Annotated in this window: 55 protein-coding genes and 25 tRNA genes; 30 read left to right on the top strand and 50 right to left on the bottom strand. The window is 42.5% G+C overall.

Going from position 1 to position 56,383, the window contains the following annotated elements; genetic code table 11:
• Positions 1-442: 442 nt before the first annotated feature.
• Complete coding sequence (locus D1367_RS17260; RefSeq protein WP_118167500.1) at positions 443-1,282, top strand: hypothetical protein; 840 nt, start codon at positions 443-445, stop codon at positions 1,280-1,282.
• Between the two features lie 341 nt (positions 1,283-1,623).
• Here the strand turns inward: D1367_RS17260 and D1367_RS17255 are convergent, their stop codons facing one another.
• The 4 genes from D1367_RS17255 to pds all read right to left on the bottom strand — a co-directional run bounded on the left by D1367_RS17255 (position 1,624) and on the right by pds (position 5,708).
• Positions 1,624-2,943, bottom strand: coding sequence for an ABC transporter substrate-binding protein (locus D1367_RS17255; protein ID WP_118167499.1), 1,320 nt, complete (start codon positions 2,941-2,943; stop codon positions 1,624-1,626).
• Positions 2,944-3,133: 190 nt separating this feature from the next.
• A tRNA-Ser gene (locus D1367_RS17250) sits at positions 3,134-3,225 on the bottom strand.
• Positions 3,226-3,352: 127 nt separating this feature from the next.
• Positions 3,353-4,285: a 15-cis-phytoene synthase CrtB gene (gene crtB, locus D1367_RS17245; RefSeq protein WP_118167498.1), complete on the bottom strand. Its 933-nt coding sequence runs from the start codon at positions 4,283-4,285 to the stop codon at positions 3,353-3,355.
• On the bottom strand, positions 4,269-5,708 hold the full coding sequence (pds, locus tag D1367_RS17240; protein WP_118167497.1) for a 15-cis-phytoene desaturase: 1,440 nt from the start codon (positions 5,706-5,708) through the stop codon (positions 4,269-4,271). Before pds ends, crtB begins: the two co-directional genes overlap by 17 nt.
• Positions 5,709-5,737: 29 nt before the next feature.
• On the opposite strand from pds, the gene D1367_RS17235 reads away from it, so the two are divergent.
• Positions 5,738-5,965 (top strand): hypothetical protein, encoded by a 228-nt coding sequence (locus D1367_RS17235; protein ID WP_147337380.1) that lies wholly within the window; start codon positions 5,738-5,740, stop codon positions 5,963-5,965.
• Between the two features lie 437 nt (positions 5,966-6,402).
• Here D1367_RS17235 and D1367_RS17230 read toward each other — a convergent pair whose 3' ends face one another.
• On the bottom strand, positions 6,403-7,359 hold the full coding sequence (locus tag D1367_RS17230) for a phytanoyl-CoA dioxygenase family protein (RefSeq protein WP_181984867.1): 957 nt from the start codon (positions 7,357-7,359) through the stop codon (positions 6,403-6,405).
• A gap of 383 nt (positions 7,360-7,742) precedes the next feature.
• On the opposite strand from D1367_RS17230, the gene nagZ reads away from it, so the two are divergent.
• Positions 7,743-8,831, top strand: a complete 1,089-nt coding sequence (gene nagZ, locus D1367_RS17225; RefSeq protein WP_118167494.1) for a beta-N-acetylhexosaminidase — start codon at positions 7,743-7,745, stop codon at positions 8,829-8,831.
• Here the strand turns inward: nagZ and D1367_RS17220 are convergent.
• The 24 genes from D1367_RS17220 to D1367_RS17120 all read right to left on the bottom strand — a co-directional run bounded on the left by D1367_RS17220 (position 8,832) and on the right by D1367_RS17120 (position 11,752).
• Positions 8,832-8,902 (bottom strand) — tRNA-Lys (locus D1367_RS17220).
• 157 nt (positions 8,903-9,059) lie between these two features.
• A tRNA-Ser gene (locus D1367_RS30940) sits at positions 9,060-9,142 on the bottom strand.
• A gap of 7 nt (positions 9,143-9,149) precedes the next feature.
• Positions 9,150-9,223 (bottom strand) — tRNA-His (locus tag D1367_RS17215).
• Between the two features lie 6 nt (positions 9,224-9,229).
• Positions 9,230-9,303: transfer RNA gene (locus D1367_RS17210), tRNA-Ala, on the bottom strand.
• 103 nt (positions 9,304-9,406) lie between these two features.
• Positions 9,407-9,480 (bottom strand) — tRNA-Arg (locus D1367_RS17205).
• A 6-nt stretch (positions 9,481-9,486) separates the two neighbouring features.
• Positions 9,487-9,562: transfer RNA gene (locus D1367_RS17200), tRNA-Val, on the bottom strand.
• A gap of 5 nt (positions 9,563-9,567) precedes the next feature.
• Positions 9,568-9,639: transfer RNA gene (locus tag D1367_RS17195), tRNA-Gly, on the bottom strand.
• Positions 9,640-9,643: 4 nt separating this feature from the next.
• Positions 9,644-9,716, bottom strand: a tRNA-Thr gene (locus tag D1367_RS17190).
• Positions 9,717-9,812: 96 nt separating this feature from the next.
• A tRNA-Leu gene (locus D1367_RS17185) sits at positions 9,813-9,885 on the bottom strand.
• A 3-nt stretch (positions 9,886-9,888) separates the two neighbouring features.
• Positions 9,889-9,961 (bottom strand) — tRNA-Pro (locus D1367_RS17180).
• Between the two features lie 86 nt (positions 9,962-10,047).
• Positions 10,048-10,150 (bottom strand) — tRNA-Leu (locus D1367_RS30935).
• Positions 10,151-10,155: 5 nt separating this feature from the next.
• A tRNA-Gln gene (locus tag D1367_RS17175) sits at positions 10,156-10,231 on the bottom strand.
• Between the two features lie 3 nt (positions 10,232-10,234).
• Positions 10,235-10,307 (bottom strand) — tRNA-Gln (locus tag D1367_RS17170).
• 150 nt (positions 10,308-10,457) lie between these two features.
• Positions 10,458-10,532: transfer RNA gene (locus tag D1367_RS17165), tRNA-Asn, on the bottom strand.
• A gap of 6 nt (positions 10,533-10,538) precedes the next feature.
• A tRNA-Phe gene (locus D1367_RS17160) sits at positions 10,539-10,613 on the bottom strand.
• Positions 10,614-10,634: 21 nt separating this feature from the next.
• Positions 10,635-10,709 (bottom strand) — tRNA-Arg (locus tag D1367_RS17155).
• A gap of 4 nt (positions 10,710-10,713) precedes the next feature.
• Positions 10,714-10,801 (bottom strand) — tRNA-Ser (locus D1367_RS17150).
• 84 nt (positions 10,802-10,885) lie between these two features.
• Positions 10,886-10,956 (bottom strand) — tRNA-Glu (locus tag D1367_RS17145).
• Between the two features lie 70 nt (positions 10,957-11,026).
• A tRNA-Trp gene (locus D1367_RS17140) sits at positions 11,027-11,098 on the bottom strand.
• A gap of 3 nt (positions 11,099-11,101) precedes the next feature.
• Positions 11,102-11,177: transfer RNA gene (locus tag D1367_RS17135), tRNA-Met, on the bottom strand.
• Between the two features lie 11 nt (positions 11,178-11,188).
• Positions 11,189-11,261: transfer RNA gene (locus D1367_RS17130), tRNA-Cys, on the bottom strand.
• 6 nt (positions 11,262-11,267) lie between these two features.
• Positions 11,268-11,341: transfer RNA gene (locus tag D1367_RS17125), tRNA-Glu, on the bottom strand.
• A gap of 4 nt (positions 11,342-11,345) precedes the next feature.
• Positions 11,346-11,438, bottom strand: a tRNA-Asp gene (locus tag D1367_RS30930).
• A 119-nt stretch (positions 11,439-11,557) separates the two neighbouring features.
• Complete coding sequence (locus D1367_RS17120; protein WP_118167493.1) at positions 11,558-11,752, bottom strand: hypothetical protein; 195 nt, start codon at positions 11,750-11,752, stop codon at positions 11,558-11,560.
• Between the two features lie 204 nt (positions 11,753-11,956).
• Here D1367_RS17120 and D1367_RS17115 point away from each other — a divergent pair, with 204 nt between their 5' ends.
• Positions 11,957-12,793 carry a polysaccharide deacetylase family protein gene (locus tag D1367_RS17115; RefSeq protein ID WP_118167492.1) on the top strand — a complete coding sequence of 279 codons (837 nt, stop codon included), beginning with the start codon at positions 11,957-11,959 and terminating at the stop codon, positions 12,791-12,793.
• Between the two features lie 176 nt (positions 12,794-12,969).
• Here D1367_RS17115 and D1367_RS17110 read toward each other — a convergent pair whose 3' ends face one another.
• From D1367_RS17110 to D1367_RS17100, 3 genes are all read right to left on the bottom strand, one after another.
• Entirely contained in the window at positions 12,970-13,359 is a 390-nt protein-coding gene (locus tag D1367_RS17110; RefSeq protein ID WP_100899949.1) for an alr0857 family protein, read from the bottom strand.
• 16 nt (positions 13,360-13,375) lie between these two features.
• Complete coding sequence (locus D1367_RS17105) at positions 13,376-13,882, bottom strand: HNH endonuclease (protein ID WP_118171552.1); 507 nt, start codon at positions 13,880-13,882, stop codon at positions 13,376-13,378.
• Positions 13,883-14,017: 135 nt separating this feature from the next.
• Complete coding sequence (locus D1367_RS17100; protein WP_118167491.1) at positions 14,018-14,269, bottom strand: hypothetical protein; 252 nt, start codon at positions 14,267-14,269, stop codon at positions 14,018-14,020.
• Between the two features lie 71 nt (positions 14,270-14,340).
• On the opposite strand from D1367_RS17100, the gene D1367_RS17095 reads away from it, so the two are divergent.
• From D1367_RS17095 to D1367_RS17085, 3 genes are all read left to right on the top strand, one after another.
• The gene (locus D1367_RS17095) at positions 14,341-14,676 is read left to right on the top strand and encodes a ribbon-helix-helix domain-containing protein (protein WP_109011785.1); all 336 of its coding nucleotides are present in this window, start codon (positions 14,341-14,343) and stop codon (positions 14,674-14,676) included.
• Between the two features lie 625 nt (positions 14,677-15,301).
• The gene (locus tag D1367_RS17090) at positions 15,302-17,323 is read left to right on the top strand and encodes a sensor histidine kinase (protein WP_118171550.1); all 2,022 of its coding nucleotides are present in this window, start codon (positions 15,302-15,304) and stop codon (positions 17,321-17,323) included.
• A gap of 8 nt (positions 17,324-17,331) precedes the next feature.
• Positions 17,332-17,925, top strand: coding sequence for an SRPBCC family protein (locus D1367_RS17085; RefSeq protein WP_118167490.1), 594 nt, complete (start codon positions 17,332-17,334; stop codon positions 17,923-17,925).
• A 103-nt stretch (positions 17,926-18,028) separates the two neighbouring features.
• Here the strand turns inward: D1367_RS17085 and D1367_RS17080 are convergent.
• Both D1367_RS17080 and D1367_RS17075 read right to left on the bottom strand, forming a co-directional pair.
• Positions 18,029-18,101 (bottom strand) — tRNA-Glu (locus D1367_RS17080).
• A gap of 16 nt (positions 18,102-18,117) precedes the next feature.
• Positions 18,118-18,378, bottom strand: coding sequence for a hypothetical protein (locus D1367_RS17075; RefSeq protein WP_147337379.1), 261 nt, complete (start codon positions 18,376-18,378; stop codon positions 18,118-18,120).
• 176 nt (positions 18,379-18,554) lie between these two features.
• On the opposite strand from D1367_RS17075, the gene D1367_RS17070 reads away from it, so the two are divergent.
• Positions 18,555-20,465, top strand: a complete 1,911-nt coding sequence (locus tag D1367_RS17070) for a cation:proton antiporter (RefSeq protein WP_118167488.1) — start codon at positions 18,555-18,557, stop codon at positions 20,463-20,465.
• Positions 20,466-20,527: 62 nt separating this feature from the next.
• On the opposite strand, the gene D1367_RS17065 is transcribed toward D1367_RS17070, so the two are convergent.
• The gene (locus tag D1367_RS17065) at positions 20,528-21,187 is read right to left on the bottom strand and encodes a cytochrome b N-terminal domain-containing protein (RefSeq protein ID WP_118167487.1); all 660 of its coding nucleotides are present in this window, start codon (positions 21,185-21,187) and stop codon (positions 20,528-20,530) included.
• A 349-nt stretch (positions 21,188-21,536) separates the two neighbouring features.
• Positions 21,537-22,232 carry an esterase/lipase family protein gene (locus tag D1367_RS17060; RefSeq protein WP_118167486.1) on the bottom strand — a complete coding sequence of 232 codons (696 nt, stop codon included), beginning with the start codon at positions 22,230-22,232 and terminating at the stop codon, positions 21,537-21,539.
• A gap of 614 nt (positions 22,233-22,846) precedes the next feature.
• Between D1367_RS17060 and D1367_RS17055 the strand changes: the two genes are divergently transcribed.
• On the top strand, positions 22,847-24,517 hold the full coding sequence (locus tag D1367_RS17055) for a hypothetical protein (protein WP_118167485.1): 1,671 nt from the start codon (positions 22,847-22,849) through the stop codon (positions 24,515-24,517).
• A gap of 281 nt (positions 24,518-24,798) precedes the next feature.
• Here the strand turns inward: D1367_RS17055 and petJ are convergent, their stop codons facing one another.
• The 4 genes from petJ to D1367_RS17035 form a co-directional block, all read right to left on the bottom strand.
• The gene (gene petJ, locus D1367_RS17050) at positions 24,799-25,143 is read right to left on the bottom strand and encodes a cytochrome c6 PetJ (protein ID WP_118167484.1); all 345 of its coding nucleotides are present in this window, start codon (positions 25,141-25,143) and stop codon (positions 24,799-24,801) included.
• A gap of 255 nt (positions 25,144-25,398) precedes the next feature.
• Positions 25,399-25,818, bottom strand: coding sequence for a plastocyanin (gene petE, locus D1367_RS17045; RefSeq protein WP_118167483.1), 420 nt, complete (start codon positions 25,816-25,818; stop codon positions 25,399-25,401).
• 528 nt (positions 25,819-26,346) lie between these two features.
• Positions 26,347-26,838, bottom strand: a complete 492-nt coding sequence (gene psbV / locus D1367_RS17040; RefSeq protein ID WP_118167482.1) for a photosystem II cytochrome c-550 — start codon at positions 26,836-26,838, stop codon at positions 26,347-26,349.
• A gap of 132 nt (positions 26,839-26,970) precedes the next feature.
• The gene (locus D1367_RS17035; protein ID WP_118167481.1) at positions 26,971-27,186 is read right to left on the bottom strand and encodes a hypothetical protein; all 216 of its coding nucleotides are present in this window, start codon (positions 27,184-27,186) and stop codon (positions 26,971-26,973) included.
• A 69-nt stretch (positions 27,187-27,255) separates the two neighbouring features.
• On the opposite strand from D1367_RS17035, the gene D1367_RS33350 reads away from it, so the two are divergent.
• The 4 genes from D1367_RS33350 to D1367_RS17015 all read left to right on the top strand — a co-directional run bounded on the left by D1367_RS33350 (position 27,256) and on the right by D1367_RS17015 (position 32,361).
• Entirely contained in the window at positions 27,256-27,450 is a 195-nt protein-coding gene (locus D1367_RS33350; protein ID WP_181984865.1) for a hypothetical protein, read from the top strand.
• 460 nt (positions 27,451-27,910) lie between these two features.
• A complete protein-coding gene (locus D1367_RS17025; protein WP_225892211.1) occupies positions 27,911-29,152 on the top strand; it encodes an RNA-guided endonuclease InsQ/TnpB family protein in 1,242 nt (413 codons plus the stop codon).
• Positions 29,153-29,254: 102 nt separating this feature from the next.
• Positions 29,255-29,905, top strand: coding sequence for a class I SAM-dependent methyltransferase (locus tag D1367_RS17020; RefSeq protein ID WP_118167480.1), 651 nt, complete (start codon positions 29,255-29,257; stop codon positions 29,903-29,905).
• A 1,004-nt stretch (positions 29,906-30,909) separates the two neighbouring features.
• Positions 30,910-32,361 (top strand): MFS transporter, encoded by a 1,452-nt coding sequence (locus D1367_RS17015; protein ID WP_118167479.1) that lies wholly within the window; start codon positions 30,910-30,912, stop codon positions 32,359-32,361.
• A gap of 114 nt (positions 32,362-32,475) precedes the next feature.
• Here the strand turns inward: D1367_RS17015 and accD are convergent, their stop codons facing one another.
• Entirely contained in the window at positions 32,476-33,426 is a 951-nt protein-coding gene (accD, locus tag D1367_RS17010) for an acetyl-CoA carboxylase, carboxyltransferase subunit beta (protein WP_118167478.1), read from the bottom strand.
• 112 nt (positions 33,427-33,538) lie between these two features.
• Positions 33,539-33,991 carry a hypothetical protein gene (locus D1367_RS17005; RefSeq protein WP_147337378.1) on the bottom strand — a complete coding sequence of 151 codons (453 nt, stop codon included), beginning with the start codon at positions 33,989-33,991 and terminating at the stop codon, positions 33,539-33,541.
• Between the two features lie 96 nt (positions 33,992-34,087).
• Here D1367_RS17005 and D1367_RS30150 point away from each other — a divergent pair, with 96 nt between their 5' ends.
• Positions 34,088-34,276 (top strand): hypothetical protein, encoded by a 189-nt coding sequence (locus tag D1367_RS30150; RefSeq protein WP_147337377.1) that lies wholly within the window; start codon positions 34,088-34,090, stop codon positions 34,274-34,276.
• A gap of 126 nt (positions 34,277-34,402) precedes the next feature.
• On the opposite strand, the gene D1367_RS17000 is transcribed toward D1367_RS30150, so the two are convergent.
• The 3 genes from D1367_RS17000 to leuB form a co-directional block, all read right to left on the bottom strand.
• Positions 34,403-35,251, bottom strand: coding sequence for a prepilin peptidase (locus D1367_RS17000; protein WP_118167476.1), 849 nt, complete (start codon positions 35,249-35,251; stop codon positions 34,403-34,405).
• Positions 35,252-35,429: 178 nt separating this feature from the next.
• Complete coding sequence (locus D1367_RS16995; protein WP_118167475.1) at positions 35,430-35,690, bottom strand: hypothetical protein; 261 nt, start codon at positions 35,688-35,690, stop codon at positions 35,430-35,432.
• Positions 35,691-35,779: 89 nt separating this feature from the next.
• Positions 35,780-36,868, bottom strand: a complete 1,089-nt coding sequence (gene leuB, locus D1367_RS16990; RefSeq protein ID WP_118167474.1) for a 3-isopropylmalate dehydrogenase — start codon at positions 36,866-36,868, stop codon at positions 35,780-35,782.
• 190 nt (positions 36,869-37,058) lie between these two features.
• On the opposite strand from leuB, the gene D1367_RS16985 reads away from it, so the two are divergent.
• Genes D1367_RS16985 through D1367_RS32270 form a run of 3 tightly spaced genes read left to right on the top strand, consistent with a single transcriptional unit; the run spans position 37,059 to position 38,059 of the window.
• Positions 37,059-37,388 carry a PIN domain-containing protein gene (locus D1367_RS16985; RefSeq protein WP_244944945.1) on the top strand — a complete coding sequence of 110 codons (330 nt, stop codon included), beginning with the start codon at positions 37,059-37,061 and terminating at the stop codon, positions 37,386-37,388.
• Positions 37,372-37,593 carry a hypothetical protein gene (locus tag D1367_RS16980; protein ID WP_118167472.1) on the top strand — a complete coding sequence of 74 codons (222 nt, stop codon included), beginning with the start codon at positions 37,372-37,374 and terminating at the stop codon, positions 37,591-37,593. Before D1367_RS16985 ends, D1367_RS16980 begins: the two co-directional genes overlap by 17 nt.
• On the top strand, positions 37,580-38,059 hold the full coding sequence (locus D1367_RS32270) for a hypothetical protein (protein WP_244944944.1): 480 nt from the start codon (positions 37,580-37,582) through the stop codon (positions 38,057-38,059). Before D1367_RS16980 ends, D1367_RS32270 begins: the two co-directional genes overlap by 14 nt.
• Before the next feature lie 69 nt (positions 38,060-38,128).
• On the opposite strand, the gene D1367_RS16965 is transcribed toward D1367_RS32270, so the two are convergent.
• Positions 38,129-38,728 (bottom strand): hypothetical protein, encoded by a 600-nt coding sequence (locus D1367_RS16965; RefSeq protein ID WP_118167471.1) that lies wholly within the window; start codon positions 38,726-38,728, stop codon positions 38,129-38,131.
• Between the two features lie 231 nt (positions 38,729-38,959).
• Between D1367_RS16965 and D1367_RS16960 the strand changes: the two genes are divergently transcribed.
• The 4 genes from D1367_RS16960 (at position 38,960) to purT (ending at position 43,487) form a co-directional block, all read left to right on the top strand.
• A complete protein-coding gene (locus D1367_RS16960) occupies positions 38,960-39,910 on the top strand; it encodes an ABC transporter ATP-binding protein (RefSeq protein WP_118171544.1) in 951 nt (316 codons plus the stop codon).
• Positions 39,911-39,953: 43 nt separating this feature from the next.
• Positions 39,954-41,705: an ABC transporter permease subunit gene (locus tag D1367_RS16955; protein WP_118167470.1), complete on the top strand. Its 1,752-nt coding sequence runs from the start codon at positions 39,954-39,956 to the stop codon at positions 41,703-41,705.
• 70 nt (positions 41,706-41,775) lie between these two features.
• Entirely contained in the window at positions 41,776-42,258 is a 483-nt protein-coding gene (locus D1367_RS16950; RefSeq protein WP_181984864.1) for a pentapeptide repeat-containing protein, read from the top strand.
• Positions 42,259-42,323: 65 nt separating this feature from the next.
• Complete coding sequence (purT, locus tag D1367_RS16945; RefSeq protein ID WP_118167468.1) at positions 42,324-43,487, top strand: formate-dependent phosphoribosylglycinamide formyltransferase; 1,164 nt, start codon at positions 42,324-42,326, stop codon at positions 43,485-43,487.
• Between the two features lie 523 nt (positions 43,488-44,010).
• Here the strand turns inward: purT and crtH are convergent.
• On the bottom strand, positions 44,011-45,501 hold the full coding sequence (gene crtH, locus D1367_RS16940) for a carotenoid isomerase (RefSeq protein ID WP_118167467.1): 1,491 nt from the start codon (positions 45,499-45,501) through the stop codon (positions 44,011-44,013).
• Positions 45,502-45,876: 375 nt separating this feature from the next.
• Here crtH and upp point away from each other — a divergent pair, with 375 nt between their 5' ends.
• From upp to D1367_RS16925, 3 genes are all read left to right on the top strand, one after another.
• Positions 45,877-46,527, top strand: a complete 651-nt coding sequence (upp, locus tag D1367_RS16935; RefSeq protein WP_118167466.1) for a uracil phosphoribosyltransferase — start codon at positions 45,877-45,879, stop codon at positions 46,525-46,527.
• A gap of 72 nt (positions 46,528-46,599) precedes the next feature.
• The gene (locus D1367_RS16930) at positions 46,600-46,953 is read left to right on the top strand and encodes a ssl2009 family thylakoid membrane protein (RefSeq protein WP_118171541.1); all 354 of its coding nucleotides are present in this window, start codon (positions 46,600-46,602) and stop codon (positions 46,951-46,953) included.
• A gap of 127 nt (positions 46,954-47,080) precedes the next feature.
• Positions 47,081-47,338, top strand: coding sequence for a YggT family protein (locus tag D1367_RS16925; protein ID WP_118167465.1), 258 nt, complete (start codon positions 47,081-47,083; stop codon positions 47,336-47,338).
• Positions 47,339-47,570: 232 nt separating this feature from the next.
• Here D1367_RS16925 and D1367_RS33345 read toward each other — a convergent pair whose 3' ends face one another.
• The gene (locus D1367_RS33345) at positions 47,571-47,726 is read right to left on the bottom strand and encodes a PAS domain-containing protein (RefSeq protein ID WP_118167464.1); all 156 of its coding nucleotides are present in this window, start codon (positions 47,724-47,726) and stop codon (positions 47,571-47,573) included.
• 307 nt (positions 47,727-48,033) lie between these two features.
• On the opposite strand from D1367_RS33345, the gene D1367_RS16915 reads away from it, so the two are divergent.
• Positions 48,034-48,624: an acyltransferase gene (locus D1367_RS16915; RefSeq protein ID WP_118167463.1), complete on the top strand. Its 591-nt coding sequence runs from the start codon at positions 48,034-48,036 to the stop codon at positions 48,622-48,624.
• Positions 48,625-48,685: 61 nt separating this feature from the next.
• On the opposite strand, the gene D1367_RS16910 is transcribed toward D1367_RS16915, so the two are convergent.
• Positions 48,686-50,068, bottom strand: coding sequence for a cytochrome P450 (locus D1367_RS16910; protein ID WP_118171539.1), 1,383 nt, complete (start codon positions 50,066-50,068; stop codon positions 48,686-48,688).
• A gap of 262 nt (positions 50,069-50,330) precedes the next feature.
• Here D1367_RS16910 and D1367_RS16905 point away from each other — a divergent pair, with 262 nt between their 5' ends.
• Both D1367_RS16905 and D1367_RS16900 read left to right on the top strand, forming a co-directional pair.
• Positions 50,331-50,963 (top strand): ParA family protein, encoded by a 633-nt coding sequence (locus D1367_RS16905; RefSeq protein ID WP_118167462.1) that lies wholly within the window; start codon positions 50,331-50,333, stop codon positions 50,961-50,963.
• 2 nt (positions 50,964-50,965) lie between these two features.
• A complete protein-coding gene (locus tag D1367_RS16900) occupies positions 50,966-51,589 on the top strand; it encodes a hypothetical protein (protein ID WP_118167461.1) in 624 nt (207 codons plus the stop codon).
• Between the two features lie 498 nt (positions 51,590-52,087).
• Here D1367_RS16900 and D1367_RS16895 read toward each other — a convergent pair whose 3' ends face one another.
• Positions 52,088-52,972 carry an alpha/beta fold hydrolase gene (locus D1367_RS16895; RefSeq protein WP_118167460.1) on the bottom strand — a complete coding sequence of 295 codons (885 nt, stop codon included), beginning with the start codon at positions 52,970-52,972 and terminating at the stop codon, positions 52,088-52,090.
• Positions 52,973-53,387: 415 nt separating this feature from the next.
• Between D1367_RS16895 and D1367_RS16890 the strand changes: the two genes are divergently transcribed.
• The 3 genes from D1367_RS16890 to D1367_RS16880 all read left to right on the top strand — a co-directional run bounded on the left by D1367_RS16890 (position 53,388) and on the right by D1367_RS16880 (position 56,238).
• Positions 53,388-53,699, top strand: coding sequence for a BMC domain-containing protein (locus D1367_RS16890; RefSeq protein WP_118167459.1), 312 nt, complete (start codon positions 53,388-53,390; stop codon positions 53,697-53,699).
• Positions 53,700-53,784: 85 nt separating this feature from the next.
• Entirely contained in the window at positions 53,785-54,132 is a 348-nt protein-coding gene (locus tag D1367_RS16885) for a carbon dioxide-concentrating mechanism protein CcmK (RefSeq protein WP_118167458.1), read from the top strand.
• A 918-nt stretch (positions 54,133-55,050) separates the two neighbouring features.
• Positions 55,051-56,238 (top strand): HetZ-related protein 2, encoded by a 1,188-nt coding sequence (locus D1367_RS16880; RefSeq protein WP_118167457.1) that lies wholly within the window; start codon positions 55,051-55,053, stop codon positions 56,236-56,238.
• Positions 56,239-56,383: the final 145 nt, after the last annotated feature.

Below are 56,383 nucleotides of genomic sequence, written 5' to 3'. Positions count from 1 at the left end.
CAACTTTTTTTGTTACAAAGCGCAATTTCTAGTAGAGCATGGCGGAAATACACCAACCATAAGTTAAGGGAAGCCTTTCTTTGGTAGTCGCTACTTGGAATATCTCCTCTTCTCTTGTACTACGGAGTTAGCAGAAAAACTAAGAGAACTAGGTGTTGATATAGGCTAAGTTTTTTGTTAAAAGTTTTCGCAATCCTAATGACCTCCTTAACAAATAGACTCTTTACTAAAGCAAAAATAATTTTTGTCATCTGCCAAATTCCAGATATTTAGGAAATGGTATTTAATTTTTTTGATAGTAAATATTAACTAAATAAATCCAGTAAAGTCAGAATGGAAAAAACCGATTTTTTGATGTTAAATTTTGAGTATTGCCCGAATTTGTTGATTAAAGTCAACAAAACCCTTTATTTTTCGTGGCAATATTGTTTTAGGAGTGAACGTGACTACTATTTTTTTTCGTAAAGGTGTTTTTTGGTTGCCAAGTATAGCTGCTCTTACAGTCCTGAGTAGCGGCTTATCTGCAAGTGCCCAGACAGTTGACAAGGTGAGCAGTCAAGCATTAACCGACCCTTCCACAACCGTAGCGTCTCCCAACGAGTTTAGTACAGAACTAGACACTGTAAGTCAAAATCTCTCTACAGAAACAACTGAAACATTTACAGCAACAAATTTAGCTAAGGTACAGCAGCCCCCAAATGCGATACAGGAAAACGCCAGTGTAACGCCTACACCCATTCCAGGCACAGTGGCAACCTCATCTGCAACGCTTACCTCTGAGTTTGTACAACCGACTTCTCAAACGACTTCTCAACCATCTGCTCCCAAAGTAGCGCAATCGGATATTGATTTAGGTAGAACTACCCGTGGCGGCAGCAGCTATATTGGCGTAGCTGCTAATATTGGTTTGAGTGGTGGAGACTCATCTTTGGGCGATGGTAACTTCGCAGTAGTCAGCAAAATCGGAGTGACAAATTCTATATCAGTGCGACCCTCAGCCGTATTTGGGGACAACACCACAGTTCTAGTTCCGATCACCTACGATTTTACCTTCAAGTCAGCAGATGCTTTTAGCGAACCGTTAGCGATCGCACCTTACATTGGAGTGGGTGCAGCTTACAAAACTGGTGATGATTCGCAATTAGCCTTTTTAGTATCTGGTGGCATTGATGTGCCTCTAACTCCTCAATTCACTGCAACAGCTGCTGTGAATGCCGGATTTTTCGATGAAACTGATATAGGCTTGTTGTTAGGAGTTGGTTACAACTTCACTGGCTTTTAAAACTTAAGAGTTAGAGAGTTAGAAGTTCTAAGTTATTGACACTCCCACACCTTAAAGGTGTGGGATTGCAAAATCTTTGCGCTGTCTACTTACCTTGAGGTGCTTTTTAGCTAATTTCTTAACGGGCTTTCTGCTCTAATACTTGTAATATTTCACTCCTAACTCCAAACTCCAAACTCCTAACTCCAAACTCCAAACTCCAAACTCCTAACTCCAAACTCCTAACTCCTAACTCCTAACTCCTAACTCCTAACTCCAAACTCCTAACTCCAAACTCCTAACTCCTAACTCCTAACTCCTAACTCCTAACTCCTAACTCCTAACTCCTAACTCCTAACTTTTTATTTAGGGGTAACTTTGTCAATTACCTTGATTTTCCCATCGTCTCCTACTGTCCAAACATCGTAAACACCGACTACATCGCCGTTAGCATCAACATCTACGTTGCCGCTAGCTCCTTGATAGTTAATCTTTTGACCATCTTTCAGTAACTTCAGTCCCTCGCAGACATCGGTAACTTCTGTGCCAGGGCCATCAGCGACTTCACGAATTTTGCCGGCTATTCCAACGCCTGTATTTTCTTTAGCAGCTTGTGCTGCCAATGTCAATAAAGCAGCTGCATCCCAAGCTTGAGGAGCGTATTCCCCTGGCGCACCACCCTTTTTATCCTTCCACAGTTTGTTGAAAGCTTCTAGTGCTTTACCATTGGAACCGGGTACTGTACCGATCGCTCCGGTTAAAATAAATTTATCACCATCTTTGCCAACTTGTTCGGGAAAAGTAGGTGATTTTACTCCATCTGTCAGTAAAATTTGCACTCCCTTTGTCACACCTTGCTGATAGGCGGCTTTCAGAAACAGACTACCAGTTTCAGCATAAAGTACAGCTAGGACCGCATCTGGTTTACCAGCAAAAGCAGCAGCCGCTTCTGTATCAAATGTCTGGGCTTTCGGATCGTAGCGGACAGGCTTATCTTTATTAACTATAGTTCCACCCAATTTTTCAAAAGTTTGCACAAATGCTTTTTCAAAGCCAACACCATAATCGTTATTAATCACAACTGTAGAAACTCGCTTGAAACCTTTTTTTCTGGCAAGTTGGGCTAAAGCTAGTGCTTGGTAGGTATCAGGGGGAGCAGTACGCGCCCAAAAGCCTTTATAGTCGCCTTTTTGAGCTTTTTCAGTAAAGACAGGGCTGGTACTACCAGGGGAAACCAGCATAACTTTATTCGGCGTGGCAATGGAGACTGCTGCACTAGAGACGCTACTGGCAAAGGAACCAACTACACCTGCCACTTTATCTAAAGTTGCTAGTTTGGTCATACCGGCTGCACCCGCTCTGGGGTCGGTTTGGTCGTCTACTTGCACTAAAGTAACTGGTTCGCCATTCACCCCACCGCAAGCGTTGACGGTATCGACAAGTAAAGGAACAGAACCTAGCATCTGCTGTCCGACAGAAGCCAAATCGCCTGTAGTCGGTAGCAGGGAACCAATTTTTAGCCCTTTATCACTGCTTGTAGTAGTTGAGTTTGCTGCTGGGGTAGCGGTACTTCCGGTGTTAGCTGTGCCATTGGGGGTACTATTATCACCACAAGCCCCAACTAGGAACCCAATTGCTAGGGTAGCTATACTGAAGGTTAAGGCGGCGCTAATTTTTTTCATAAGTAACTTTGACTCCTCAGATATTTAGGAGCCTAAAAATAAGATTCAAACTAGATTTCTAAGTTAGCTGGATCTTATCAAGACTCCAAAAGATAAATCATATCATCCATCTTTAGGAGTAGAAATATTTACACTAGATTAGTATTATTCTTCCACACAGAACATACTCTGTGTATCAAAGGCTGGAAAACGGAGAGGGAGGGATTCGAACCCTCGGTACGGAGTTACCTGCCGTACAACAGATTAGCAATCTGCCGCTTTCGACCACTCAGCCACCTCTCCATGACTCACGAATATCAATGTTATCAGACTTGCTCTTAAGAGTCAATAGTCATTTGTCATTTGTTATTAGCCGTTGGTTATTTATAAAACACTAAGGACTAAGGACTAGAGACAAATGACTAATTTTTTAAAGGACTTGCGATCGCATCCAAGCCAGGGGCAAGGTGCGTAACTTTTTCCACTGGGGAACGTAAGCCCGTTGACTGAACACATCATAATCGTTGCGTTCAATCACCTCCAAAATTTGACCATACAGCATTGATGCTGCCCACACAGGCCAACGGGCATCGGATGCTAAATAAGTAATTCCCTGGTCGGATGTGCTATAGAATTGACGGGCCCGATCGATTTGAAAGCGCATCAATGCCCGCCAACGATCGTCTACCACACCTTTGAAAAAGTCTTGCTCGGTGTAGTTGAATTTTGCCAAGTCCTCAAGGGGAATGTAGATTCGTCCCCGTTTGGCATCTTCTCCCACATCGCGCAGGATGTTGGTGAGTTGATTGGCAATTCCTAGAGCGATCGCTTCTTCTGTGGGAACATAAGGTTGTTTGTTCTGCTGCCACGGAGCGGTGTATATGGTGCTATCTACACCCATAACTGCTGTTGACATTAAGCCAACAGTGCCAGCAACGCGGTAACAGTAGAGGTATAAGTCCTCAAAGGTTTCATAACGGCTGCGATATAAATCCATGCGCTGACCGGCAATCATATCCCGAAAGGGCTGGATGTCCATCGGAAAACGCTGGAGGGTATCAGCTAAAGCGACATCGTAATTTTCTAATGGGTGTCCCGCAAAAATCGATTCCAGCTGCTGTTCCCATAGGTCTAGGGTTTCTGGCGTGGTAATAGCAGATGCGGGCCCATCTACCAATTCATCTGTACGGCGACACCAAGCGTAAATTGACCAAATAGATTGACGTTTTACCGGACTCATGAGCAAAGTACCCAGGTAAAAGGTCTTGGCATACTTTGCTGTGAGATGCCGACAAAGTTTGTATGACTCGTCTACAGAGACCAGCGTTTTCATGCGCGGGGGGGAATCAGGCAGTTGCAGCATTCGTTGCGGGCGGTCGGGTGAGCGTTTGCAGGTTTGAGGAATTTGCTACCGGGAGAGCCTCAGAAATTGCCTGCGCTGTCAGCTTACCAGAAAGTACGGCACCTTCCATACTGCCTAAGTAGCGTTGCATGGTATAACTTCCGGCGAGATAGAAGTTGGCAATGGGCGTAACTTGTGCGGGACGGTACTGTTGACGACCAGGGGTCGCTTTGTAAACTGAACGCGGCGTTTTCACCACATGAGATTTCAGCAATGTTGCTGGATTGTCTCCCCCAAAGTGGTCGGGGAAAAGTTTTTCCAATTCAGCAAGCGTTGCAGCCACAATCTCCTCATCAGATTTGGCAATCCAATCTTTTGCCGGAGCTAGAACTAATTCCAGCATTGAGCGATTGGGGTTGGCGTATTCACGGCAGGTATTGCTCATATCAGCATAAACGCTTAGGAGGGGCGATCGCGAGAAAAGCAAGTGATCAATTTCTGTAAGTTTCCTATCAAACCACAGATGCAGGTTAATCACTGGTACTCCTTCCAAACCGTCTAGCTTCTGGAAAAACTCCATCAGTTTCCAAGGTTTAGGCAACATGACCTTTAAAGGATCAACCGACATGGCAGATACATAGGAATCTGCTGTGATCACTTCGTCTTCTGCCCCATTTAACCCTCGAATCAAGTATCCTTTTACCGTGCCATCGGCGTTGAGCAAAATCTCTTTCAAGGGGGCATTCAACCGCACTTCTCCACCGCGCTCTGTGATGTAATCTACGATCGGGCTGCATAGACGTTCTGTGGGAGAACCATCCAAAAATGCGATTTTGGAGCCATATCGTTCTTGCAGAAAGCGATTCAGTGCAGTTAACAGAATCGTTGCCGAAACTTCATCAGGATTGATAAAGGTGAGTGCTTTACATGCGGCGATAAAAACGTCACTAGTTACCCGCTCGTCAACACCTTGCCTTTTCAACCACTCTAGGAAGCTATATTTGTCCATCTCTTCAACATACTTTTGACCCCGAACCACTGCTGGAAGGAGGCCAACTGCAAAGCGAATCTTCTGCTCCCAAGTCAACATGTCTTTGTTGCGAAGAATCGACGCAATCACGTTGAAAGGAGATGGAATATCTGGAACATCAAAACGTGAGAGTGTCCCAGGCTTGTCTGGTTGATTGAAAATCAACGTATGATCTTTCCACTGGAGTCTGTCTTCAATGCCCAACTCCTTGAGCAATTGGAGCATATTCGGATATGCCCCAAAGAAGGCGTGTAAACCGGTTTCGTACCAGTCGCCGTCAGAGTCTTTCCACGCCGCAACAAGACCACCCAATACGTCCCGGCTTTCCAAGACAATGGGAGTGTGACCTGCGTCCGTGAGATATTTCGCGCAGGAAAGTCCTGCTAGACCAGCACCCGCGATCGCTACTCGCATTTAACCCTAATGCCCTTCAATATTTCTTAATGGTTTTGTCGATTCTCATTATACGTTGCAATCCGTTACATTTGGCAGTTATTGTGCGATCGCTCTCCCAAAAAACTTTTGTCAAAGGGAATTTTACCTACGCGCACCTACCCAACAAAATTGCCAACACCATTGTTGGTAATAGGTTTTGGCAAACATTTCATCTAGATTTATATACAGAAAATTTAGGGAAAACAAAAGTAATTTTTTTGAGTGAAAATAAGTAATCTCAAACGTGGCCTTAAACTAGTTGATTTCTTTGGGAATCCGTGTATCTGCTATGAGAAGATATCTCGGACAGTGGTGAAAGGCTACCAGTTGATTTTCAGAATACTTTTATTCGGCAAACATTGAATTTGTGTAAAAATAAAGACTAAATATATTTTATTTAAGTATTTTTGCTGTTACATCATGGTGACAATTGTGGAAACTGAAGACTAAATTCATGAAGCTGTTACGCAAATAAGATTGCACATCAACTGGTGAGATTGTCATTTGTCATTTGTCCTTTGTCCAAAGTCCAATGGTAAACACTTCTGGACTAATACTTCTCTACGAGAGGCTGCGCCAACGACAAGGCCCAGTACAAGTAACTAATGACGGTCGGACGGTTTACACGGAGTTTGTGCAATATGTAGGCGCGTTAACTCATCACATAAGTTACCTAAATACATTTTAGTAGAGAAGATGCTCGGAAGTCGTGCTGCATTCCATAGTCAGTTCGGGCAAATTCTATTTGTAATATTAAACGGTCTTTATGAGTAGGAGTAATTCCTTTATGAAAACAAAGCGGATCTTCCACAAATCCAAAACCAGCTTTGCCACAAATCTTTACTAAAGATTCAGAACCATAATAATTGATGATTTCTTCATCTGTCTCTCGTTTACGTAGCCAAAGATATGACAGCTTCTTCTTATTGTGACTACCACGAACACAGATATGAGGCCCGCTTTGATCATCTACATCAGTCAAATAAAAGAAAAATTTTATAAACCGATAATCGTCTATATCGTAATGAAACAATTGAGCAGCTTGGTTTTTTTGATGATACGTTGTTTCTCCTGAAAAACTCCACCACATCATATTCCCTTGATGTACTGGTTGAGCATTTAAATATCTAGCAGCTATTGCCAATAAATTTGGCTCATTTTGAAGTTTTTTTATAGCAGGGCAAAGCAAAGACGTATTAAAATAACTACCGATGATAAAATGCTTTCCTGACTTGAGTTGAGCTTCTTCTTTTTGATGATAAAAGAAACCCATATTTGTTTTTCGATTCCCATAGCAAACTGTTGAATAAGCAAATTCGACTATTTCTTTAACAATCTCTTGGGGTAAATTAATTCCCAAATATAATCCTTCAGTTTTGAGGGTGTTAACAACGTCGTCAACATTCACATCTGTAAAACAACTATTGCTTTCATTAACAACTGATGAAGATAATTTTTTTGAGGGTTTTAACAAAAATATCATTATAGTTCGCCCAGTTTTAAATCGGGCAATTTTACGCATTACAAGCCATCTGGGATTTTTAGTCAATCCTTTATAATTTTCATAACAAATATTATAAAATTTGGAAAAAATTCTATCTAGATAGTTGTTGAATAAACTTATAGACATAAGTCTCCTGAGATTTAGATGGTAGGATGCGTTCACAGAGCGACTCCAAAGGAACACCGCAAAAATCATTTTGCGGAAAAACTAATCTATACTTACGTAAGTAATATCATGTAATTTAGCTCTAAATTGTGAAATAATGAATAATATTTGCCGAGAAGATATTTACTGTTTCTTTTTATAAGTCAGTCTTTTTTAAAGAGTTACTGAGAGGTTCAAGGGTATTGAACATAAAGTATTGTTCAACAAGTAGGAAAGCAAACAGAAAATTCTTTACCTTCTGCCTCTTAAAAGTTCCCACTCCCCATAAAAGTGTAGAATCAGGGTTTATGTCTTCATAGGTTGAACATCCCAGTTATTTGCTACACAAGTATAGGTAAAGGATTATGCCAATATCGCAGGAGCTAAAGTGCTTTGGACATCACCTGATTCTAGGTATTTCTGGCACGACATTAAGCGATGATGATAAACGCGCACTCAGTGAATTAAAGCCGATTGGGGTAATCTTTTTCGCTAAAAACTTTTTGGATAGCACACCATATCAAGTTTGGCTAGAAAGCTTCAAAGATTTAAACAATCAGATACGAGAATATACTGAACGTGATTCGATGTTTATGACTTTGGATCATGAAGGAGGTCGTGTGATTCGTACACCACTGCCGATTACGCGGTTTCCTCATGCGTTGTTGCTGCGATCGCACGCCCGCGAAGTAGCAAAAGCCACAGCAGTAGAACTCAAATCACTAGGAATAAATTTATCTTGGGCACCTGTAGCAGATATTTTTTCCTATCCCCACAACCCCGTCATTGGATCTCGCGCCTTTGGTAACACTCCCGAAATTGCTGCAAAAGATGCTCGTGAGTACTACCTTGGACTTCAAGAGTCAGGAATTTTGGGATGCGCCAAACACTTCCCCGGACATGGAGACACCAGCAAAGACTCTCACCTTGAGCTACCAATACTGAATTTAACTTTAGAAGACCTGCGACTTCGAGAACTCATACCTTTCAAAGCTTTAATCGAAGTACAGATTCCTTTAATCATGACTGCCCATATTTTATTTCCTAAGATAGATGCTGATGTACCAGCAACGCTTTCCCAGGCTATTCTCAAAACCATACTTAGAGAGGAACTTGGCTTTCGGGGAGTGGTTGTATCTGACGACTTAGATATGAAAGCGATCTCAGATATGTTTATTAAAGCTGGTACTGTGGCGCGGTCGTTTCATGCAGGCTGCGACCTGTTTATTGTCTCACGCAATATCAACTCATCATCTATTGAAAGAACTTATCAGATTGCTGAAGATTTCGTTGATTCCCTCAGTAAGGGCAGCTTAGATGAATCAGTAGTGGAAGCAGCCAAAGAAAGAATCGATAAACTGCTGGCATTAACACCGCAATATCCCGTACATGCTCTGGATAAAGATATATTATTGCAACATGCTCAACTAGCGATCGCTAGTTCCTATTCATAATGGGTGGTATAGGGGTCGAACCTATTTCTGCGGGTTAAAAGCCTGCTGCACAGCCGTTATGCCAACCACCCTAGTTAATTTAAATAAGAAATGGGCAAATGCGATCGTATACTTACATTGCAAGTCTTGTAACACCAACACTAGAGATGAATCCACCAGGGAGGTACTGCCCCTCCTATTTCTGTGTTATCAGCACAGCGCCTTGCTTTTCGGCTTCAGGTGGAAAAGAGGAAGATGGAGGAATTGAACCCCTACAGTTGCCCATACCCTGGTTTTCAAGACCAGTTGCCGTCCATTCAGCAGCATCTTCCATTCAAGGGTATCTGACGGGACTTGAACCCGCTATGACTGGTTCCACAAACCAGCGCCTCGACCACTTTGGCCTCAGACACCATCAGTGGAATCAATGGGAATTGAACCCATAACCTCCTGCTTGCAAGGCAGGCGCTCTAGCCATTTGAGCTATGACCCCATCAAACAAGTGAAAAGAGCAGAATAAAAAATACTAAAGAGTACTAAAGAAAAAAAAATAATTAAATTCTTTTTTTTGACTTTTGACTTTTGACTTGTTTAGGCGGGAGTGGTAGGACTTGAACCTACAACTTTCGAGGTAGAAGCTCGAAGCTCTATTCCATTGAGCTACACTCCCAATATTTGGTAGTCCTGGCAGGAATTGAACCCGCAACATTCTTCTTGTAAGGAAGACACTCTACCAATTGAGCTACAGGACTACGCAAGCGAGTGGAGGGACTTGAACCCACGCACTGAGTATGGCGTACTCAGATGCTACCGATTACATCACACCCGCATCAAGCTGGTAACAGGAATTGAACCTGCAACCTACTGATTACAAGTCAGTTGCTCTGCCAATTGAGCTACACCAGCACTAATTTTGGTGACCGGGGCAGGAGTCGAACCTGCCGATATTCAGGTTATGCAGCCCCACGAGCCACCGTTGCTCTATCCCCGCATATTCACCAATACCCCTGACTGGATTTGAACCAGCAACCTCTTCGTTCTAAGCGAAGCGCCTCTTCCGTTGGGCTACAAGGGCATATCGGGATGGCAGGATTTGAACCTGCGACTCCATGCTCCCAAAGCATGGCTTCTGGCCACTGAATTACATCCCGTTGGTACACAAGAGTGGGAGTTGAACCCACAAACAAACAGATTTTAAGTCTGCCATCTTTTCCAATTGGGCTACAGGAGCAAGTTTTGGTACTCTTGGTGGGAATTGTAGACGCAGAGCGGCTTCCCGCAGGGTACCCACAACATACCGTTTTTGAGACGGCAGCCTCTTCCAGTTGGGCTACAAGAGCAGGTTTGGCAGCCCCGCCAGGACTCGAACCTGGAATCTTCGCCTTCAAAGGGCGCTATGTTGCCAATTACACCATAGGGCTTTATTGCCAGGGCAGGGTTTGAACCTGCAACCTCATCGTTCAGAGCGATGCGACTTACCAATTCGTCCACCCGGCATTAAACAATTCGTAATTCGTAGTTCGTAATTCGTAATTATGTTTTTTGAGAGTGATTTTAACCCCGACTAACATACAAGCCATTTATAAAAACGTGGGTATAAACCCTTGTTTAATTACAAATTACGAATTAATAATTACGAATTATGATTGGCTGCCTCAGTAGGACTCGAACCTACAACCGCGCGGTTAACAGCCGCTTGCTCTACCATTGAGCTATGAGGCAACGAAGCCCCCCAGGTCGGAATCGAACCGACGACCTCCTGTTCTTCAGACAGGCGCTAACTACCAACTGAGCTACCGGGGGATAAAAGAAGAGATTATGTAACGAGAGCGGAGGGATTTGAACCCTCACGTCTTCAGTTTCGTAGACTGAGATGTTATCCAGTTACACCACACTCTCAAAGCGGAGAGAACAGGATTTGAACCTGTGACGGGTAAACTACCCGTTTCCTCTTAGCAGGAGGACGCTTTAGGCCACTCAGCCACCTCTCCATAGTGGGTCTGAACCTGCGTGCAAAAAAGAACAGTTTTACAGACTGTCGCCTTCAGCCAGACTCGGCCACCGACCCATAATTATTCCCTCGACGAGAATTGAACTCGCATCTGTGCTTTGAAAGAACACTGACTTAACCATTCGTCCACGAGGGCATAATTGACTGAATTTTAGATTTTAAATTTTAGATTTTGGATTAAATTATTTAATCTAAAATTGTCTGACACAGGGACTAGGATTTGAACCTAGAACATCGGATTTGGAGTCACGAGGTGTTACCGTTACACCATCCCTGCATTTGGTGGCAGTGGCGGGATTTGCACCCGCATATACCAGGGTATGAACCTGGGGCTTTGCTGGTTAAGCTACACTGCGGAAAGCACCAGAGGCTGAGGTGAGATTTGAACTCACGATATCGGTTTTGCAGACCGACGCCTTCGACCACTTGGCTACTCAGCCATTTGAGAGTCCCGACGAGATTCGCACTCGCAATCTTCAGCTTGAGAGGCTGACGGCTTAAACTATTCGCCTACAGGACTGCAACCAGGGTGACAGGACTTATAGCTTGCTTCCCACAGGTTACCCGCAACATTTCCGCAGACAACGGAACGCTCTAGCCAGTTGAGCTACACCCCGATTTATTGAATCTGTGCCTAAATTGTTAGGTTTTTAAGCACAAATTTGTTTGGTGAACTTGCCCATTTCTTATTTAGTTTTCAAGGTTCAGAAAAATTACTTTTAACTGTTAAAAACTGTTAGGAAAACAACCGAAACTCTAGGTAGCAAGCCTGTTGTGTATTACGGATGTATTCTCTAGTTTTGCTGAGTGCAAACTCAAAACTTTTTTGGTTGATTACTTCTACTTCCGATGGTTTGCGAGTAGAAACAGCTTTGTTGACTGGGGACTTTGGTTGATTCCAACGCCTGTCTTTTAGTTGGATGTAGAACATGACTTTGACCCTTGAGAAGCTTTGTCTTTCGCTTCACTACATTTATACTACAAAATACTACAAGAGGTGTCAAGGGGTTTCAGAAAAATTTTTTGGAATTGTCTAGAAAAGCTTCTGCATTTATATTTGAGCTTGCTAAACCCTCTGAAAAGTCAAACTACAGTTTATGATTGGGTGAATCTTTAAAAGCCTGAAAAGCCTGACGTGACAAATAACTCCCTCAAGCGACAACAGATAATTAGTTTTGTCGCGATCGCCTCTACGATTACAGCTTGTAGTATCACCCCACAATTGGGGTTGAACAAGCCTTTAAGCAAAATCAATATTGCACAAGTTCCAGATCATCCAGCCAAGAGCCAAATTAATGTCCAACTACCGCCAGCCAAAGTAGAAAACCCTACCTTTACAGTCCCAGCTAAATTTCAGGGAAAAACAGTTTATAAAGCCCAACCCAGGAATAACGAAAAGGTTATTGCTCTAAGCATTGATGATGGGCCGTGGCCGAAGACAACCCTAGAAATGCTGGATATCCTGAAGCAAAATGATGTTAAAGCAACATTTTTTTGGGTAGGACAAGCTTTGCAAGCAAATCCCGACCTAGCCAAGCGTGAAGTAGCCGAGGGACACGCCATTGGCAACCATACTTGGCATCATTGGTATCGGCGAATGGATGAAGCCACAGCGAAGAATGAAATCGATCGCACAGCCGATTTGATATACAAAACTACAGGAGTGAAAACTGCTCTGTTTCGTCCTCCTGGAGGCTTTTTAAATAACGGACTAGCCGCTTACGCCAAAAGCCAGAAAGACGCTGTAATTATGTGGTCGCTAACTTCAGCCGATACTGATCCTCATGCCAAACCGCAAGCATTTGTCAATAATGTATTGAAAGGCGCGAAACCAGGTTCTATTGTTTTGATGCATGACGGTGGTGGCGATCGCCAAAGAACTGTACAAGCATTGCCACAAATCATCAGTGGACTCAAACAGCAAGGCTACCGATTTGTGACAATTCCCGAATTGTTAAAAATGGCGCAATAAATGGGGAGTAATTATTTCTCCCCGAATTTTAGATTTTAAATTTTGGATTTTGGATTAAATAGCCCAAAATCCAAAAAGGTCTATTCTGGCAGTGTCTCCAAGAGTTACCCCCAAATTTCAACGCGAGAACAAATCTAAAATCCAAAATCCAAAATTGAGTTACCCTACTATTTCGTTTATTCGCTCATGACAGAAGCACAAGCTTGAGACTCTTGCCAGAGTTTGTGCAAAAAGAACTCAGCGCGATCGCTCATGGTGGTGAAAAACACACCTACCGCATCCTTAGAACTATCTAATAGCCAAGAACCCCGCAGGGTGACTTCCATATATTCGGCATCGCAGGCAGAGAGGGCAATAATTTCTCCGTCATCCCTTTTTACCTCAGCCTTAAGCACTTCTACTCCTGGCAAATCAACAGGAAGCAAAAAGGAAGCGGTACTGGGTTCAATGCATAAACTTTGCCCAACTCGCAAGGCTAAAATCACTCGCTGCGCTACCCATTCTTCTAGCGACAGAGTGAGACATTCCAAATAAAAACTGCTTTCAGTGTAAGTTAATTTCAGCATTCCTTATGCTCTCCTGTTATTCCAGGCTTCCTTGCATATCGATCCAAAACTGTTCGGCGAAAGAAATCGCGGGGTGGATTGGTGCTTTTGGCTTGGTACGCAGTTGCATACCAGCTTCAAACAGGATGCGATCGCCTTTACGGGAGTTACATTTCTCACAAGCTGTGACTACGTTATCCCAAGTGTGAGAACCGCCTCTTGATCGCGGCATCACATGATCTAGCGTTAGATGTTTGCCGCTACCGCAGTATTGACAAGTGTGATTATCTCGTCGCAACACTTCCCGCCGATTCACTGGCGGAATTTTCCACATCCGCTCATTAGAAGTAACTGTTAAGCGAATGTGTTTTGGCACATCAATTACCAAATTGGGTGAGTGAACTCGCCATCCTTGTTCTGTGGTAAAACCTAGCGGTTGAGCTTTGTCTGTTAATAACAGCACAATCGCCCGCTTGATATTGATCCGACACAGTGGCAAGTAATTTTGAGAAAACACCACCACAGATTGCTCTAACACTTGCATTGCGTTCGCGCCGCGCATTGTTCGTGTAGCGTCTCGCAGAGAAGATATCGTCACAGCTTAACTCCTTATAAAAAAACCCCCGCTTCAAGTTTTCGGTGAAGCGGGGGTTAGAATTGACCGGAAAATTTTCTGGTCTCATATCGGTACAGTATTCCTTTGTCTGTACCCCCCGCTTTGTTGATCTAGTTCTGGTTTTGCAATCAGCGCACTAATGCTGAGATGTCTAAAGTCATAATTACCTTCTGTGATTTGCCCATAATTTCGGCTACCATCGCCCATAAATAAATACTCCACTTCCATCGCAGCCGATTCCCAACCGGTTCGGCAATTGGTGGCACACAAAATTGAAGTAGAGATGGGGTAAATGGATTTCACAGAAAATTTCACCTATTGAATATCGCTTTAAACATACTACACTTGTATTACTATCTTGTCTATACCTTTAAGGAGAAATAGTGATGCATACGATCGCTCGCACCCCAACCACCGATATGGAAGTTACCAGCATCCGCCTAGAGCGGGAACTGAAAGATAAGCTCAAAGAAATAGCTGGCAATCAGGGATACCAAGCTTTAATCCGAGATATTCTTTGGAATTATGTCCAGCAAAAATCAGGTGAATGGAAGCCTCGATTTTCCCGAACGGACATTCGAGCTAGCATCGCTGCCACAGCCCAGCAAGAAGAACGCTGTGTACTCACAGGTCAACTAATTCAACCCCAAGAACCGATGTTGTTAGGTCTGACGAGGAATGGCGATATGGTTCCTCTGAGTGTCGAGAGTTTGGCTGGATAGTCTTATAAGCTAAAAATCTTTTAATTTGCATCCTCAAAAAAATGAATCTCTTCTGGGGTGGGCATCTTGCCCGCCCTAGTTGTGCAAATTAAATGCGCGACAGCTTATTCAGGCAATGCAGCTCAGTTATTTTTGCTAAATAATTGGGCTGCATTCAGTATTTAGCTTTATTTTATCTAAGAAATAAAACTTATTGTTAAGAATGTTAAAATTAATATGAAAACAAAATTTTACAAAATCTTTAAAAAAGATCCAGTATTTTTACGGTTATAGCTGGGGGATTTTCCCTGAAATTCCAGAGAAATTACGGTTTATGTATACTTATAGACAGGATATTATAAGTCAAAGTTAGTTAATTATCTCAATATAAAGAAGATAAAGCAGCCAAAAATAATCAGGCTGGGACATTTTAGAATATCCTAAGTATCTCAGTACCTATGTAGCAATTTGCTTAATATAAAGGGAACTTGGCCATCTCCCATAGAAAAGGGCTATAACAGGTGAGAGAAAGTATTCATACAAGAATTGTCAATTATAAAGCTGGAGCAACACAACTAACGGTGAAAAATATGCCAAGAGGTTGGGTGCAAAAACAATGGAGTTATTATCTGAGGGCGTGCCAAAAATGAAAAAGCCTTTATCGTCGCCGCCACATTATGTAGATGACATAGATCGACTACAACCTTACCAAGTCAAATCGATGCAGCATCAGGAAGAACCTGCCCGCAAGTTGGTACAAAAGATTAACCAAATCATTGCCAATAGCTCCGCTACGGCCTTGATGCTGCAAGATATTGCCCAATTGCTAGGAGTTGTCTTTCAAGTAGATTGTTGCTGCTTGGTTTCAGTAACGGGTGAGACATCCGACGAAGCAACTACTACTAATTGGTGTGCTGATGAGTATTTAGGGTTACCACACCAAGAAGAAATGTTTTCGATGGAACAGTTGCTTATGCACTCGCCAGTGCTGCAATGTGCTGCTGAACCATTGACTATTGAAGATATTTCTATCATTCAGAACAGTCTGGTAATTGGGTGTAAATATTTGCCACTACCGATAAAAGCTGTTTTGGCAATTCCCACTCGGTTTGGTGGCAATAATAATGGCGTGATTAGTCTGATAAAATTCCAACCCTATGATTGGAGTGAATCAGAAAAACAACTGCTAAAACAGGTAGAATCGGCTTGCGCGATCGCTTTTTCTCGCGTAGCACAAGCCCAGCTAATTGCTCATCAACAACAGTCTCTGCAAAAGACCAAGCAGTATCAAAGCTTGATCAAGCAACTAACACTACTGAGCCGTAGCAACTTGGAGCTTAATCAAATGCTCCAGTTAGTTATCGCCTCTACTGCGGAATCTCTACAGGCAGATCGGGGTTTGCTCATATTACTAAAATATACAGACCCATTATTTAGGACTCAAGCTAAAAAACAAATTCCGAAAGCGAAAGCTAGAGTGGTTGGTGAATGGGCTAAGGAAATACAAATTTCTCGCACTACTAAACCAGATACCTTAGAAGATCAGTTTTTCTTGCTTTCGGAGTGTGGTTTATGCCAGCGTGCCTTCATAGATTCTGCCAAACCAGTAATCTTTGAGAATTACACTGAGCAAAATGATACTTCGTCAGCTGCTGCATTATTTGCAACAGAGCAATTGCCTGCGGTCTTATTAGTGCCATTAGAGAGTCAAGGTAAAATCTTAGGATTCTTGGTGCTACAGCAAGCTGTCACTCGCAGTTGGCAAGCAGCAGAATTAAATCTTGTGGAACTGGTTTGTGCTCAAGTAAGTAACGCCATTATTCAGTCACAGACATTGCGCCAAGTGCAAACTTTGGTAGATGAGCGGACGGCGAAACTACAGAGTAGTCTAGAACTCCAGGCAAAGTTGCATGAAAGAACCCGGCAGTATGTTGAGCAACTGCGGAAACTCAATGAACTCAAAGATGAATTTTTGAGCAACATGAGCGATCGCTTGCGCTATCCTTTGACAAACATGCTGATGTCAATTCGGAACTTACGTTTGCCAGGAATCGCGCCAGAGCGTCAGGCTCGATATATGGATATCTTAGAGCAGGAATGTACAAAGGAAATCAACTTGATTAATGACTTGTTGACACTCCAGAAACTAGAATCGCCTCATGAAGCCCCGCAATTAGAATCTATAGATTTAAATACTAAAATCCAGAATATAACAGCATCTTTCGAGAAAAAACTCGCAGAGAAAGGATTAAATATTTCTGTAGATTTACCAGAGAAATCGCTAAAACTGCAAACGGAACTGGAGAGTTTTGACCGCATCCTGCAAGAATTGTTAACAAATGCCTGTAAATACTCACAGCATGATACAATGGTGCGCCTTGAAGCCTCTCACCAAGTTGATCAACAAATTGATCAAGTTATCATAAAGGTGACGAATACAGGACGTGCCATCTCTCAAGAAGAAGCGACCTACATCTTTGACAAGTTCCGTCGCGGAAAAGGGCGCTGGACTCCGGGGACTGGCTTGGGACTTGCTTTAGTCAAGTCTTTAGTGCAGCATCTGAATGGAGCGATCGCAGTTGAAAGTCTGCCAATTTCGGATTCTGAACAGAGCGAAATTTGCTTCACCCTGACTCTGCCCCAATTTTCTGACGAAAGCAAACCATAATTCTGAAAGTGACTAAACAACAGAACGCAACAGAGAACCTTGATTCCCAGTCTCCTAATGATGATATCTACCTCGAAGGGGATTTGACTGTTGATGCAGTCGTGGCAGCTAAGGTAGAAGTTAAAATTGAGAAAATAGCAGAGCGACAGCGACAAATCACCGCCAAAGTCCAAATTCCCCAACCAGTGGAACAAATCTGGAAGGTTCTGACAGATTATGAAGCCTTACCTGACTTTCTCCCCAACCTCGCCAAAAGTCGTCTAATCGAGCATCCCAATGGTGGAATTAGACTGGAGCAAGTAGGCTCACAGCGCTTACTGAATTTCAACTTTAGTGCGCGGGTAGTTTTGGATTTGGAAGAATACTTCCCCAAAGAAATTAACTTCCGCATGGTGGAGGGAGATTTTAAAGGTTTTTCTGGTAGCTGGTGCTTAGAGCCTTATTCTTTCGGTGAGTATGTCGGAACAAATCTTTGCTACACAATTCAAGTTTGGCCTAAACTCACCATGCCAGTGGGAATCATTGAAAACCGCTTGAGTAAAGATTTGCGGTCAAATCTTCTGGCTATTCATCAACGTGTAGAAGAGTTAGCCAAGCATTGAACCTTATGTATAGTTAAACTATCATTCAGGTTTGTTCCTGAATGATAGTTTAATTTCGTAGATTTCTAGCAAAAAATACTTTTGCTTTTTTATAGTTTTTAAGTACCCCCAGGGGAATTCGAATCCCCGTTACCTCCGTGAAAGGGAGGTGTCCTAGGCCTCTAGACGATGGGGGCATCGGACTCAGACCTTTTATAAGTTAACCAATTTCCTGGCCTTTGTCAACAGCTTTTGCCAAAAAAAGTTTGTGGCGGCTAAACTGGGTGGAGGCAAAAGCTTGAAGAGGATACAAAGATATGGAGACAGCAAAAGAATTTCGTAGATGCTTTTGTGACAAGCCGCAGGGTTCATCAGCGTTCGGCGCTGGGGATTTAAGGGACTTCCAAGTAATAAAATATCCCAAGATTTCTTGTAGGATGGGCGTCTCGCCCGTGCTGTGAACTGGGCGCTCATGTTGCCCACCCCACAACATCGAATAATTTATTTGTTGGAGTTCCCTTAAAGGGACGCCCAGATAGAAAAAACCCTAACTTCTACAATGGACAAAGGGTATGATGTTGTACCGTGCAAAGTTAATGTCTACGGTTTTTTACAAGAGATTTTGAAATAAATCGCTCAAAATCTACAACATGGAAGCATCTTTTGAAATTACGGTACAGATGGCGATCGCTGTCTTTGCTGGCATTAGCGCCCAAGTGCTAGCTGCATACCTTCGTGTCCCCAGCATCGTCTTATTATTGCTGTTGGGCATTCTGTTTGGCTCTGATGGTATAGGGCTATTGCATCCCCATTCGCTAGGCACTGGACTAGAAGTTATTGTCGCCCTCGCCACGGCAATAATTTTGTTTGAAGGCGGACTTAACTTGGATTTACGAGAGTTAGGCAGAGTTTCAGTCAGCTTGCAATTGCTGGTCACTCAAGGAACGCTGATCACATTGCTAGGTGGGAGCATGGCAGCCCACTGGCTGGGCGAATTTCCTTGGAACATAGCTTTTCTCTATGCTTCCATAATCGTGGTGACAGGGCCAACCGTCGTTGGCCCTTTGCTGAAACAAATTAATGTAGATCGGCAAGTGGCAACACTTTTGGAAGGGGAGGGGGTTTTAATTGACCCTGTAGGGGCTATCCTCGCCTTCGTTGTCCTCGATACGATTTTGAACGGTGATGCTGACCCCATCAATGCGATCGTTGGTTTGCTGATGCGCCTGGGTGTTGGTGCGGCAATTGGTGGTGCTGGCGGTTATCTGATGAGTTTGATTTTCAAACGCGCCAGTTTTCTGTCATTCGAGCTAAAAAACTTAGTGGTATTGGCGATACTTTGGAGCCTGTTTACCTTATCGCAAATGATCCGCAGTGAATCGGGAGTAATGACAACAGTAGTTGCAGGAGCAGTTTTTGCTAACTCCTCAGTCCCAGAAGAACGCTTATTAAGGAGCTTTAAGGGTCAACTGACAATCCTCAGCGTCTCGGTGCTATTCATCTTATTAGCTGCTGATTTATCCATTGCCAGTGTGTTTGCTTTGGGTTGGGGTAGTTTATTCACCGTTTTGGTATTAATGTTTGTCGTTCGCCCAATTAATATCCTGTTGTGTACCTGGAACAGTGACTTAAACTGGCGACAAAAAGTATTTTTAAGCTGGGTTGCTCCTAGAGGAATTGTTGCTGCCTCCGTCGCTTCTTTTTTTGCGATTTCGCTGACACAGCGCGGCATTAACGGCGGTGATTCCATCAAAGCTTTAGTTTTCCTCACAATTATCATGACTGTTGTCTGCCAAGGGCTAACAGCTGGCTGGGTTGCTAAATGGCTGCAAATAACTTCCAAAGACGTAACTGGGGCAGTGATTGTGGGTTGTAATCCCTTGAGTCTTTTGATTGCCCGCTTCTTTCAAGAACGGGGAGAAAACGTAGTCATGATTGATACTGACCCCCAATATCTTGTTCAAGCTGAGGCGCAAAATCTTCGAGTTATTGCCAGCAGTGCGCTAGATGCTGCTGTTTTGGAAGAGGCGGGACTTGGCTCTATGGGTACTTTTTTGGCTATGACTAGTAATGGCGAGGTAAATTTTGTTTTGGCTCAACGAGCAGCTGAGGAGTTTAGTCCGCCGCGCGTTTTAGCTGTTTTCCCCCGCGATCCGCAAGCGAATATTTCGGCTAGTAATAAAGTTGAGCAAGCTTTTATCCCAGACTTAGGGATTAAAACTTGGAATGAATATTTGAATGATGGGCGAGTCAAGTTAGGGACAACTACGTTAGATGAGTTGGAGTTTTCTACTCAATGCGATCGCATCCAAGAAAAGATTCGGACTGGGGTGTTGATACCGTTATTGGTAGAACGAGAAGAACGTTTACAGGTAATGCCAGTTAATCAAGAGTGGGAAATTGGCGATCGCATTATTTACCTGTTGCATGACCCCAGACCTAGCCTTTTAAAACGCTTATCTGGTGCTACTCAATCCACTCCCCTCTCTTTAGAAAAGCTACCAGAGGTTGAAGACCTATCCCTCGTCCAATTGTCCGCTAGTGAGGTTCCTGGGGGATGAGGCAGAGGGGCAGGGAGCAGGGGAGGCAGAGGAAGGAAGAATTCCTAACTCTTGACTCTTTATTAGCTTTGGGAAGGAATAAATTCGCCTTCTGGCGGTTGTTGTAAATTACCAATTTCTGGTCTTGGCGTTTCTTGATATATTTCCCATTCCTGCCACAGTAAAGCAGATAAATGAACTATGGCAAGAATTAGCGTCGTCACAGAAATCAGATAACTGTGAATTGTGTAAAGGTGTTCGATAGTAGTTGTGTTAATGGCTCCACCGCCAGTTAGGATCTCGCGGAGTTGTCCACCAATAAAAGGAATGGCTTCTATGGTTCCTAGTTCAATGTTAAAACGCCAGTATCCCTCCTGAGTCCAATCTAAAATCATCGCTGTCCAATTCAGCCCGATCGCACTTAAGGTTAACAAAATCCCACTAATCCAAGCAGCCAGCCAACTCTTGCGAAATTGCCGACCTAAAAACATCACTACAATTTGAATCAGAGCGATCGCAATTACTGCGTTACCAGCAATATCATGCGCTCTCCAAAACAACCACCCGTATGGTAGTTGTGTATTAATCATCTTCAATGAGTTATAAGCTCCGCCTGCTGTCGGTTCATAGTAAAAAGACAGCATTACTCCGGTCGAGATATAAATTAAGCACAAAGTCAGAATCACGACCGATATTATCGTCGCTACTCGTCGCAAAATCCTATCGAACTGGGTGCTTTGCATAGCTCACCCCTCCTGTTCTTAACTAGGTATTTATTCCTTTATAATTTTAACTAAGAAATATTAATAAATGTTGCATTACTAAAATAAAATATAGACTTCCCCATTGCGGTACTAGCCCGCCTCAGACTTAAGTCTGAGGCTAATAGCTCAAGCCCACTTAAGTGGACTGAAACTGTTTACTAGTCGTTTTTAGACGATAGCCTAGCAATCAATTAAGCTGTCGCGCCTTTAATTTGCACTAATATTTTTTAAGATAATTGTGGGGTGGGCATCCTGCCCGCCCTGATAATGCAAGTTGTATTACGTAACGGCTTACTAGGGGATTGTTGAGACTAGCGCCAGATATCAGTTAAATCAAATATTGCGCCCAAGCTTTTAAGGGTTCTGGTGAACCATACCAAATCCCAGGACTTCTCGGAGAATGCCTCACACCTTCAATCACCAGATTTTCTGCCCCTTCCAGGTGAGCAGCTTCAATGGGTGTGATTCCATCTCCCCAAGTGTCGCCCTTACCACAGGTTAATTGGTAACTACTGTAAGCTAACCAACTACCGCGCCGCCTTTGGCCAAAGATAGTTTTGCCAGCCACACAAACGTAATTAACGTTTTTGTAAAAAGCTCCTGGGTAGTTATTGGTGACAAAATCTAGATTGGAGCGCGTCCAGCGTTCTTGACTAATATGAGGTGTACCCAAGGTGATGAGAGTAGCAATCAGAGGATGCCCTTTCCAGAGAGATAGTTTAACGTTACCGCGTCCTAAATAAGGCTTTTCTCCCATGTAGATGCGAGATATCCAACCTCCGGCTGAGTGAGCAATCAAGTTAATTTGAGTAGCATTATATTGCTCTAATGTCTGCTTGATTGTAAGATCAAGTTGTTGCAGAATTGGCGTTACAGGTCTTCCTCCAATAGTGGGTAGCCAGTCACGCCGTCGCAGTGGTACTGTAAGTGTAGGAAAATCTAACTGTTGTAGGGATTGTTCTAGTTGGCGGTAAGCGATCGCGCTTTCTAGATACCCAGGTACAATAACTGTCGGTAAGGGCATTTTAAATTTTGGATGCAATGATTGATGAGGGTTTGAACTTTTTTGGCGAAGAAGTAGTCAAAAGTTAAAAGTTAGAATTGCGATCGCATGACTGACTCCTTTTATAAAAACCCAAATAACTTTGATGGGGTTTAGCACTAGAATTTCAATAAAATTGTACAATTTACAACAGATTTAGGGACTGCTGATGTGGTAGTATTTTCACATAGGGGCTAGTCTTGGATAAGTAAGTGTGCTATCTGTTACAGAAGCGTAGTTGAGTGGAAAACAGTAGAAAAACAAGGCAACTTCAAGAGATATTCTTATCTACTCAAACTTGTGGTTTCACTTAAACTTTATAAATATCCGAGATATTAATTTTAATTGTGTGCGTCATAACAATAAGAAAAGAAATCAAAACTAGTAATTTTTAAAATATCTCTTTAGCAAGCTCAAATTGGAACACATGATACAGCGTCATTGATCAATTAAAACTTGAATAAGTGGCAATTTTGGCGTTTTCATTGCCAGGATAGGAAGTTATTATTTCCTTATAAGGACGCATCTTTTGCAAGATAGTCAAAAAGAGAAAAGCGCTAGTCAACTTCAACTGAGTAGAGTGAACGATAACAGCTATGTCTTACGTCTCCCTGTTTAAAAATATACCAGAACTCTTAAGCCAGCCAATTGGGATAGCAGCTATAGCTTCTCTTGGCATCCACGGTGCGATCGCGATGATTGTGCCATTGATGCCTATGGATTCTAGCAAACCCAAAGATACAGCATCATCAAAAACCGTTGGACTTTTGGAATTGAGCCAAGCGGATCAAAGCCGTTTGCCACAAAGTACCCCCCAAATTGGTTTACAACAACTTCCTCCAATAGCGCCACTATCTGCTCCCAACTTTAGCGCTCAAACTCTATTGCCCCCAGTGGCACCAGCGCCATCGAGTCAGCTAATCCTGCCTCCGCTACCCGCATCATCAAATAACTATCGGGTTTCCTCCTTGCCTACAAGGCAGTCTTTGCGGATGATTCCTAGTGGTAATTTGGGATTTGACGCCTCTAAATTTGATAGTTCTAAATTTAATAGCAGCCCTAAATTCTCTCGAACAGTTCCTCGTGTGAATGTCAGTGACACCAAATACGAAGCATCTGTGCCGCTAGCAAACAGATTACCAGAATTGCGATCGCAGCAAATACCTGATAATATTCTGCAAAAGCCTTTGGCTGTAAATAGATTGCCACAATTGCAGTCGCAGCAAATACCTGATGATATTCTGCAAAATGCCCAATCTCCAAACTTATCTGACACTACCCCCATTGCAACAGCACAGGGAAATACGGCTTCACAAATGACGCAATCGGTTAATGGTGCGTCTAGAATTGCTCAAAACCCGCTGATAAATTCTCTAAAACAAGCATCAAGGGCTGGGGATAGCTTAACCCTAATTAGGGGAACCACGTCACAGACACCCGATTTATCTGCCAAAGGAACTCAACTGGCCATAGCACAGCTAGACTCTTACGCAAACCTGAGAAAAGAAGTCCAGCAACAATACCCCAACGCTGAACAAAAACCAGTCATCCGGCAAACATTACCCACGAAGAAACCGAATCTTGAAGGTGCTGTTTTGGGTGTATTAGTGGTAGATCCTGATGGTAAGGTCTTAGATATTAAGTTTCAAGACAAGTTAGTTTCCCCGGAATTGAAATCAGAAGCAAGGGAATACTTCAACAAGCAATCCCCCAAGGGAGATAAACGGATCAGTTCCTATCCATTTAACCTAAGTTTCCAAAACAACACTACTGGAACTACTCAGTTATCTGCACCAGGAGTCAATAAAAATCAGCTTACCCCCTCACCATTTCCAGAACTGCGAATCAGAAATAACCAGCCTGCTTCCTCATCGACAGGTACTCTTAAACCATTAGCTGCACCAGGCGTCAATACCAATCAGCCTGAGTTCTCACCCACAGTTGCTCCCAAACCATTATCTGAACTGCAAATCAGAAAAAACCAGCCTGCGTCCTTACCTACAGGTACTCTTAAACCATTAGCTGCACCGGGAGTCAATAGCAATCAACCTACGCCTTCACCAGCACTTACTTCTAAACCATTCCCTGAATTGCAAATCAGAAATAACCAGCTTACGCCTTCATCAGCAGCTACTACTTCCGAACCGTTAGTGCTGCCAAGAATCAATAAGAGTCAGCCTACAGCCTCTGCTGAATCCGATGGAAAATTAGTAGAACGGTTGCGCGAAGTGAAGGAAAACAGAGAAAAGTCTAATCTAGAAAAATAATCACCAGATGGTTATTTTGGATTAAGAACAAGCTAAAAGCGATGAATGATAAAGATTCTGAATTTATCATTCATCTTTAAAATATTGTTTTTAGGAGTTGACGAAGTGGCGAATCGCTAGTTCGTCAGCCATATTTCGTTAGAAGGTTCTAATAAAGAAATGCACTGAGGAATTTCAAACAATGAAATTCTCCAATATTGTGGGGTGGGTGTCTCACCCGCCTTTAATTACTGGTATGCTAAAACACACACACACCACAAGAAGTAGAGGGTATAGCTACTTTACCAGCCTTGTTCTGCATTCTGAAAAACGTAAGCAGCTACCTCCAGAATCTCCTCAGAACTTAATTTACCTTTAAAGGCAGGCATGGCATTTTTACCATTTTGTACTTGGTGGATAATCGCCTCGATTGAGTCGCTATCATAATTTTCTAAGTACTTTGACAATGCTTCCTTTTTCAAGGTTTTCTGGCTAATAAGGATATTACCGCCACCTATATGGCAAGAAGCGCAGTTAGCCTCGAAAATTTTAGCGCCGTTGGATATTTCGGCAGCTAGTGCTGGACTAATGAATGTCAATTTGAATAGAGCGATCGCTAACAGTAGGATTAATAAAAGTATTTTCAACAGAATTTCCTCGCAACAAGCCTCCAGCAAGAGTATAAACGCGATTAATGCCTGATGAAGTCAAGTTTGATCAAAATTGGCGGTAACGAGTTTACCCCTCTATCACCACAGGTTACTTAGCGTAGAGAGGGGAGGATAGGACTCGTTACCGCCATTTATTCATTGTGTGCGTCACTCTAGGAGTGTGATGTGTTGCTATGGGCTAATTTCAGAGAAGGAAGCCCAGAAAATCATCTTGTGTCAATGAGGATGTTTCTAGCCTTGAACAGTGATTGTACCAACCATGCCAGCACCACGGTGGGGTTCGCAGTAGAAGGTGTAGTCACCAGCAGGTGCGTCTGCGGGGAAGGTGGTTGTTTCCTTTTGACCTGCACTCATCAGCAAATTCTTATGAGACAGAGATTTTGCTAAAGCGGCATCCTTGGCGGGGTTTTTGGCAGAATCAAACACAACATTATGGGGAGGAACTTTATTGTTCACCCATTCAATTGTGTCACCTGGTTTAACTGTCAACTTTTTCGGTTCAAATGCCAGCATCCCTTTATCGCTACCCAATTTCACCTTGTAGGTTTCAGCCGAGGCACTGGGGGTAAAAACAGCAAAGCTGCTAACAACTAAAAGGATTGTCAACACAGCTAAACTAAGGCGTCGCCAGCTTGCCGAAATCAATTTCATGGCTCTCTCCTAACAAACAATTTTTTTTCCTTTCTCATTTTAAATAAAATCAACGCCAAAGTATGACAATCTGTCATAGATACAATTTTTTTTTAAGAATAAGGAAAAATTTATTGCAAAAATTTGTGCGATCAGTAATAAATATTAGACTGCCATAGCCCAAAAAGCCTGTGAATAAAGGTAAACAGTAAAATCAGATATTTTTATTTTTTCTTGAAGAATATCTTGATTCAAAAATTTTCCGTGCCCCAACTAAGAACCTTTTGTGCTGCTGTGAGAACGAAAGCAGCTAAACTTTGGGGAATAGGGAGCAGGGGGCAGGGGGAGCAGGGAGCAGGGGGCAGGGGGCAGGGGGCAGGGGGCAGGGGGCAGGGAGCATGGGGCAGGGAGCATGGGGAGCAGGGGAAGAAGCAAGGGAGCAATAGAGAAAGTTTTCCCCTCTGCCCCCCGCACCCTGCCCCTCTGCCTCTTTCCCATGCCCAATGCCCAATGCCCAATGCCCCAATGACTCAGTACTAATTCCAGGATTTAGTAATAGATTTTTCCACCTCCCCACTTAGTGCCAACGATTTTGGGTTGTAAGAGAATATGACCGGCGATCGCCTCCAAGTCCTCATCAGTCAGATTTCGCATTGCTGTGAAAATATCTGCGCTTTTGATACTGGGGTGGATTTCGGAAATCTCTTCTTCCCCGTCGTAAGTAGTGGGATTTTTCAAATAATCCACTAAGCCTTCAATGTTGTTACGGTTGGGTGTTGCCAGTGCCAGATCGTCTGGAGTGAGTCCCACATTCTGGTTTGTTTTGGTAACTCCCCCAGCATGACATTGGGCGCAAGCGTAATTAAATAAACGTTTGCCTTCTTTGACTTGTTTAAGGCTGAGTACGGTGGTCTCACCCTGAGTATTTAATGGCACTGTTCGGGTAGCTTTGTCCAGTTCCACTGCTGTCGCGCTACCGACAAGCAACTGAAACGAGAGTAAAACAGTAACCACAACAACGCCAATTAGTCTTCTAAACATGTTTCCCCTTAAAAATTTTAACGCTCGACACAGCTAAGAAAGCGATTCTCAATCTCCAAGCTGCTAATTGCTAATGACTCATTGTTTTTTATCATTAGCTATCAGTGATTAGCCAAAGCCCAAGATAACCCTTCAGGTGACCTCGCGATCGCCCATCAAGTCGCTAGTACCTTTTAGGCGTGTTTCAGACGATATTTGGGAAATAATTGCCTTTGCATCTTCTAACGCCAAACGAGTCTTTTGGTGTTTGTAAGCAATTCCCAGTTGGTTGCACAGAGAAAACACTTTTTCTACAGGAATGCTGTAGTCGGCTGCTATCTCTGCGATTGATAGGTCTGCAAAACCCATAATGCTTGTTAACTGATAGATAGAGATTGAGTCGCTGTAATACCAATATCACGTTAGGAGTGCAATTTGTTGCCCAAAATACTGTTTGGGGAATGGGGCATTGGGAATGGGGCGTGGGGCATAGGGGATGAAGAATGGGGGAATGAGGGTGATGAGGGGAATAACCAATGCCCAATGCCCCCTGCTGTGTTTCTCAAAGCAATCCAAACTCGTTCATCTTCAGCTAATCGCGTAAAGTTCCGAAAACCGACCAACTATCTGTGATATTCTACCTGGCATTTCTGTGCCGCCTGCTGATTTCAAACACTACTTAACCTCCGCTTAATCACGTACTAACCCGGCTGTAGCGATGGGTCGTGCATGATTATTTCTCGTACTTTGTGCTTATAAATCAATACAGTTCAGTTAAGCATTTCTTTATTCTCTGGGTGCCCTCTGCGTCTCTGTGGTAGCCTGCGGCAAGCCGCTCCGCGTCTACGTAAAAAAAATTGACTTTGGCAAAGAGTTTTAGCCTTAACTGAACCGTATTGGCTTATAAATCGGAACTTGAGCTTCTGAACTGGGAACTCCGTACTCAGAAATTAGAATTGTTGGGTTAGCATCCCTCGTACTTGTGTTGGCACAAAATTTTTTATCGGAGAAATGGGTTGAAAACCCCGTCCTTGTAGGACGGCTTTATATTTACTAGAGATGCAAGTCTCACTAAATATGCTAAAGTAGCGGAATGTTAACCATAAATTACCGCTACCGAATCTATCCAAACATCACTCAAGAGCAGTGGCTTTTTGAGTGGATGGACATTTGTCGCGTCGCCTATAACTATGGTCTGCGAGAAATTAAGGATTGGTGCAATAGTCGGAAATGTCTGGTTGACAGATGCTCGATTAGCCATGAGTACATCATGGCTGCTGACAGCCCTTTCCCCAGTGAAGTAAAACAACTTAATGCACTGCCAAACGCTAAAAAGGTATTTCCCCGATTGGGTGAAGTACCGAGTCAAGTTTTACAGCAAGCCATTAAACAATTGCACCGAGCATGGGACGGTTTTCAGAAAATTGGACATGGATTTCCCAGATTTAAAAAGTTTGGTCAATTTAAATCTTTATTGTTTCCCCAGTTTAAAGAAAATCCTGTAGTTGGGTTAAATATCAAACTCCCTAAACTTGGGTTAATTCCGATTAACTTGCATCGCCCAATTCCAAATGGATTTGTGGTTAAGCAAGTTCGGATAATTAATAAGGCGGATGTTTGGTACGCTGACATTAATATTCAATGTGATGTCAATGTTCCTAATCCGATGCCGCATGGTCATCCCATCGGGGTAGATGTGGGGCTATATAAGTTTTTGGCAACTAGTGATGGTGTTCTTGTGAAGTCGCCCAAGTTTTTGAAAGTGATGCAAAGCAAGCTGAAATTACTGCAACGCAGACTTTCTAGAAAAAAGAAGCGGTCTAAAAATTACGAGAAACAACGCATTAAAGTTGCTAGACTTCACCACAGAATTGATAAAACTCGTAAAGATTTCCACTTCAAACAAGCTCATGCCCTTTGTGATGCTGGTGATATGGTCTTTATGGAAGACTTGGATTACCGGACTCTGGCAAAAGGGATGCTGGGTAAACAGATGCTTGATGCTGGGTTCGGACAGTTCCGAGCTATAACCAAGTATGTGTGTTGGAAGCGTGGTAAATTCTTCGATGAAGTTAACGCAAGGGGGACTTCGCAGGAGTGTCCTGAGTGTGGTGCAGAAGTTAGAAAAGACTTGAGTGTTAGAGTACATCATTGTGCTAGCTGCAATTACACAACTGATAGAGATGTAGCTAGTGGTCAAATAATTAGAAACAGAGGAATAGAGCTAATTAGTACGGCGGGACACGTCGGAATCCAAAACGCCTATGCAGACGGTTTGCTCTTTGGATTGGGGAAACTCAATCTAGGTCAAAGTCGAAAACCCGCAAGGGAGTAACTAGGAAAACTAAGAAGTGATTCTTGGAAGCTCCGTACCTTCGGTTCGGAGTCATGTCACATAATTCAGCCTGTATATTCACATAGAATTATTAGCATTGCCATGATCAACGTTCACACGAGATACTGGCTTAAAAATGACTTTTATCACGTTACCACAACTGTGGTAAATCTGCTATTAGCCAGAAATCCAAATAGGATTAAGCCGAAGGCACGATTTCTCAATTTGGGATGTGGAAGAAAAGGCATTCAGACAGAAGACTGGCTAAACTGTGATGGTTTTCTTCAAACTAGCGTGGATTATGTTTTCGATCTAACCGGAAAGATGCCTTTTAAAGATACTCGTTTTGAAGGGGTTTTTACAGAACATTTTTTTGAGCATTTAATCCCTGACCACACCAAAATATTTTTATCAGAATGCCTTAGAGTACTCAAGCCCGGTGGGATTTTGAGGTTGTCTGTTCCTGATGGAGAGCTTTACCTAGATCGATACTTTAACGATCACGAGTGGATGATGCAGCGAAGACCTGAGGTCAAACCTAGAACACGTATGGCGATCGTCAATGAGGTATTTCGGCAAGGGTTTGAACATCAATATTGTTACGATTTTGAAACAATGAAAGTTGTGTTTGAAGAATCGGGATTTAAGGATGTACATAGGGTTGATTTTGAAACAAGTAATATTCCTGAACTATTAATAGATCAGGAGTCCCGAAGATTTGAAAGTCTATACGTAGAAGCTACCAAACCCTAAAAGTTAGGTAGGGTTTTAAGAGGTTTTTGAAAAGTGGTTTGCTATAATTTTAGGCACTTATTGATCCCCCATAACCCACCTTAAAAAGGGGCGAACCGGAATCAGGGAGACGCTTTAGCGCATAGCGCAGCGTCAGCACAATTCGCAATTCGCAATGACGCTCGTTTCTCTTTACGAGACGCTGCGCGAACGCGAACGCAATTCGCAATTAATGCCCACGGATAAATCCGCTTGCTCTGAACCAAGCAAAGTTTAAAATTTATCTATCCATAAATAAATTTAGTTGCTCTGCTTTATTCTGTGCCTTCAGCATCATCTGCTTTAAAGATTGTTACCCCAACAAGGCGCTGACAAATTGATTACCAAAATTATTCACGATCGCCTCTGAATATTTACTTATCTGCGAAGGTATAGCATAATTCACTCCCGTCATTAATAGCGATCGCAGTAGGTCTTAGTCATAGCCGATAAATACTGAGTATTTTTCTTATACGCAATTTAGAACCGATACCATACCCTATTAGAATAACTTCAAAAAATAAATTATCTAAATTTTTGGAATTAAAACGACTTTTCCTCTCCCTGCTCCCCTGACCTAAAAGCGTACCCTTTGGGGAAGCAAGCTACGCGTAGCGTCCCGCAAGGATGGGATATTTTTTATTTGGAAGTCCCTAAGGGACTTCCAAGTAAAAAAATATTCCATTGCTATTGTTCAGTGTTGACCGTTGACGGTTCACGAGTTTTCAGTCAACAGTCAACAGTCAACGACTTGAATGTGGAATAATTTATTTTTTGGAGTTCCCTTATCAAAGTTATTGATGATATCCTTTAAGTATATTTGCTTACCTGGAAAGCGGAAATAGTAAGTCATATTTTACTTATTTGAAAGTTTTGTTGAAAATGCAAGCTAAAATAACGAAAACTTATCAGAAATGCTAAAAAAGCATACTGAGTTCCTTTGCAACCGGATTACTCCCAGGATGTTTTACTCATAAACATACATTATGGATTTTGTTCAGGTTGAAACAAATGCGCCACTGACTCTGGAAATTCCCCAGATTGCCTCACCATCCACAGCACTTTCTCCCATCTCTCGAATTCCCAAGGATGCGATTCGTACTAGTTTAAAAGCCTCCACTACAGATTCTGTCTTAGCAGCGATTTACTCCCTTGGAACTGGCGGGATTTTACTCAGCAATTTTTTGGTGGAATTGGGTGCTAGTCCAGTGGTATTTGGGATGCTGTGCTCTATCCCGATGTTGGTTAATCTTATTCAGCCGTTGGGTGCTTACTTGTCTGAACGTAGCACCAGCCGCTTTCAATATTCTCTTCGGACACACGGAATTGGTCGGCTGCTATGGCTGGTTGTAGTAATCGGTATTGTCGGCGTAAGTTTGGGAGTGATTAATACTCACCAGCTAGTGATATTGACACTCTTGATTGTTCTATTCAGCAATCTTTTAGGAGGACTAGGAACAGCATCGTGGCTAAGTTGGGTAGCAATGATAGTTCCCCGGCAATTGCGAGGCAGGTATTTTGGGATACGCAATAGTGCTTCTAGTCTCACCAATTTGGTTTGCGTACCAATAGCCGGTCTAGTTGTATCACATTGGTATGGTGGAAGTATTCAAGGCTATGGGGTAGTTCTGCTGGTAGGTATAGTGTTTGGGATTGTGGGATTGGGGTGTCAATATTTCCAGGTGGATATGAATCCGCAATCGCAAAACACTTATTATGGCAAGTTACCTCAAACAAATGAGATTGAACAAGAGGCAAGGGAGCAGGCTTGCCGTGAGCGTAGCCGAACGGAAGTAGGGAGCAAGGGGGATAGTTCAGATGGCGATTCAACCCCACCTATTGCGCCAGCTTCCAGCATCTGGAAAAATTCTAACTTTTTGAGATTTCTGCTGTATTTCAGCTTTTGGGCGCTTGCTGTTAACCTCAGCAGTCCTTTTTTTAACCTCTACATGCTCGACACCCTCGATTTAGACGTGAGCTACGTAACTATCTACAATAGCCTTCAGGCGGGGGCGACTTTGGTGATGCTCATTGTATGGGGCAAATTAGCAGACAAGATAGGCAATCGTCCCATTTTGATCTGTATTGGGATTTTGGTTGCAGCCACACCACTGCTTTGGCTGGGGATTGGTGCTAATCGCCTTGATATCTGGTTGTGGTTACCCCTGTTACACATCTTGGCTGGAGGTACTTGGGCGGCGATTGACTTGTGTAACAACAATATACAATTGGCGATCGCACCAATTAAAAATCAGTCTATCTATTTTGCGACAGCAGCTGCCGTTGCTGGAGCGAGTGGTGCTTTAGGCACAACTATAGGCAGCTTCATCGTCCAATTTGCTCAGTTTGGAGGCTTACTGGGGTTGTTCGCCCTCTCTAGTCTATTTCGACTAACAGCGCTTATCCCACTACTTTTTGTCAAAGAGGCAAGAAGGTGAGGGAGGGAAAAGTGAGGAGTAGAGACGCGATTAATCGCGTCTGTAGACGAGTAAGGAGTTATGAATTTTACACTCATAACTCTTCACTCCTAACTCATCACTTTTGACTTTTGACTATTCTGCGGCGGTAGAAGTTAAAGACATTGTTTCCCACAACACCATTTGAGGTGTTGTTAGTACAGGCTGGTGTAGGGCAATTAGCTGGGCTAGGGTGTTCTTTAATTGGGTACGGGGTACGATATCATCAACAAAACCGTGCAAAAGTAAATCTTCAGCAGTCTGAAAATCATCAGGTAGTTTTTCCCGCAGGGTTTGCTCAATCACTCGCCGACCGGCAAAACCAATGGTTGCTTTGGGTTCTGCCAAAATGATATCGCCCAACATCGCAAAGCTAGCGGTAACGCCTCCTGTTGTGGGATTGGTCAAAACAGGAACATATAATAATCGCGCATCTTTATGGCGTTGTAGGGCTGCGGAGATTTTCGCCATCTGCATCAGGGAGAGCATTCCTTCTTGCATTCTCGCGCCACCGGAGGTGCAGACGATAACTACAGGATACCGCCGTTGAGTGGCTTGCTCAATCATGCGGGTGAGTCTTTCACCCACGACGGAACCCATGCTACCACCCATGAAGCGGAAATCCATAACCCCAAGGGCAATGGGCAAACCATTAATTTGACCTAAACCAGTTCTAACTGCGTCTATTAAGCCAATTTTATCTTGGGTTTCCCGCAAGCGATCGCTGTAGAGTTTGCGATCGCGAAATTCAAGCGGATCGGTTGGACGCAAATGCTCGTCTAGAGGTTTCCAGGTATTATGATCTATCAATTGACGGATGCGCTCATCGCTGTCTACCCGATTGTGATGGCCACATTCGGTACAAACCATCTGGTTGGCTTTCAGGTCTTTTGTATATGCCAGCACACTGCATTTAGAACATTTATGCCACAGTCCATCAGCAATTTCACGTTCTTGGCGTTCGAGACTGGTAGATCCTGACTTGCGTCGATTTGCAAACCAATCAAATAGAGACTTTAAACCGCGTGATTCTTCGTTGTTAGCCATTTTTTATTTTATTTTAAGTGGGTATGAGGTCGAAAACATGTCAAGCCGTATTGGGTTGTCCTTAGCCTTTTGTCATTTGTCTTTATTAATGACTAATGGCTACATCGTCAAACTACGCTTTTAAGCAATTCAGACCAAAATTTTCATCTTTGGTTGCCAGCTTAACGAAAATACTTATGCCAATACAAGTCTCTTGCTCTTTTTTCAGCAGACTTAAATTATATGGACATACTGACAAAGCCATGAGAATACCAACCTCCAAATAAGATGCTTTCCCCCTCCTACCCAAATCAATGATTCGTATTGTTAGGTTATGAGCAATCAGCATCTGTTGCACTAGTTGTGCTTGCCAACGGTTAATCGTCGTTAATGCATTGCGGCGGAAGTCCCGACCTATGTATTCATAAGGTGGGCATTGTAAGCGGCTGATGACGATTGTATCCAGGATATATAAGGAATCACCGATTTCTCGGATATTATAGTTAGTGTCTTGACCATATCTCGACTGCGCTCGATAACCATCAATGCCACAAGCAAAAACCAAGCTTATAGGTATATGTTGCAAGAAAACCGTTCTCTATGGGAGGCTACACGTAGCTAGCTTCTCCGTTCGCACAGCGTCCCGTAGGGAAGGAGTAGGGCAGAGCTGCGGGTAAAAGATTTGGGTCTTGCGAACCAAGACTTCTGCCCTTCGAGGGATGTCAAACCAATAGAACTACGGAGTTCTGGAGGTATTGCCGATGAATTGGGAGAACTACGTCCGTCTAGACGGCGGATTAGTTCACAAGCTAAATATTATCAAAATCTCAAGGGTAGATGGGGTAATGTTGGTTACAGTCACAAATTATAAATATTTATTATGAATGGGCATTGGGCATTGGGCATTGGGCACTTGTACTGAGCGAAGTCGAGGTATTGGGCATTGGGCATTGGTCAATAATCAATAGTTCATCTCCCCCTGCTCCCTAATTCCAGTTTAAGACGCTGGGAAAAATAACCGCAGGTAGTTAGACAAAATGGCTTCGCCGCTAAATAGAGTAATCACAGATCCTAAAGCCAGAAAAGGGCCAAAAGGCATCTTTTGTCCTAACCTTGGTAGTGATGTTTTTTGACTTGCGGCTTTGCTTCTACGCATAATGACACTGCTGCCAATTAACGCTCCTAGCAGACAAGCAATAAAACTAGCCAAGAGCAAATATTTCCAGCCTAACCAGGCTCCCATCATGGCTGCTAACTTGGCATCACCTGCACCCATTGCAGCTTTACCAAAGGCAATTGAACCCAATAGGGCGATCGCATCAAACAGCCATAAGCCTAATACTGCACCAACTATCGCCATTATCAGGTGATTTACCAATGCCACAAAACTACCCTCTGGTAGAAAACCAACCACCATTTGAAACAAAATCCCCACCACCAAACCCGACTGAGTAAGTGGATTGGGTAAAGTCATTGTATCTAGATCGATAAGCGATAGCGCCAATAACCAACTACAAAAAGCCCAATAGCCTATTGTTAAAGTCGAAACATGGAATACCAAAAAAACTAGTAAAAAAATTATGCCCGTTACCCCTTCTACCACAGGATAACGGACAGCAATTTTGCTTTTGCAATATCGACACCGCCCTCTTAACGAAATCCAACCAAATACTGGTACATTGTCGTAAGCTTTTAGCTGGTTTAAGCAGTGGGGACAACGAGAGGGCGGCCAAAGAACTGACAACCCAGCAGGTAGCCGATAAACAATAACGTTGATAAAACTGCCAATAGATGCACCTAAAGCAAAGACCATTACACTCGCCGGAAGGGCGAACAAAATGTCCATACAATCATTTGTCCTTTGTCATTTGTCCTGTGTCATTTGTCGTTTATCTTTTGTCCTTTGTCGAGAACTAATACTTCGGCTTACCTCGGCTTCGCTCGGTACAAGTCGCTCAGTACAAGTGACTAATGACTAATGACCAATGACTAATGACTAATGACCAATGATCAATGACCAATGACTAATACATGTGCGATTCTATTTGACTCAAGGGCACAAAACATTCTTGAGGTAAAAGAACTGGTTGGTTAGTGAAAATAACCTTACCTCGATGAGTCACACGATTAATTGCTACACCGGAAGGTTGCCCAGCTATTTCGGGATGTACTTCACAGTGAATATAGTATATCTGCCCAGCGGCTCTGATTAGGGCGGGATCAATCAAAGGCGATTGGTTCTTTGGGGCGGTAAAATTTACTTGACCTTGTCGTAATGCGTACACTATCGACTGTTATTTGATTGCTAGATTTCCCTTTAGTCTACCCGAAACTTATAGCAAAGGTTGCCAAATTGCCCAAGTGGCATTATTTATTATTTTCCTTCAAGAGCTAAAATCAGTGCATCGCCCATAGCGCGGCAACCTAAAAGGTTTTTTCCTGGAGAAATTATATCCCCGGTGCGATCGCCTTGTTCTAAAACTTGCAATACGGCTTGTTCGATGTGATCTGCTGCTTTTGGTTGGTCTAAACCGTAGCGTAACATCATCGCCGCACTCAAAACCTGTGCTAGAGGATTTGCCTTATCAAGTCCGGCAATATCTGGGGCCGAACCATGAACTGGTTCAAACACACCAGGCCCAGAAGCACCCAAACTAGCTGAGGGTAACATTCCAATACTACCTGTGAGCATGGCAGCAGCATCAGAGAGAATATCACCAAACAAATTGCCTGTGACAATAGTATCGAACTGCTTGGGAGCGCGTACCAACTGCATAGCAGCATTATCTACATATAAATGAGAGAGTTCGATATCTGGATATTCTGTACTAAGTTGGGTGATGCGATCGCGCCATAACTGAGATACTTCTAATACGTTCGCTTTATCCACCGAACAAAGTTTTCCACCGCGTTTGCGGGCTGCTTCAAACGCCACTCGTCCAATGCGTTCGATTTCCGATTCAGTGTAAACCATTGTATTTACACCGCGTTTCTCACCAGTTTCTGTGGCAAAAATTCCTTTAGGTTTACCGAAGTAAATTCCGCCAGTGAGTTCACGCACTACCATAATATCCACGCCTTCCACAACTTCGCGTTTCAAAGTCGAGGCGTCGATTAGCTGGGGCAAAATTTTCGCTGGGCGTAAATTGGCAAATAATCCCAAACCTGCACGTAATCCTAACAAACCTGCTTCTGGGCGTAAGTTGGATGGCAGAGAATCCCACTTATAGCCACCAATAGCGGCGAGTAACACAGCATCACTGTTACGGCAGGTATCTAAAGTCACAGATGGTAGGGGTTCGCCTGTGGCATCAATTGCTGCACCACCGATGAGGGCTTCTTGGAATTCAAACTTCAGATCAAATTGCTTCCCTACGACTTTTAGCACGTCTACCGCCACTGCCATAATTTCAGGGCCAATGCCATCGCCGGGGAGTAGAGTAATGCGGTAGTTTTGGGTCATAGCTGGTTATATTACTAGGTAAATGCTTGCAGATTAAATATCATACCTAGCAAAATGTACCGATGGAGTTTTTAATTTATTTATATGTTGTCTGAATCGCCCTTTTGACGATCAGACACAAGAACGGATTTTTTTAGAAGCCGAGGCAGTACGGCTGATTTTAGCTAATTGTCAAACAGGTGAATGGCAAATGCTTGTAAGTGAAGCCATTGATAATGAACTTAAACGGACTCCAGACACTGATAGAAAACGACAGATGAAGCTTTGGACTGCTTCTGTAATCATCAAAGTAAGTTTGACTGAACAGGTTAAATCTCGTGCAAGAGAACTGAATGAATTAGGGTTTAAGAATTATGATGCTTTGCATATCGCTTGTGCAGAAGTGGGAAATGCGGATATTCTGCTAACCACTGACGATAGGATGTTGCGTTTGGCAGCAAGGTGCAGGAACTTGTTACAAGTAAGAGTAGAAAACCCGCTTAATTGGGTAATGGAGGTGACAGATGATAGACGTGACTAAACTTTCTCAGGCTGAGATTAGGCGACTGGGAATAGAAGCACTGACTAAGGCTCTTGGCCCTGCTGGAATGGCGCGATTTATGCAGCAATTTGAGATGGGTAGTGGAGATTATACGCGAGATAGGGATCAAATATTAGGAGATATCACTCTTGAAGAAATCTTCGTCAGTATTGAGGAAGGGCGACAACAGCATGATAGATGTTAGTAAGTTGACTCAGACTGAAATTCAGCAATTAGGCATAGATACGCTGAGTTTAGCTCTTAGCCCAGCAGGAATGGGGCTATTTATGCATCAATTCAATTTAGGAAGCGGTGATTACACGCGAGATAGGGATGAAATATTGGGAAACCCTACTATTGAGGAAATAGTTGCCCGAATCAAAGAAAGGCGGATCTCAGAGGTTGAAAGTTCAGATGTTCTGCCCAAAGTTACAAATATGAGAATGCTAGATGTAACTAAACTTACTCAACGTGAGATTAGGCAACTGGGAATAGAAGCCTTAACAAAGGCTCTTGGCCTTGCTGGAATGGCAAGATTTATGCAGCAACTTAGGTTAGGTAGTGGAGATTACACACGAGACAGGGATCAAATCTTGGGAAATCCCACTATTGATGAAATCTTTGCTCGCATTGAGGAGCGACGAAAAGAGCAGGAGAAGGGCGAAAAGTAGAAAAGTTTTATGTGGTAGCGATCGCCTAAACTTGACAATCTAGATAATCGCTACAAATACCACTTTACTTTATAACCTTTTCCAAACCTTGATGAAGGTAATCACTGAATGTCCACAAGCATTCATCATTACCCCATTTACCGTACCACCAACCGTAGACCCTACAAAAGGTACTATTTTTGCTACGTTGACTAAAGTCTTTTCACCAGTTTTGGCGATTAACTTAATTCCCAAAGTTTTATTTACCTGAGCAAATGTTTTACCAGGGATAGACATCAAAGCTTTCTGAATAGCCTGTGACGCTGCTTTTGTTGCCAACGTATTAGCTAGTTCAGATACACTAACTCCAGCAGCAGCAGCTAAGACTAAAGGCTGTGCAGATTGGCTATAGGTGTCAATTTCATGTATGGCGAAAAGAGTAGATGCTAGCTTTACTTGAGAATAGAGTGTACTAGCAACTTCAAACGGTATCCCAGCTATCCCCACGGCCCCACCAGCAATTCCGTTACCTACAGACCACAGTGTTGACTCATATATGGCATGATTTGCCATCTTATCTTTATCACCGCGCCAGCTTGAATCGTTGAGAAACGTTTGCCCCCACTCTCTGCCATCTTCGATGGCTTTAGCAATAATTGACCCGATACCAGGCATCGAACCAAAATCCATAATTTTTACACCTGATTAACTGAGAAGACTTAGAGATTTCTAGCTTTAGTATTCTCCGTAGCAAAACTTAATAATTGGTATTTTTTAAAACTTTAGTGAAGATAGGGTAAATAATGCCCATGACTCAAAGCAGCTTTAAATAAAGCCAGTTTCAATTTCTGAAACAAGCCAGATAAAAGCTGTAGAAAAAGGTTAGGTTAAGTGTTAATCACAAGCCGCACCCCAGCCGCGATGGTAAAAGAATTAGCAATTTGCACCCGTGGACTAACTAAGCAATTTGACCGGCACGTTGCTGTCAATGATGTTGATTTAGAGATTCAAGCGGGGGAAGTATATGGACTGATTGGCCCCAATGGCGCGGGTAAAACAACTCTCATCCGAATGTTGGCAACTGCTGAGGAACCAACTACGGGTGAGATTTATATTAATGGCGATCGCCTACTCCGTGACAAGAGTAATCCCAAACTTAAGCGTCGTCTAGGCTACTTACCCGATGACTACCCGTTATATGAGGATTTGACAGTCTGGGATTACCTAGATTATTTTGCGCGTCTCTATCGCTTGCGAGAACCACGCCGCACTCAACGCCTACATGAAGTTTTAGAATTAATCCAACTTGGTAATAAACGCAACAGTCAGATTTCTACTCTGTCGCGGGGGATGAAACAGCGCTTAAGTTTAGCGCGAACCATTATCCACGAACCGATTTTACTACTACTAGATGAGCCTGTTTCTGGGCTTGATCCCATTGCGAGGATGCACTTTCGGGAAATCATCAAGGCTTTGCAAGAAGCTGGGATGACTGTAATCATTTCTTCCCACGTTCTCAGTGATTTAGCGGAACTCTGTACTTCTGTAGGAATTATGGAACTTGGCTTTTTGGTAGAAAGTACTTCCCTACAGCAACTTTATCAACGTCTTGCACACCAACAAATTGTATTATCAACTTTAGGGAACCTAGAGACACTTTTGAGCGAACTTAAACATCATGCTTTAGTAGAAGAGTGGGAGGTAATACCAGGAAAAAACAGCGTGCGGGTGAATTTTTTGGGTAAGGACGAAGATAGTGCTGAGTTGTTGCGATCGCTCATAAAAGCAGGCATTCCCCTAACTGATTTTCACTGCACCCAAGAAGACTTAGAAACTATTTTCTTAAAATTAGGTCACAAACAAGCATCTTGATACGTCAATAAATATCACTCCCCATTTTTGGAGAATTTTTCCTATGATGCCCAATTTAACAGACAAAATCGGCGACTGGAATCCGCAATTATTGCGGGAAATCAAAGGACGGCTGAAATTTTTTAATGTTGCGATCGCAGTTGCAACATCACTACTTCTACAACTCGTAGTTTTTCTATATCAATTACGCGACTTACCTGATGATCGATACTCCCTAACTGGAGCATACTGTCCTTTACGTCAAGTATATGAACTGCAACAAAAGCAGGTTTACCAAGAATCAAATCAATCTACAATTAATGACTTCAGTGATTTTCTGTTAAATAACTTTTGTCCCCAAAACCAAATTAATTGGCAATTGTGGTGGCGAGATCACTGGGAATATATATTTCTAACATTTAGTGTAATTTTTGTATTTACACTATTAGTTGCAGGAACTTATTTGCTAATCAACGATTTAGCAAAAGAAGAAAGTCGCGGCACATTGAATTTTATCCGTCTCAGCCCACAATCAGAAACAAGTATATTGACTGGTAAATTGCTAGGAGTTCCGAGTTTAGTTTATCTCGTAATCTTAGTTGCAGTTCCTTTGCATCTGTTGGCTGGACGTTCTGCCAAAATTGCCTTTAGTTACATTTTTAGTTACTACGCCATTCTTATTGCTAGCTGTATTTTCTTCTACAGTGCTGCACTTCTCTTTGGTTTAGTTACTCGTTGGTTTAGCGGTTTCCAGCCTTGGTTAGGTAGTGGTGCAGTTTTATTTTTCTTGTTCACAACAATATTGATAGCGTCGTCTTATAGCAACAGTTTAAATAATTCAACTGCTTGGTTAAGGCTTTTCGCTCCTTGGGATGCAATAAATTATCTGTTTCCTAACTTGTTACGTGTACATCATAGTTCTCACCTGAAAAACTTAGAGTTTTTCTATTTGCCGTTAGGAAAAAATATTGTTAGTGTTGTTGGCTTCTATTTATTGAACTTTGGATTGTGCAGTTACGGAATTTTACAAGCTCTCAAACGTTGCTTCCGTAATCCTCAAGCCTCAATCATCAGCAAAAAACAAAGTTATTTATTGGTAGCTTTTTGTCAGGTGATGATGTGGGGATTTAGCTTACAATCTTGGCGAAACAACTCTAGATTTAATGAATTTGTTGCACAAAATTTAGTTTTTCTGGCACTATACAACTTGGTGTTACTTCTCAGTTTAATTGCCGTTCTTTCTCCTCATCGTCAAGATGTACAAGATTGGGCAAGATACCGACATCAAGAAGTTTCTAGTCGCAAGAGTGTTTGGCAGGATCTAATTTGGGCGGAAAAAAGCCCTGCAATTGTAGCGATCGCTATTAATCTGACAATTGTTGCTATCCCTTGGCTACCCTGGATTGCACTTACATCTGTTTTTGATACAGAATATAGCGAAAATTTTGACAGGTTAAAAGTACTTTTAGCTGTAGCTTTGTCTATTAGCATCATCATGATTTACGCTACCATTGCCCAATTGATAGTTTTGCAGAAAACTCCCAAACGTTCCTTCTGGGCAATAGGTACTATAGGTACGGTAACGTTGCTACCACCGATAATTCTAGAATTTCTCGGCATCTCCTTGTGGGAACATCCTACTATATGGCTGTTTTCAAGTTTTCCTTGGGCAGCGATACAATACTCTGGGGCGACAACAATTTTTATGGCATTCCTAGCTCAGTTAAGTGTTTTAGCGTTGTTGAACTTCCAGTTAACAAAGCAGGTGAGATTAGCAGGTGAATCTGCTACGAAAGCATTATTAGCGGGACGCTAAGTAAGTAGTGAATTAAAACCCCGACTTCTTAAAGAAGTCGGGGTTCTTACATCGTTAAAATTTAATAATTATGTTAAATATCCCTAATCAAGACTTACGCTATACAGCCATCCATTTTTTAGAACAAAGTCCCTCACAGCGTCTACAAATTCTTAAGCAACTGGGCATAGCTCGTTATGATTTTTTAACTAAAATACAATTAAATGAAGCAAATATCATTTGTATGATGCGATTTTTGAAATATCCAAGTCAGCTAAAGTTTCCTAATCTTATTGGAGCAGATTTATCTGGTTTAATTTTGGATGGCGTAAACTTCATCAGAGGAAATTTATCTGGAGCAAATCTGCAAGGTAGCAGTTTAGTCAATGCAGACCTTTTGTTTGCAAATTTGATGAAAGCCGACTTGAGAAATGCAGATTTACGAGGTGCAACTTTGAATGAGACTATCTGGTTGGAGACTCTAGTAGATAAGTGTCAGCTTGGTGGAGGTACTGGTTTAACTGAGCTACAACGTCAAGATTTACAACTGCGCCAAGCTAGATTTAACTCTTGAGAAGACGGTAATTAAAACACAAAAAATTATAAGATTATTGAATTGAGATTGACCTGGATAAGTTAATGAGTATTAAATTGCCCCAAAAATTGATGTTGCTGGGTTCAGGAGAACTAGGCAAAGAATTTGCGATCGCTGCTCAACGTCTTGGTAATTATGTGATTGCTGTTGACCGTTACGCCAATGCTCCGGCTATGCAAGTTGCTGATGCTTATGAAGTTATTTCTATGCTCAGTGCTGATGATTTAGAAGCTGTAGTAACAAAACATCAGCCAGATATTATTATACCAGAAATTGAAGCAATAAGAACAGAAAAACTGCTCGAATTTGAACAGCGAGGGATTACAGTTATACCGACTGCGGCTGCCACTAACTATACAATGAACCGCGATAGAATTCGGGAACTGGCACATCAAGAATTGGGCATCAGAACGGCTAAATATGGTTATGCAACAACTCTAGAAGAATTGATTGCAGTTTCTGATGAAATTGGGTTTAGTAATGTTGTTAAACCTGTGATGTCATCCTCTGGTAAAGGTCAGTCTGTAGTGCAGCATAGGAATCAGGTTGAGAGGGCTTGGAACTATGCGATCGCTAATTCTAGAGGAGATAGTCAAAAGGTCATCGTCGAAGAATTTATTAACTTTGAAATTGAGATAACTTTACTGACAATTAAACAGTGGAATGCACCCACGATTTTCTGTTCTCCTATTGGTCATCGCCAAGAAAGAGGCGATTATCAGGAGTCGTGGCAACCCGCAGAAATTTCTGAAGATAAAATATTAAAAGCTCAAGAAATAGCCATAAAAGTCACTGATGCTTTAGGAGGAGCCGGAATTTTTGGTGTTGAGTTTTTCATTACCAAAGACGAAGTGATTTTTTCTGAACTGTCTCCTAGACCTCACGATACCGGAATGGTGACATTAATCTCACAAAATATCAATGAATTTGAACTACATTTAAGAGCTATTATAGGGTTGCCAATTCCTCATATAGAACTGTTAGGAGCATCAGCCAGTGCAGTAATTTTAGCTTCAGAAAAATCTGATTCTATTGCTTTTAGTGGTGTAGCCGATGCTTTGTCAGAAAAAGATGTAGATATTAGATTATTTGGTAAACCTAATGCTCATCCATATCGGCGAATGGGCGTAGCTTTGGCAAAGGGTATGAATGTGCAAGAGGCTAGGGAAAAAGCTACTAAAGCCGCAAGTAAAATCACAATTAATTGATAGATTTTATTAAAAGTAATTATCCGAACTTGATATAACCCCCCTTAAAAAGCTTGTCGTTACCCACATTTTTGTAATAGTCAAAGTGTCGCGCTTACCCGATATCCCGCCCAGAACTTAAGTTCTGGGCTGATAGCTAAAGTCCACTTAAGTAGACTGAAATTTTACCTTTTACATAAAAGAGCCTTCTGCATGGCTAAAAATTTTGTATTTAGTCCTCTTGAGAGGACTTTAACTATTAGCCTTGGAATTTATTCCGAGGCGGGAATGGTAAGGAATCCCAAGATTTAAAAAATGTTGGTAATGACACAATACAGTTCAGATAAGACCAAAACACTTGTAGAGACGGCGATTTATCGCGTCTCTCTAACCGTCAAAATAAATTTGACAGACTACTAGGCGTAATTAAACATAAGATAAAACCTCATCCTCAATCCCTCTCCTTGGTATTGTCGGGGGAAGCCGGAGGCAGGGTGAGGTTTTATATTTAAGACCCACTTACTTACCCTTTGATTGATACACATTAAAATCCTAAATCTACAGCAATGCGATGGGCGCAAGCAAACCCAGAAAAAGCTACTGCATTCAACCCTTGACCGGGAAAGGTACTATCCCCTACACAATAAAGTCCTGGAATAGCTGTGCGATTAAACGGCATATTCAATAACCCCCACAACTTGCGCCGGGGGATTGGCCCATAAGTGCCATCCTGACGACCCAAAAAGCGGCGATGGGTGCGGGGTGTCCCCACTTCTAAATAATCCAATCCAGCATCTAAACTGGGAAAAATCTTTTCTAGGCGATCAATAATCCGCCAAGCCGCCTCTTCTTTCTTCGCTTCGTACTCACTCACAGAAAGTTTTTGCCAATCATCAATCCAGTGAGGCGTAAATGCATGAATGATGTGATATCCATTTGGTGCTAAATCTGGATCAAGCAATGTGGGAATCGAAACAAAAATAGTGCCTTCTGCTGCTGTCATCTTTTGCCAATCTTCCAGCAAAATATGGTGACACTCTGTCCCCGCAGGTAAAACTGACTTCTTTACCCCGATGTGCAAACTCAAGAAGCTGGGAGATTTTTGATAATTTTGTTGCCACTTTTTCTCATTACGTGGCATTTCTTCTACCGATAATAATTGTTCAAATGTATCCCAGCGTGTAGCATTAGAAACTATGCGTTTACCCCAATACACTTTACCATTAGCCAGTTGCACACCTACCGCTTTTCCCTGTTCTGTAAGAATTTTTGTGACTCTAGCTTGATACTGAATCTTACCTCCAGCTTTCTCTAGACCTTCCACCAGTTTTTGGGCAATTTGTCCCACTCCGCCTTTAGGATAGTTAACTCCGCCATAATGCCTGTCAGAAAAGACCATCCCAGCATTAATCATTGGTGTCATGTCTGATGGAACTACCGACCAGCAATAACATTCCATATCGATAAATTTCAATAATTGCGGGTCTTTGATGTAACGCCGCGCCACGTCCCCGGCATTTTGGGGCAGATACTTAGCTAAACCGAGACACGCCAAAGGATGCTGGAAAAATACCCGCAGTAAATACCAAGGTTCTTCCAGTGACAGCAAATCCATGCTGTTGAGGCACTTGAATACTTTTTGACATTCGTCATAAAAGCGACGAATCCCCTGGTCTTCATGGGGAAAATGAGCAATAAGATTTTGCAAGAATTTTTCATAAACCCGGTCAACCTTCAAGTTTAAACCTTGGGGTAAATGATAGTGAATCTGTACCGGATCTGCGATCGCCTCTTGGCTGACATTTACAGCTGATAATGCACGGGTGAGTAAGTTGGTAGTACCGTTTTGTCCCAGTCCAAAAATCATTGACGCCCCAACATCGAATCGATACCCTTGGCGTTCAAAATAACCAGCGCTACCACCTGGAATCAAATAACGTTCCAGTACCAGCACTTTCGCTCCCTTCGCCGCTAACTGGGTCGCTGTTACTAATCCGCCAATCCCAGACCCAATAACGATCGCGTCATTTGTCATTTGTCATTTGTCCTTTGTCAATTTGTACTGAGCGTATCGCTAAAGCGAAACCTCCGCTAACGCGTAGCGTCTCGTAGAGAAGTATTTGTCCTTTGTCCAGAGTCAATCAATATTTAATTTAACTAATGACCAATGACTAATCAAAAAAAAGAGGGACGAGCCTGCTACTGCTGGCTAATCCCGTCTGCCGATCCTTAAAAGAGAGGAGAACACTGTATAAGAATATAACCTTGATTGAGAATTAATGTCAACTATTAATGAAAATATTTATCAATAAAGCTGAGACTGTTAATTATCATCTGTCAGCCGGATGCAGGAAAGAGTATTATGGTGTTTTCAGTTCTTATACAATAAAAAAGCCCAAATTTTCTGGCTATGACGCTACAATTGCGCGTTTATGTTCCACCCCATCCCCTGATAAAACACTGGCTGGCAGTTGCCCGTGATGCAGGCACACCTTCAGTATTATTTCGTAGTGCCATGACTGAGTTGGGAAGATGGCTGACTTATGAAGCTGCGCGAGACTGGTTGCCAACCCAAGAAACCACGGTGCAGAGTCCCTTGGATACCTGTTTGGCAACCGTGATTGATCCGCAGATACCAGTAGCAGTAGTACCGATTCTGCGGGCTGGACTAGGATTACTTGAGGGAGCGCAGACTTTACTTCCTTTAGCATCGATTTACCATCTTGGTTTAGCGCGAGACGAAGAGACACTGCAACCTCATTGTTATCTGAACAAGTTACCAGAAAAATTTGACCCCCAAACACGAGTGTTAATTACCGATCCAATGTTGGCAACAGGAGGGTCAATGATGGCGGCGATGGCAGAATTAATACAACGGGGTGCTGATCCAACGTTAACCCGGATTGTTTGCGTAGTAGCGGCTGCACCAGCTTTGCAAAAATTGAGTGCAGCTTATCCAGGTTTAATAATTTACACGGCGACTATTGACGAAAAACTTAACAGCAAGGGGTATATTGTACCGGGATTGGGAGATGCAGGCGATCGCATCTTTGGGACTTAAGCTACTATGCAGCTAGGGCAGGAAAGTAGCATAACTACTGTAAAAGTTGCAAGGTTTGTTGAAGGCGGTAATATGAGTCAACGAGATGGTTTTGGCGGTGGTTTTGTAGCAGGGGCGTTTGTTGGTGGCGTATTTGGCGGTGTTATCGGGGCACTGATTGCTTCTCGACGCAATCCAGAGTTGCTAGCAGAGGAGGAGACAGAAATGACGGATAGCCAAGCCCAAGCCAAGAAAATAGCAGCAAAGCGTCGTCAGATGAAAGCCTCAGAAAGCGAGAGCATTGGCATAGAAACGGCTAGGCGATCGCTAGAAGATAAAATTGCCCAGCTAAATGCCACAATAGATGATGTGCGGAAGCAACTGGGAAATGTTAATAGCGGTTCACCCCAAGCAACTAATGACCGCTCCCTCACTAAAGACTCTTGAGGTTTGTTCAGGCGTGGTGAAAATGTCAAGTGTGGTAAGTGCTAAATCCGCAAACATCATGACATGGACTAAATTAAAATTAAAGGATAAGACCGCGTTTGACACTTAGTAGGAAACAAAACTATCCATGAGTTTACTGATTACGACACTAGTTACCTTTGTCACCTTTTATAGCTATTTGCTAATTATCCGGGTTTTGTTGACCTGGTTTCCGCAAATCAACTGGTATAATCAGCCATTTGCTGCTTTATCCCAGATAACCGACCCTTATTTGAATCTATTCCGCTCAATTATTCCTCCATTAGGCGGTATGGATTTTTCTCCAATCTTAGCTTTCTTCGCGCTCAACTTAGCTGGTGGCTTTTTGAGAGCTATTCCTTTTTAACTAGCCTGCCATCTATCGGTACAGGGATTTTGATTAGTACCCGAATAAAACTTTTGTAGAGACGCCAATTCTGAAAGCGTCTCTACAATTTTTATAGGGAGGAGTTGATCCAATACGGTTCGGTTAAGATCCCCCCGCCTGCGGCGACCCCCGATAAATTGGGGGTAAAAGAGAGTTAGAAGTCCCCCCCTTTTTTAAGGGGGGTTGGGGGGATCTTCGAGGAATAAACACCTTAACCGAACCGTATTGGGAGTTGATCTATAGCAATCAGAAAATCGAGTGAACGCCCCATCACTTGTACTATCGTGTAACCAAAAATCTTGTCGGCGGATGGGTTACAACCTCGAACCATAAACTCAAGGCTCCACTCAATTACCACTATCGGCATTTGTTGGATCGGCAACGATAAGCGTTTTTGGGAGTTGCAAAGTACAGCTTCAGCGCGTTTGCGATAGCAGCAAATTCGACTAAATACAACAGATGATCTGTTTTGGAATTGTTGATTACAAAGATTCCGTAATCGTCTCTAGTTCCGAAATCTTAGACTCTCAGCCTACTAATAGAGAAACGGTATTCACACGGGAGAAAATACTCTAATCAGGGAAACCTAACAAATGTAAAGGGTGCTAAAGTACCCACGTCGTTTTTCCTCCTTAGTTGAAAGCCAGAGAGTTCCTAGACTTCCATGAGGTTTTATGAAAGAGATCAAAAATAAAATTACAAATAAATTAGAGCGGCTATTTGAACAACGGTTAGTACCCCGTTTGGTACAGTGGGGAGAATACCTAGAAACCAAAATCAGACGCTACAAGCATCAAGAACTGAAGAGCCAATTAAAATTTTGTGGCTCAGGTCTAAGATTTAAGCGAGATATTAGAATTGACCATCCGCAAAATGTATCTCTAGGGAATAAAGTCTACATCGGCCCTAATGTCTTATTAGATGGACGTGGTGGAATCACAATTGGCGACAACACCACACTTGGATTTAACGTTGTTATCCTTTCAGCAAACCACGACTATCAAAGTAATGATTTGCCATATCAACATAATATCTACGTTCATAAACCTGTTGTTATCGGTCGCAATGTTTGGATTGGCGGAAATGTTCTAATTATTCCAGGAATTTTCATTGGAGATGGTGCAATTGTGGCGGCTGGTACGGTTGTAACTGCGAATGTTGAACCTTTAGCAATTGTTGGAAATCAACCTATGAGAACAATTAAATACCGCGACAAAGAACATTATGAACAACTTGCAAACAAGCAAGATCAGGATAATTCGTAATTCGTAATTCGTAATTATTACACGACAGTAGGGTGGGGATAAAAATTCCCACCTTACTTGCCTAGATTAGGGCTGGTGTATTTGCAGGCTTAACTTGAGGTGTTGCAACCATCCGCATTCCGGCCGGTGTGGCTATAGTTAACCCACGGCGCACAGGACGCACAGGACGTTTGTTCACTAGCGATACTTGAAATTCTGACAAAATAGTTGCCAAGACAATTTTCATTTCATACTGGGCAAATGCCATGCCAATACAGCGACGATTACCGCCACCAAAGGGGAAATATTCATAAGGTGAATATTGTCTTTCTAAAAAGCGTTCTGGTTTGAACTGCTTTGATTGTGGATAAACTTCTTCTCGATGATGCGCTAAATAAATACTGGGGACTATTGCTGTCCCTTGTGGCAATTCATAGCCCATAATTTTAATTGGGGTCTTCACAACCCGCACGAAAGCAGTCATGGCAATTGGGTAAATTCGCAATGTTTCTTGGCACACTGCTGTCAAATACGGCAATTTAGCTACACTACTCAAATCGGGGTTAACTCCAATGGTGTTGAGTTCCTGTAGCAACTTTTCACGCACCTCTGGTAAATGATCAATCCAGTAAAAAGCCCATGTCAACGCTGAAGCGGTAGTTTCATGTCCTGCAACTAGCAGCGTCATCAACTCATCGTGTAATTCTTCATCTGACATCCGTTGACCATCGTCATAACGGGCTGCCATCATCAAACTCAGGATATCTTGACGATTTTCATCGGATTGTGCCCGCCGTTCTCGAAGCAAAGCATAAATAAGTTGATCAATTTTTTGCCGTTGTTGCAGAATCCGACCCCACGGACTCCACGCACCGAAATCTTTTTGGATAAACCTGAAAAAGAAGGCGCTAGACATTACGGGCGAACTAATGAAGTCTAGTAAGTCACTTAGCGATCGCCTCAGTTCTTCAAAAAGCTCTCCCTCATTTAAACCAAATACAACCCGCACAATAACACGCAAGGTGATTTCTTGCATCGACTCTCGGATCTTAAAAGGCTTGCCAATTTGCCATTGATTACTCACCTGTCGGGTTATTTTTTCGATATCCTCACCATAACCTCGCATCCTTTCGCCATGAAAAGGAGGAGCTAGTAATTGCCGTTGGCGCTGGTGGCGATCGCCATCCGCTAACATCAAGGAGCGATCGCCAAGCAAAAATTTTAGTCCTATGTTCCCCCCGCCAACCTCAAAATGGCTGGAATCAGCAGTAAAAATCTGCTCAAGTGCTTGTGGTTGACTAAAGTACACAAGATGGTTGTCAGAGCGACTACTCCTGATAGTGAAAGTGTCACCATAAATTTTGGCAAAATCATCCACATATTTTATAGGCTGACCAATAAACTTGATCATCCTCAGCCAGCGCGGCATTTGAGGCCCATCAGGCAAATTGTAAGTTGCTGTCATAGAAGTTTGTGGAATTGATGGCTTCTGAATTTTATTGTTACGAGTTTTCATGTTTTTAGGGGCCACATAAAGCGGTATATTCATCATGGGGGAGTAGAAAGTGGAAGAGAAGGATAATAACTAATAACTTCTAATAACTAACTCAGTACTCAACACTCTTTCAAATCAGTCCATAATCAAAAAATCCCACAACCAAAAATGAAAAAGATTTTTTCCCTATTCCCCACCCCCAACTCCCCACTCCCTAATCCTTGCTAAAGCAGTGCCAAAAATCATCGCTATTCTCAACGGTAAAGGAGGAGTCGGTAAAACGACCACCGCAGTCAATCTGGCTGCGAACTTTGCGAAGAAAAAAAAGGTACTGTTGATTGACGCAGATATTCAAGGTTCTGCCAGTTGGTGGTTTGGGCGCAGTCAGCAAGGAATGGGGTTTGATTTATCTCAAGAAACAGATCCGACACTTTTAGGTGATTTAGGAAAGATAACAGGTTACGATTTAGTAGTGGTGGATACGCCTCCTGCCCTGCGCTCTGAAGCATTAGTGGCGGTAGTTGCGATCGCAAATTATCTAGTTTTGCCTACACCCCCAGCCGCAATGGATTTAGCTATCCTCGTAGAAACAGTTAAGGAAGCCGTTATCCCCGTGGGAACTCCCCATCGGGTACTGCTTACCAAAGTTGATACGCGCAGTATGGGGGAAGCACTAGAAGCAAAAAACACTCTGACTCGATTAGGTATTCCTACTTGTAATACCTTTATCCGTGCTTATAAGGCTCATGAACGAGCGGCACTTGAGGGAGTAGCGATTAGTCAATGGCGAGGAAGTAATGCACGGGAGGCGGAGTTAGACTACCGCCGTGCAGCTGATGAATTACAGCGTGATTGGAGAAAATAATAATGGCTAGGAAACAAAGTCTCTCTGACTTACTACAAGAAGAGGCGCAAAAATTTACACCCCCCGAAGGCGAATCTGCGATCGAAATTACAGCACAAGAAATTGCCGAAGAACTGGCTTCATCTGATGAAGAATCCTCAGCACAAACACCTGAGCTAAATTCTACTAAGCGCACAAGCCCAACTAAGGCTGATTTAGAAGCAACTGTCAAAGAGTTGACAGCTAATCTGGAAAAAAGCCATAAAAATGAAGCATCTATTGGGCAAGAAATTGCTGATTTGCAATCAAAATTATCTAAACAAAAAACATTAGCATCCGAACAAAAATCATTAGTAGAACAGGTAACAAAAGAACTAGAAGAAACCAAAAAAACAGCACTACAACTAGCAGAAGCGAATTCCAAGCTTATAGAAGAAATTAATGCTTTAAAACAAACAGCAGAAGATAATTCTAAACTTGCTGTAGCTGTAAAGGAAACTAGTGCTATCAAACCCGTAAAAGAACATTACAATCCACTTAACTACAAAAAATCACACCGATCATCAGAAAAACTAGCTCAAAATCAACCGCAAAATCAACCAAATGAGTATCCTGATAGTTCTAATGAGATGTGGTTGCTTGATTAGTACAGCTACTTAACGTAAAAGCCATGTCCCGCAAGGAACTTCAGTTCCTTGCTAATAGCTAAAGTCTACTGAAGTAGACTAAAGATTTTTGGATCTTCAGTTCTTTTTATGGAGTCGAATAATAAATAAAATCTAATCAGAGCCTATATTTCTTGCTATGACTTGATTTTAAATTTTTGAGCCTTTCTATAAAATGGCTATTTTAATGCCGCACCATAAAACCAACGCAAGAGCCAGATTTTTAGGAATATTTAGTCTACTTCAGTAGACTTTAGCTATGAGCCTTGAACTAAAGTTCAAGGCGGGTGAGGAAGCTTTGAGTTAAGCTACTTTTAGCTTAAGTTGACACCTATGAGCAATGCTGTGCCCTTACGAAAGATGTGGTTTTTAAACTTATCCATATTTGGTATTTCTTGTCAATGCGTAAGTCTTAGTTCTCCGCAAATACATCCAATACTGTGCAAAAGATGCATCAGATTTCTTGGGTTTCAACTACAATTATCGAAAGCCTAAAATATGCTGTGCCGTAATTTGTGGTTGTTCCAGGTGTGGGAGATGGCCACAATCTTGAATCCAGACGAGGGTACTGTGTGGAATTGCTCTTTTAAATCTCATGGCATCCCTAGTACCCAAAATTTTATCGGAATCGCCCCATAAAATTAGCGTCTCTTGCACAATTTGTGATAATTTTTTAAATCTAAAAGCACTGTAACCACCACTTTTAGTGAAAGCAATCAAAGCTTGATTCCAACTCGGCATTTGTAGATGTAATGCGCCACAACATAGCGCATCGACAGAAGCAAGACTTTGATTTTTATATCCTATACGGGAAACGCGATCGCGCACTTTCAGATTACTCAAAAACTGAGTTGCTAAATAATCCAACGGGGGAAACATTAATTTACTTAATGGTGAACCACCCGCCAACCCAGCACTATCAATTAACACCAGCTTTTTTACTACTTCCGGGTAAGTCAACGTAAAATCAATTGCAGTCGCACCCCCCATCGAAGCACCTACCAAAATTACAGGTTGCTTAATCAGGCTTTTCCAGAAATAATAAAGATGGGTTTTAATCGCAGTTGGGCTATAGGCAATTCCTGAGAGTCTATCTGTAAACCCAAAACCTAACAAATCAACTGCCCACGTTTCATTATCTCCAGATAGTAATGGCAAAAGCCGCCGAAATTCTAATACAGAACTATCAAAGCCGTGAATTAGTAAAATAGGAGTTACACCACTTCCTTCCTTGACAAATGTTGTGGTAATTGGTTGATTAATTAAAGGAGTAGCGATCGCAGTTGTTTGAATACTTTGAGCTAGTGCGATCGAGGCAGATTCTGTCAGTTGCCCAACAGATGTAGGAAGAAAATTCGGAAACATAAATTTAAGTTTATCATACTAGCTTGCTTCCACCCATCGCTGATTTTGATTAAACAACAAAATTACACAAACTAACATGCAAAAAGTTTAATGTGTAATACATAAAACATAGTCCAGAGACTCTCAAAACATTCTAACTCCCAACTCCTAATTGTACAGACGCGATTCATCGCGTCTCTACTCCCAACTCCTAATTGTACAGACGCGATTCATCGCGTCTCTACTCCCCACTCCCAATTGTACAGACGCGATTCATCGCGTCTCCCAACTCCTAATTGTACAGACGCGATTAATCGCGTCTCTCCCCACTCCCCAAAAAATTATGGCATCAAAGAAAGTTTAGCAAAATGTCAAAATTGGGACTAAAGCCACGTACAATTAAAATCGCTTATCCTTTAATCCAGGAGCTAATGCCATGCCAATGGCCGTTGGCGTAATTGAAACTTTAGGTTTTCCTAGTGTCTTAGCAGCAGCAGATGCAATGGTCAAAGCTGCCGCAGTCACAATTGTGTATTATGGTCAAGCAGAAAGCGCTCGTTTGTTAGTCGCTGTCCGGGGACACGTTTCTGAAGTAAATAGAGCTGTTGAAGCCGGAATCGTAGCTGGAGAGCAAGTCAAAGTTGGTACAGTAATTACCTACTACATCGTTCCCAATCCCCCAGAAAATGTGGAAACCATATTACCAATCCATTTCACTGAAGAATCAGAACCATTCCGCATGTTCTAAGCAATTTTGCTATTAAAATCTGTAGCGAAGCTTCGTACAATTAACTGGTAGTCCCCATATCGTTTATTCATACAGGAGATTAATAATGTCATTACAGGCAGTTGGAGCACTTGAAACGAAAGGTTTCCCTGCGGTGCTAGCAGCAGCAGATGCTATGGTAAAAGCTGGTCGAGTCACCCTCGTTGGTTATATCAGAGTAGGTAGCGCTCGCTTTACAGTTAATATTCGTGGCGATGTTTCTGAAGTAAAAGCTGCTATGGCTGCCGGTGTTGAAGCCGCAGAAAATGTTTATGGCGGTACACTTGAATCCTGGGTAATTATTGCTCGTCCCCATGAAAACGTTGAAGCTGTTCTACCAATTGGTTACACAGAACAAGTGCAAGGGTATCGAGAATCTGTAGAAAATCCCATTGTTAGATCAAACAGTCGATAGATTCAACCTCCTGTGGGGGAATTCAAAACAAAAAATTCCCATAAATGAATTTAAAGATAAGTTTCTTGTCAGACTTCTGACTATCAAAACTTTAGAGGATTGCAAACTTTTCTGTTTTTAGATTTTGCATAAGTTGAATTTTGAAGCAGAGGGAAAGCAACAGTCAAAGTCAATAGTCAAAATCAATATTGACTGTTGACTATTGATTTTTGAGAATGTATATGCCGTATGTTTCAGCCGATTCTCTCGGTTAGTTACAAGCCCCATCCCAAGAGTGGGTAGGGCGGTTGACATAACGGCTTATCAAACATCCACTTAAACTTTTTTGCGTATATATACTTAAATAAATAAAAATGCATAACGAAATTTAACTAAATATTATTATAAGGGTTTCCACGTACTTACTTTTTCTGGGAAACCCGTCTACGGCAGGGCTGCCCCATAAGCGACTGGCGTGGGTTTGGGGGATCTTCCGGGGGGCGAAATATTACCAACACAAAGCAAGCGTATTGAGATTTAACTAAGTATTTTTCTACGTAAGGGCTTGTAGAGCCTTGAAATTTATACGGGTTAAATTCGCCTGACATTGAGTTAAATTAGATTCGTTCCTCGGCTCGGTTACAAAATGTTCAGATTTCCTCAACCCATCTCGTGCAAAGGTTTATCCCCGTCACTATAGGCAGATTTCTATTCTCAGTTACAAAATATAACTTTACAAAAAAGTTAAATTAAAAAATACCCCGAAAAGCTTCATAGGTAAGGGTTTGGGGCATTTTGAAATTGTAAGCAAAACATCAATATAGAAATTTCTGCATAATTGTAGTGAATTAAGACGTAATAAAAGTGGAATCACTGAGCTATTTTCATGAGTCTCATGAAACCCGGGCAGGTTGCCAGTTAAACAATTAGGTGGGACGAATGGGGGTTGTGATGCAAACTTCAAAATTGAGTTTCGAGGAACGCAATCTCACTATGACAGCAGATGTGGAACAACTAGCTTTAAATTGGGGTAAGCGCTTGGCTGCCGAATGTCCAGACCAAAATGAAGCTGCTAGAGAAAGCATTATTCTCTGGCTGTTGGGATCTGACTCCAAGCGGTTTGATCTGTTTAACCCTAAAGAACTCGATATCGCCAAGCAAGCGATGGAATATCGCTGGAGAATTTTACGTCAACGCTATTTGGGGCTAGGGCGAGAACGTGCTTATCGGAACTTGATAACGCGATTGGGGAGTTTAGTAACATTACGGAATAAGATTCAGACTTGGGTTGCCCTAAGCCGCGATCGCCAGCGTAGTGTAATGGATGTGTTGCAAGAAGTACTCCAAGAATTACTGCAAAGCGACAGCCAGATGCAACAGCAAATGGCTGATATTGCCAAATATACAAGTGATAGACGATTGGGAGATGCTCTACTATTTGCCAGTGTAGAAGAATATTGTCTGCGACCAGTCCGCAATCAACCCCTATTAGCTTATCGGTTTGTCAATTACTTGCGTCGCACTCAGCGCGGTGGCTTAACCCAAGTGCCGGGCCGTGACTTAATTAGACTAGTCTCAGAAGAAGTTCTCACAGACGACAATGACAATCGAGTTAACTTAGTCGATAGTCAGGCGATCGCAGAATATCAAGAAGCACAACAGCTTGAGGAACAACTTGCCCTACGTCAGTCAGTACAAAAAGAATTTGAAAATTATTTACAAGAAAATCTAGGAACAGAGGCAGTAGACTGGCTACGACTGTATTTGCAAGGTAAATCCCAAGAAGAGATCGCCCACAAATTAAATAAGCCGACTAAAGAAGTATACCGTCTGCGAGAAAAAATTAGTTACCACGCTGTGCGTGTTTTTGCCCTCAAAGGTAAACCAGAGATAGTAGAGAATTGGCTCTCAATTTCCTTGCAAGAACATAACTTGGGTTTAACCCAAAACCAATGGCAGCAACTTGATGAAAAATTGACTCCTCAGGGGCGGCAGATTCTAGATTTGCGGAGAGCAGGTAACTCAATAGAAGCAATAGGCCAACAGTTAAAACTCAAAACCCATCAAGTACTAGGTGAATGGACAAAAATCTATCTTGCAGCCCAAGCTTTAAGAACCCAGGAGTAGCCTGTGAGGCATTTAATTGCTTAATTAAGGTGGTGTACCAAACTAGGAGATGGGGAGCAGGGGAGAATTCATAGCAAGTTCATTCCCTCATGCCTCAGTTACTAATAGTCTATCAAGGACTAATTGACGGATAGATTTTCTGTAG

Source organism: Nostoc sphaeroides (genome assembly GCF_003443655.1).
In the GTDB taxonomy this organism is placed as follows: Bacteria; Cyanobacteriota; Cyanobacteriia; order Cyanobacteriales; family Nostocaceae; genus Nostoc; species Nostoc sphaeroides.
Note: the sequence above shows the minus strand (reverse complement) of the source record. Positions and strands in the feature narration are given on the sequence as shown.

Bases quoted from the DNA above. Each gene is read 5' to 3' on its own strand.
- D1367_RS17255 (WP_118167499.1), bottom strand. From the start codon at position 2,943: ATGAAAAAAATTAGCGCCGCCTTAACCTTCAGTATAGCTACCCTAGCA.
- crtB (WP_118167498.1), bottom strand. From the start codon at position 4,285: ATGCTGCAACTGCCTGATTCCCCCCCGCGCATGAAAACGCTGGTCTCT.
- pds (WP_118167497.1), bottom strand. From the start codon at position 5,708: ATGCGAGTAGCGATCGCGGGTGCTGGTCTAGCAGGACTTTCCTGCGCG.
- D1367_RS17235 (WP_147337380.1), top strand. From the start codon at position 5,738: ATGGTTTTGTCGATTCTCATTATACGTTGCAATCCGTTACATTTGGCA.
- D1367_RS17230 (WP_181984867.1), bottom strand. From the start codon at position 7,359: ATGTCTATAAGTTTATTCAACAACTATCTAGATAGAATTTTTTCCAAA.
- nagZ (WP_118167494.1), top strand. From the start codon at position 7,743: ATGCCAATATCGCAGGAGCTAAAGTGCTTTGGACATCACCTGATTCTA.
- D1367_RS17120 (WP_118167493.1), bottom strand. From the start codon at position 11,752: ATGTTCTACATCCAACTAAAAGACAGGCGTTGGAATCAACCAAAGTCC.
- D1367_RS17110 (WP_100899949.1), bottom strand. From the start codon at position 13,359: ATGCTGAAATTAACTTACACTGAAAGCAGTTTTTATTTGGAATGTCTC.
- D1367_RS17105 (WP_118171552.1), bottom strand. From the start codon at position 13,882: ATGCAAGTGTTAGAGCAATCTGTGGTGGTGTTTTCTCAAAATTACTTG.
- D1367_RS17095 (WP_109011785.1), top strand. From the start codon at position 14,341: ATGCATACGATCGCTCGCACCCCAACCACCGATATGGAAGTTACCAGC.
- D1367_RS17090 (WP_118171550.1), top strand. From the start codon at position 15,302: ATGAAAAAGCCTTTATCGTCGCCGCCACATTATGTAGATGACATAGAT.
- D1367_RS17075 (WP_147337379.1), bottom strand. From the start codon at position 18,378: ATGAGCGCCCAGTTCACAGCACGGGCGAGACGCCCATCCTACAAGAAA.
- D1367_RS17070 (WP_118167488.1), top strand. From the start codon at position 18,555: ATGGAAGCATCTTTTGAAATTACGGTACAGATGGCGATCGCTGTCTTT.
- D1367_RS17065 (WP_118167487.1), bottom strand. From the start codon at position 21,187: ATGCAAAGCACCCAGTTCGATAGGATTTTGCGACGAGTAGCGACGATA.
- D1367_RS17060 (WP_118167486.1), bottom strand. From the start codon at position 22,232: ATGCCCTTACCGACAGTTATTGTACCTGGGTATCTAGAAAGCGCGATC.
- D1367_RS17055 (WP_118167485.1), top strand. From the start codon at position 22,847: ATGTCTTACGTCTCCCTGTTTAAAAATATACCAGAACTCTTAAGCCAG.
- petE (WP_118167483.1), bottom strand. From the start codon at position 25,818: ATGAAATTGATTTCGGCAAGCTGGCGACGCCTTAGTTTAGCTGTGTTG.
- psbV (WP_118167482.1), bottom strand. From the start codon at position 26,838: ATGTTTAGAAGACTAATTGGCGTTGTTGTGGTTACTGTTTTACTCTCG.
- D1367_RS17035 (WP_118167481.1), bottom strand. From the start codon at position 27,186: ATGGGTTTTGCAGACCTATCAATCGCAGAGATAGCAGCCGACTACAGC.
- D1367_RS17025 (WP_225892211.1), top strand. From the start codon at position 27,911: ATGTTAACCATAAATTACCGCTACCGAATCTATCCAAACATCACTCAA.
- D1367_RS17020 (WP_118167480.1), top strand. From the start codon at position 29,255: ATGATCAACGTTCACACGAGATACTGGCTTAAAAATGACTTTTATCAC.
- D1367_RS17015 (WP_118167479.1), top strand. From the start codon at position 30,910: ATGGATTTTGTTCAGGTTGAAACAAATGCGCCACTGACTCTGGAAATT.
- accD (WP_118167478.1), bottom strand. From the start codon at position 33,426: ATGGCTAACAACGAAGAATCACGCGGTTTAAAGTCTCTATTTGATTGG.
- D1367_RS17000 (WP_118167476.1), bottom strand. From the start codon at position 35,251: ATGGACATTTTGTTCGCCCTTCCGGCGAGTGTAATGGTCTTTGCTTTA.
- leuB (WP_118167474.1), bottom strand. From the start codon at position 36,868: ATGACCCAAAACTACCGCATTACTCTACTCCCCGGCGATGGCATTGGC.
- D1367_RS16985 (WP_244944945.1), top strand. From the start codon at position 37,059: ATGCTTGTAAGTGAAGCCATTGATAATGAACTTAAACGGACTCCAGAC.
- D1367_RS16980 (WP_118167472.1), top strand. From the start codon at position 37,372: ATGATAGACGTGACTAAACTTTCTCAGGCTGAGATTAGGCGACTGGGA.
- D1367_RS32270 (WP_244944944.1), top strand. From the start codon at position 37,580: ATGATAGATGTTAGTAAGTTGACTCAGACTGAAATTCAGCAATTAGGC.
- D1367_RS16965 (WP_118167471.1), bottom strand. From the start codon at position 38,728: ATGGATTTTGGTTCGATGCCTGGTATCGGGTCAATTATTGCTAAAGCC.
- D1367_RS16960 (WP_118171544.1), top strand. From the start codon at position 38,960: ATGGTAAAAGAATTAGCAATTTGCACCCGTGGACTAACTAAGCAATTT.
- D1367_RS16955 (WP_118167470.1), top strand. From the start codon at position 39,954: ATGATGCCCAATTTAACAGACAAAATCGGCGACTGGAATCCGCAATTA.
- D1367_RS16950 (WP_181984864.1), top strand. From the start codon at position 41,776: ATGTTAAATATCCCTAATCAAGACTTACGCTATACAGCCATCCATTTT.
- purT (WP_118167468.1), top strand. From the start codon at position 42,324: ATGAGTATTAAATTGCCCCAAAAATTGATGTTGCTGGGTTCAGGAGAA.
- crtH (WP_118167467.1), bottom strand. From the start codon at position 45,501: ATGACAAATGACGCGATCGTTATTGGGTCTGGGATTGGCGGATTAGTA.
- upp (WP_118167466.1), top strand. From the start codon at position 45,877: ATGACGCTACAATTGCGCGTTTATGTTCCACCCCATCCCCTGATAAAA.
- D1367_RS16930 (WP_118171541.1), top strand. From the start codon at position 46,600: ATGAGTCAACGAGATGGTTTTGGCGGTGGTTTTGTAGCAGGGGCGTTT.
- D1367_RS16925 (WP_118167465.1), top strand. From the start codon at position 47,081: ATGAGTTTACTGATTACGACACTAGTTACCTTTGTCACCTTTTATAGC.
- D1367_RS33345 (WP_118167464.1), bottom strand. From the start codon at position 47,726: ATGCCGATAGTGGTAATTGAGTGGAGCCTTGAGTTTATGGTTCGAGGT.
- D1367_RS16915 (WP_118167463.1), top strand. From the start codon at position 48,034: ATGAAAGAGATCAAAAATAAAATTACAAATAAATTAGAGCGGCTATTT.
- D1367_RS16910 (WP_118171539.1), bottom strand. From the start codon at position 50,068: ATGACAGCAACTTACAATTTGCCTGATGGGCCTCAAATGCCGCGCTGG.
- D1367_RS16900 (WP_118167461.1), top strand. From the start codon at position 50,966: ATGGCTAGGAAACAAAGTCTCTCTGACTTACTACAAGAAGAGGCGCAA.
- D1367_RS16895 (WP_118167460.1), bottom strand. From the start codon at position 52,972: ATGTTTCCGAATTTTCTTCCTACATCTGTTGGGCAACTGACAGAATCT.
- D1367_RS16890 (WP_118167459.1), top strand. From the start codon at position 53,388: ATGCCAATGGCCGTTGGCGTAATTGAAACTTTAGGTTTTCCTAGTGTC.
- D1367_RS16885 (WP_118167458.1), top strand. From the start codon at position 53,785: ATGTCATTACAGGCAGTTGGAGCACTTGAAACGAAAGGTTTCCCTGCG.
- D1367_RS16880 (WP_118167457.1), top strand. From the start codon at position 55,051: ATGGGGGTTGTGATGCAAACTTCAAAATTGAGTTTCGAGGAACGCAAT.